The following is a 57,671-nucleotide window of genomic DNA, read 5'->3' as shown; positions in this document are numbered from 1 at the left end:
ATTTGCATGTAAGTCACCGTAGAATGAGTCCTTCCAACCTGAAAACGGAAAGAATGCCATCGGTGCTGGTACTCCGACATTTACTCCAAGCATTCCTGCATCTGCTTCTTCACGAAATTTACGAACAGCAGCAGCGTCTTTTGTATAGATCGTTGCTCCATTCCCATATCTTGATTTTTCGATAATGCCTAGTGCATCTGATAACGTATCAGCATGCAGTAAACTTAAAACGGGTGCAAAAATCTCCTCTTTTGCAATCGTCATATCTGGCGTTACCTCATCAAAAATAGTTGGACCGAGAAAATTCCCGTTCTCTTGTTCTTCCATTTCTTTTCTTCCATCACGAATTAAGCTAGCACCTTCTTGTAATCCTTTTTGAATATATCCTAAAACTTTTTCTCGATGTGATTTACGTATCACTGGCGTAAGTAAAACATCTTTATCTAATCCATTTCCTAACTTCAACTCATCTGCTTTTTGTTTTAAAGATGTTTTAAACTTTTCCCCATCTCCAACGACTACAACGGCACTACATGCCATACATCGCTGGCCTGCACTTCCGAACGTAGAGCTTAAGACTTGTTGTACGGCTTTTTCAATGTCCGCATCAGGCATGATGATGTGATGGTTTTTCGCTCCAGAAAGTGCTTGAACTCGCTTACCATTCGAAGCGGCTTTTTCATACACATATTTTGCGACTGGCTGTGATCCAACAAAAGAAATCGCTTTCACATCTTCGTCTGTGAGCATCCCGTTCACCACATCATGGGCACCGTGAACGATATTGAAGACTCCTTTTGGAAGTCCTGCTTCTGTTAAAAGTTCAGCAAGTCGGTTTGCTAAGATCGGAGTGCGTTCAGAAGGCTTCAATACGAATGTGTTACCACAAGCGATCGCAAGTGGGAACATCCAAAGTGGAACCATCATAGGGAAGTTAAACGGTGTGATACCTCCAACGACGCCCACTGGATACCGATACATCTCAGAGTCGATATCTTCAGCGATTGTAGAAAGATTATCACCCATCATAAGGGTAGGAGCTCCTGCAGCAAATTCTACGCATTCGATCCCTCGCTGCACTTCCCCATAAGCTTCTTTATAACTCTTACCGTTCTCTTTCACCACAAGCTCTGCTAGTTCTTCATGGTTGTGAACTAGCAATGAATGAAAGGTGAACAGCACCCTAGCACGCTTCGGGACAGGAACATTTCTCCAAGTTTTAAATGCCTCTTTAGCAGAACGAACAGCAAGACTTACATCTTCCTTGGATGATAGAGGTACACATGCTAATCTCTCTTCAGTTGCAGGATTTTCAACATCTAGCGTTTTGGTACTCGTTGCACTGACCCATTCACCGTTCACGAAATTCTTCAAAACTACCGTATCGTTTTTTATTACTGCCATGAAATGCCCTCCTTTAGTCTAACTCCTACAATTATTGTAGGTGATTGGTGATCAAAGGGTCATTAGACAAAACGTAACATGGTTTCTGTAGTTGTTTTACACGGTGCTTTATGTCTGCAGGTAATCATATGCGTGAAGAGAAAACTCGATCGCCTGTCGTTTCGGAGAACTCATAAAATCTTTGCCTAATAATTCTTCAAGTTTTTCAAGACGATGATAAAGCGTTTGTCTTACAACATAGAGTTGTTCAGCCGTTTCCTTTTTAGAACCATTGCAACACATATAAACTTTAAGTGTTTTTAATAGGTTACTATTATTCTTTTCATCATAATGAATCACTGGAGACAAATAGTCGAACATAAATTCCTGCAACTCTTTGTTTTTTGTAAGCTGGAAAATCATACGGTAGATGTGGAAGTCTTGATGAAAGATAACTTTAGAACTTTTGTTACAGAGCTTATCATTGATCGTCAAAGCTTCTAATGACGATTCATAACTCTTGTGCATTTCTTTCAATAATCGTACATGTTTCCCAATACTAATTCGGTCAATCTCAGGAACTGTCCGATTTTTCAACGTATCGTTTGCCATCAATCGATCAAAAGCCGTCCTTAACCTTTGAATGATATCCGATTCTTCGCGTCGATTTAGTAATATAATGACTAGTTTATTTCTTGTGGTCAATGAAAGAACGAAAAAGCCTTCTTGCTCAAAGAGCGACCTAACGAGAAGCATGAAGTAAGTGATCTGCGACGATGTCTCGTTTTTCTTATTAACAAAACGGCATGTGCACACTAATACCCCTTTTGGAATCAATGTTGCATCGATATCTACTAAGTAACTTAAGATTCTTTCTTCTGTGTGTTTGCCTTCTAGCCAATCATATAACCATTCTGTTTCCTTGACGCGCTTTTTCTCTTCGATATATAATTCGCGAAGTAAAAATTGAGCGATGGCAGTAGCGCTTCGATCTAATAAGAGCATGTCGTAATCCGATACAGAAGTATGCGGAGCTGGAACTAGAATTAACTTAGCAAATAAATAATCCATTGCCTGGACGTTTTGGAGTACAAGGCCCTTACCAGTAGGCTGCAATGTAATGAAATGAAGAAAGGTTTCTTTTTTCTCGTTAGACACGTCGGGTACAAATTGTGCTTGATCATCTTTTGGTTGGTAGATCACTTGCATACCTGTTTTAGTAGAAAGATGCGCTAAAATGTTTTGAAGACATTGGGGCTGGAGCAGTAAACTATTCAATTCTTGTGAAAACTGTTCAAGATCAGAAATCAATTGATAATGATGCGCGATAAGGAGAGAGTGTAAATCTTGGGTAATATCGACAAACCTTACTTCCTGATTGAAGATGATGATGGGGAACTTGAATTGATCTGCAAGCTGTTTAATTTCTTCAGGGATTGAGTCCATATATGTACCGATCTCTATACAGAGCCCTGCAGCATTGCTCTGGATCAACTGCTTGACAATCGATAGAAAAACATCGAGGTTATCCTTCCATACGAACCCTGTTGATAGTATCAGTTCGTCCCCATTAAGCAATTGTCTAACTGATGTGACTTCCATAACATGCACCCATTTTATTCTACGGTTCAATCCTTCATGTCCAGCAATCACGGTTGCATTTTGAAATTGTTCTCGTTCAAGTACTTCCTGTACCGTTAAGCTCGTCATCCGAAGCATTCTTTCTCCCCCTGTCATTCAATCGTCTAATGAGAAAGGCATTGTTAGGAGATACGCTTTTGTCTTTTTAGTCTATTAACTATAGTTATACTTTTTTGTTTTGAATTCCTTTAAAATATTCAAAATAGTACGGTAATTGAAATTTTTACATGAGAAACAAAAATACCGGACTATTGTCCGGTATCTGCACGAGACTCCATTTCCTCCAAAACTTCTAGTAAGTAATGATACTGTTTTCTACTTCTGAAATCTTCCTCTTTCCAATTTCCTCTAATCCAGGATGTTAAGTCTTCAACAGAATTAAACACTTCTCCACTCGTGTCAGCTTTTCGAATCATGTAGCGACCATTCTCATCGTCGATTGTAACTTCACAAGGATAAGCGCTGTCCTTCGAATACAGATTGTATTCCATCCCCATCCTCCTTTAGGATACAGATTGAATTTGCTTTAATAAAAGTGCAGAAAAGTACTTTCTCCCATTAGCAGTCTTGATTTGGAGAGTTTCTTTAGAGTCTTCTTTATTATCTGTATTCATACTAAATTCTATAAATGCGCCTTCCAAATTTTCTAACACACCACTGATCTTATACCCTCTATCAATAAAGTAATCGATCTTTTCTCGTTCGATTATATACGCCTCATGTTCCCTCATTGCCCTTCCTCCCTTATTCGATTGCACTACCGACCTCTTTCACTGACTCCTTCTCGTTCTCTGTATCAATGATCCAATCTCTGCCTACAGTTATTCCAAGATATTTCTCGTCACTAGGCTCAAGGATCTCTGCTTGAGAGTACTTCTTAAACCACCAAAACTTTGCAAGTAGATAATAAGAGAGAGCTCCAACAAGAAAACCAACTAAGAAAGAATAAGTAGATAGATAGTACGCTGCTACTCCTCCAATAATCCAGGCGATCAAACCAGCGAGATTAACCCCATAAGCGTAGCGGAATTGTCCATGATCTTCATAAAGGTCTGGCACATTCACCCTTCTTTTTCTCAAAACGTAATAGTCACAATACAATATGCCGATAATCGCTGACAAAATGCCGCCGACTACTAGTAAGATCGGTATAAGAATATTGAACAAGCTCCACGGCTGTACGACGGATCCTACGATACCAGCGATGAATACACCTGCCCAAAAAGGAACTTTTGGTCCTCCTACGTTGGAGAAAATCGTAGCTGCTGGCACAAGGTTAGCCGATACATTTGTCGACCATTGTGCTAATACGATCATCAGTAGCAAGATGCCTAAGATAAGTCCCGTGGCAGCTTCTTGCAACGCAACGACTGGATCATAGTTTGAAACTGCAATATAAGAAACTCCTCCAATGATTATCATGAACGTTTGTGTTAGCGGTAATGCGATTACACTTCCGATCAACGTCCCTTTATTTCGTTTCAGCCAGCTTCTCTCAAATTGAGGAGCTTTGATGAAACGTGAGATTGAAGGAATATCTGCTGAAATCGTCGCCCAAAACCCCATGTTGCTAAAAATTACGACTAAAAATGCTGAGACAGCTGCTCCTCCCGTTACGGGACTCTCAATCCAGCTCCAGACTTCTCTACCTTGTGCTAGAGCTTGATCAGAGAGTGAGATATACATCCAAACCGAAATAAGAATGATTACTGGAGCAGCAAGATCTGCGAACCTTTCGACAGCTTTTATGCCAAGGGACGTATTCACTAGCTGAACAGTGGCGAAAAGTAAGAAACATACGAACCAGTTATCAAAACCGAACAAAACATTTAAGATGGCATTCATGGCAGTTGAACCAAAATACGTGTTGATTCCAAACCAGAACGAAGCAGCTAGTCCCCTCACAATCGAAGGGATATGTGTGCCAAGGGTGCCAAACGGTGCTCTCATGTAGACTGGAAATGACAGACCGTGTTCGATGCCAATATCTCCGATAATCGTAATAAATAACCCGATCGCAACAGAACCGATTAATGTCGCGATCACAACCCACGTAAGGGAAAGTGATTGTACACCAGCTCCGCCAATCGCAAACGCTGCTAACACCACTGCCATACCGACCCACATCATCGCAAAACCTGTCGTTCCAATCTTCTTATCCTTATGAGCAATTGGCAATAAGTCAGGTGATTTCAAATAGCTTACATCTTTTTTCATTCAGCTATCTCCTTTAACACTGCTTATTGTATTGTGATGGTTTTGTCTGTCTTTTGGCTAAACTGTCCGTATTTTGCGCGCTTCACATACTGTCCAGATCCCGGTGTGCCTACGAATTGTTTATTCTTGATGACATACTCTCCTCTTACAAGAACAGAAATAGGCTCGCCCGTTACTTCCATTCCTTCGAAAGCATTATAATCAACCGCCATATGGTGCGTTGATACTGATAACGTTCGCTTTATTTCAGGATCGAATATTACGATATCTGCATCTGCTCCTACGGCAATCGAACCCTTATTTGGAAATAGTCCAAAGAGCTTAGCAGACCGTGTAGACGTAACATCAACGAACTGATTTAAAGAGATTCTTCCTTTTACAACACCTTCAGAGAATAAGATACTAAATCGATCCTCAATCATCGGTCCGCCATTTGGGATTTTTGTAAAATCATCTCGCCCTAAATCTTTTTGTCCTCTAAAATCAAATGAGCATTGGTCGGACCCAATCGTCTGAAGTTCACCTATTCTTAACGCATTCCATAACGCGTCTTGATTCCACTTTTCTCTAAGTGGCGGACTCCATACATACTTCGCACCTTCAAAGTTAGGTTTCTCAAGATACGTTTGATCAAGAACTAAATATTGTGGACATGTTTCACCGTAAATATCATAGCCTTTCTTTCTTGCTTCTGCGATTTTATCAGCGGCTTCTTTACAGCTCACGTGAACCACATATAGCTGAGAGTTGGCGAGTCCTGTTAGTTGTGCTGCACGACCGGTGGCTTCCCCTTCGACTTCAGGAGGTCTTGTCAGTGCATGGTAGATCGGTTCAGTTTTGCCTTTAGAAAGGGCATCTTTCGTTAAGTATTCGATGACGTCACCGTTTTCAGCGTGCACCATAACTAGAGCTCCAAGCTCTTTCGCAGCTAGAAGCGTTCGATAGAGGGTTTCATCGTCTGATTGAAACACATTTTTATAGGCCATGAAGACTTTAAAAGAAGTAATGCCTTCGTTTTTTATAATTTCCGGCAGTTCCTTCAGTACTGAATCATTGATTTCACTGATCATCAAGTGAAAGCTATAATCGATCACAGATTTATCTTTTGATTTGGCATGCCACGTTTTTACGGCGTCTGCTAACGGTTTACCTTTCTCAGTCAAACAGAAATCGATAATAGAGGTTGTCCCACCAAATGCTGCTGCGATCGTTCCTGTTTCAAAGTCATCTTTTGTAACCGTTCCGCCAAACGGCATTTCGAGGTGTGTATGAGGGTCTATCCCACCAGGGAATACGTAGCAACCTTTTGCATCGATTTCCTCTGCTCCATCCTCCTTCAATGAGCTGCCTATCATCGCAATTTTACCGTCTTTGATGAGTAGATCCGCCTGGTAGGTTTCACTTGCAGTAACGATCGTGCCATTTCGAATTATTTTGTTCATGATAACTCCCCTTTACTTTGTTATTTTACTGTCTTTTAACGCACCTAAAAGCGACTGCCGATCGTTCCATGTCATCACAGGTAGTTCATGGGGGACTTCGATCATATCGATCGCACCATCCACTGGACATACGATCGAACATAGATTACACCCAACGCAATCTTCTTCTCTTACACGAAGGATAGGGTTTCCATCCTCATCCTGTAATCGATCGATGCATTGATGAGAAGTATCTTCACAAGCGATATGACACTTATTACAATTGATACACACATCATTGTTGATCCGAGCCACCACGTTATAATTTAGATCAAGATTTCCCCAATCTGAATAGGTTGGTACTGACTTTCCAATAATGTCTTGAATCGATAAGATTCCTCTATCATCGAGGTAGTTTGATAATCCTTCAACAAGGTCTTCGATAATACGAAAACCGTGATGCATAGCGGCCGTGCAAATCTGAACGTTACTTGCACCCATCAACATAAATTCTACGGCGTTCTGCCAGTTAGAAACGCCACCCATCCCAGAGATCGGCACGTTGATACGGCTGCTTCTCGCACACTCACTTACCATGTTTAATGCGATGGGCTTAACAGCAGGTCCACAATATCCACCGTGAGCTCCTTTCCCACTTACATTGGGAATCGGAAGCCATGTATCGATATCAACACCTGCTAAACTATTGATCGTGTTAATCATACTTACGGCGTCTGCTCCACCTCTTACCGCTGCTTCTGCAGTCGCAGTGATATCTGTTATGTTTGGCGTTAACTTAACGATAACCGGTGTTTCAGCGGCTTCTTTCGCCCAGGCCGTTTGCTTTTCTACAAGATCTGGCACTTGACCTGATGCAGAGCCCATGCCACGTTCAGCCATACCATGAGGACATCCAAAGTTTAATTCAAGACCGTCTACCCCTACAGCTTCAACTTTCTTAACGATTTCATGCCATGCTTCCTGTTTAGGTTCTACCATTAACGATGCGACGACAGCATGTTCAGGGAAGCGTTTTTTTGTTTCATAGATTTCTTTTAAATTTACTTCAAGAGGCCGGTCCGTGATCAGTTCGATGTTATTAAACCCAGCTACTCTCTGACCATTAAAGGAAACTGCTGCATATCTTGATGAAACGTTTAGAATGGGGTCACCGAGCGTTTTCCATACGGCTCCTCCCCATCCTGCCTCAAATGCACGCTGCACTTGATATCCTGAATTTGTGGGTGGAGCTGAAGCTAACCAAAACGGATTTGGTGATGTAATTCCAGCAAGGTTTGTTCTTAAATCTGCCATTTTCATTCTCCTCTCTATGCGGAATACATTTCTTTTAAACTTTCGTGTACATGGTACGCAGCTGTTTTTCCTTGCTGAGCAGCTGATACGACCATCGCTTCTCCTTGTCCCTTGCCGAAAATCACGTCACCACAAGCGTAAACTCGTGAATTTGACGTTTGCATGGAATCTTTATTGATCAAAATGACACCATCATGATGAGCTAAGCCTAACTTTTCGATAAGATCAGTGTGACGCTTTTGTCCAATAGCTTTAACTACCGCATCACATTCGATGATAAACTCAGAATCTGGCACTGGCTCTGGTCTTCTCCTGCCGTCACTCGATGCTTCTCCTAACTGCATTTTGACGCATTTTAACCCTTTAACGTTACCATCAGCGTCCCCTACTATTTCGATCGGCTGTGTTAGCCAACGAAATTCAACGCCGTCTTGTTTTGCAAACTCATATTCAAAGTCGTATGCAGTCATCTCTTTCTCAGTACGTCTGTAGATGATCTTTACATTTTCTGCACCAAGCCGTACAGAGCATGTTGCACCATCGATCGCGGTATTACCTGCACCGATCACGACGACCTTCTTGCCTTCTAGATGAGTGGGGAATGGAGAAGATTTTGTACTTCTCACAAGTTCAATCGCATCATGAACTCCGTTAAATGTCTCACCAGGTACGTTAAGATTCGGTACATTCGCCATACCGATTGCAAGAATAACTCTTTCATTTGTTTTAAGAAGTTCATCAAATTCGATATCTTTTCCTACTCTAACTCCTGTATTTATCGTAACGCCGAGTTGTTCGACCTGCTCTACTTCCCATAGAGAAATCTTCTTAGGAAGCCTGAAAGAAACAATTCCGAAAGTGTCTAAACCACCAGCTTCTTTTTCCGCTTCATAAACAGTTACATCATAACCTAGTAATGCTAGCTCTCTCGCAGCAGATAGGCCGCCGGGGCCACCTCCTACAATAGCTACCTTTTTGCCGTTAGGTTCCCCTTTCTTAAATAACACTTGATCGTTTTTAATTGCCCAGTCTGTCGCATACCGCTGTAAATTACCTATCAAGATCGGTTTCGTAGAGTGATTTAATACACAAGCCCCTTCACAAAGCTCTTCAGTAGGACAGACCCTCGAACAACTAGCACCTACAGGGTTCGCTGTCATAATTGTTGTAGCAGAACCTTTCATGTTACCTGATGCGATTTTCTTAATAAATGATGGAATATCGATTCCTGTTGGACAGGCTTTTATACAGGGAGCATCATAGCAATAAAGGCACCTGTTTGCTTCATTTAATGCCTCTTGATTAGAGAGTGGCAACTCAACTTCTTTGAAATTAGCAGTAAACTTGTCAGGTAAAGGCGATTCAACAGTACTCATGAACGTGTCCCCCTTCATTAAAATAAAAAGCAGGTGTATTTCATGCCTACACCTGCTGCTCATTATTACGGTAACAATGACGTCATTTCATTATAGGTTTCCGGTCTTCGATCACGGTAGAACTGCCATAAATCCCGAACTTCACGAATCACCTTCTTATCCACTACTCCGATGATGACTTCGTCTTGATCACGTGATCCGGTTGCAACAAAGTTCCCCCTAGGATCAACGAGATACGATTGGCCATAGAACTCCCCCATGTTCCATGGACCTTCCATACCTACCCGATTGATTGCTCCGAGGTAATAGCCGTTTGCAACAGCATGTGCAGGCTGCTCAAGCTTCCACAAATACTCCGATAAGCCTGCAACTGTAGCAGAAGGATTGAATACGATCTCAGCACCATTCAAACCTAGCAGTCGTGCGCCTTCAGGAAAGTGCCTGTCATAACAAATATAAACCCCTACTTTCCCAAATGCGGTATCAAATACGGGATAACCAAGGTTTCCTGGTTTAAAATAGTACTTCTCCCAAAAACCGTGCCCGTTATCACCAACCGCTACCTGAGGTATGTGCTGTTTGCGATATTTCCCGAGATAGGAACCATCAGCATCAATTACTGCTGCTGTATTGTAGTAGGTCGAGATGCCCTCTCGTTCATAAATAGGAAGGACAATAACGATTCCTAGATCTCGTGCAACAGCCTGAAATCGCTTCGTAGTCGGCCCATCTGGAATTTCTTCTGCAGCGTCATACCACTTTTTGTTTTGCTCAGCACAAAAGTAAGGTCCATAGAAGATCTCCTGTAAACAGACGATCTGTGCGCCACGTTCACTTGCTTCCTGCACCAACTTTAAGTGTTTTTCTATCGCTACCTCTTTATGCTTTTCTACTTCTTCATTTCCATCAACATCGTTTTTAGCCTGGATTAACCCTATTTTTACTGTATCAGACATATGTACGATCCTCCTTTGACCGCCCTCGTAATTGACTGAATTTTCTTTCTATAAAAAGTGTAGAAGATTGTTGTAGATGAAGCACTATACATAATGTAAAATCGTTTCTTCAAAAATCGTTCAAAGTGTCGTAAAAAAAAAGACTCACATAATGTGAGCCTAACCTAAAAATCTGTCATTGTATTTCTTACTTGGAAGCATGCATGAATCTCTTTTACCGAACAATGCATATCTTTTTTTCGCGATCACATCGTACATTTTATCTCTAATGAAGCCAGGAAGAATACGAATGATTCTAATGAAGTTAAAAACGCCCCCTAGTCTTTTACATATGTAGAGAACAGCTCTAGATTTATAATAAACGCGTCCATCAGCAATGACGATGATACTATCTGGTACCTCTTCTACATCAGCATTCTTCAAAAATTCGGCAGCAACTTCCGATTGAAGCGATGCGAATTTGAAAACACTTTGCTTGTCATGCTTCAACATAAACTGAACGAGTCCATTACATAGATTGCATACACCATCGAATAAAATAATGGGATAATTGCGATCAGTCATCAAAACCCTCCTTACATGTTCAATACTTCACATTCCAATCATACCATTTCTTTCTAGTTGTTCTCTATAGATATGCTATAATTTTTCAGGTAACGAAACTATACAGTTAGGATGTTCTTATATGTACCCTACTCAATCACTCAGAGACAAACTAAAATTATTAGTAACCGTTTTATACCCGATCCTCATCACACAACTCGGACTCTACTCGATGAACTTTTTCGACACACTTATGAGTGGAAGAGCTGGTGCAGGTGATCTCGCTGGTGTAGCGATCGGATCAAGTTTATGGGTGCCGGTATTCACTGGATTGAGTGGAATTTTGCTTGCTATCACCCCAATCGTTTCTCACTATATAGGAGCAAATCAAGAAGATCGCGTCTCATTTTCAGTATTACAAGGGATTTATTTATCGATCGCCTTATCAGTACTCATCTTAATAGGTGGAGGAATTGCTTTAAATCCTCTTCTATCGCTAATGGACTTGAACGACCACGTACAACATGTTGCGAAAGGGTATTTAATTGGTTTATCTTTCGGGATTCTTCCCCTTTTTATTTATTCAGTATTAAGAAGTTTTATCGATGCACTCGGTCAAACAAGAACGACTATGATCATTACACTCATGTCACTTCCTATTAACATCTTCTTTAATTATGTATTGATTTTCGGTAAATTTGGCTTTCCAAAACTCGGTGGGATCGGTGCAGGGTATGCTTCTGCGATCACCTATTGGTTCATTTTAATAATCAGCTTATTCTTTATCTTAAGAGTACGCCCATTTCGAACGTTTGACTTGTTTAAACGCTGGTATGGTGTATCACTATCCACATGGATCGAGCAGCTGAAGATAGGAGTTCCAATAGGGTTTTCAATCTTCTTTGAAGTTAGTATTTTTGCGGCAGTTACGTTATTGATGAGTGCATACTCTACAGAAACGATTGCAGCTCACCAGGCTGCGATCAACTTTGCTTCGCTTTTATATATGATTCCATTAAGTATTTCGATGGCATTAACCATCGCTGTTGGATTTGAAGTGGGTGGAAAACGGTTTCGTGATGCTAAAGAGTATGGGTATCTAGGTATTGGATTTGCAGTTGGGATGGCATTGTTATCAGCGTTCATACTGATTTTCTTCAATGATTCCATAGCGGGTTGGTATACTAATGACAAAGAAGTTTTCGAATTGATTAAGGTGTTCCTGATTTATGCTGTCTTCTTTCAACTTTCAGATGCGATTGCTGCTCCGATTCAGGGGGCATTACGCGGTTACAAAGACGTGAACATCACGCTTCTCATGAGCCTCATCTCATACTGGATCGTTGGACTTCCTTCAGGATATGTTCTGGCTAAATTCACTTCATTCGGACCTTATGGGTATTGGATCGGATTAAGCTCGGGCCTCCTTGTTGCTGCGATCACATTGTTTTTACGATTACGCTTCTTACAAAATAGAATGTCCCAAAAGGCATACACATAAAAAAATGCGTCCCGAATTCGGGACGCATTTTTGTTTTAATTATACATTTTTTCAGCTTTAGCCTGTAACGCTTCATCTTCTAGGTATTCATCGTAAGTTGATTCTTTATCGATGACACCATTTGGAGTAATTTCGATCACTCTGTTCGCAATCGTTTGGACGAACTGATGGTCATGACTCGTAAAGATAAGAGAGCCTTTAAAGTTGATGAGACCATTGTTCAGTGCCGTGATCGATTCTAGATCAAGGTGGTTCGTCGGATCGTCAAGTAGAAGGACGTTTGAACCACTAAGCATCATTTTAGAAAGCATACAACGTACTTTCTCTCCTCCGGAAAGGACGCTTGCTTTCTTGTGAACTTCTTCACCTGAGAATAGCATTCTTCCTAAGAAACCACGAAGGAAACTCTCTGTTTGATCTTCAGGAGAATACTGTCTAAGCCATTCTACAAGATTTAGATCCTGTCCTTCAAAGTAATCGGAATTATCTTTCGGGAAGTATGCTTGAGACGTCGTGATTCCCCACTTATACGTACCGCTATCTGCTTCCATTTCACCCATCAAAATCTTCATTAGTACTGTGTTTGCAATCTCGTTTCTGCCAACCAGCGCCACTTTGTCATCCTTGTTAAGACGGAAGCTAACATTATCTAGTACTTTCACACCGTCGATCGTCTTCGTTAACCCGTCTACAACAAGAAGGTCGTTTCCGATCTCACGGTTTGGTGTAAACGCGACGTAAGGATACTTACGAGAAGAAGGTTTAATGTCATCAAGCGTGATCTTATCGAGCAACTTCTTACGAGATGTTGCTTGCTTTGATTTAGATGCGTTCGCACTAAACCTTGCAACGAAGGCTTGAAGTTCTTTAATCTTTTCTTCCTTCTTCTTGTTTTGGTCCTCTTTCATCTTACGTGCAAGCTGACTAGACTCATACCAGAAATCATAGTTACCTACGTAAATCTGGATTTTACCGAAGTCAAGGTCTGCCATATGCGTACAAACTTTATTTAAGAAGTGACGGTCGTGAGAAACGACGATAACCGTGTTTTCAAAGTTGATCAAAAACTCTTCAAGCCACTGAATTGCTTTAAGATCAAGGTTGTTCGTCGGCTCATCAAGTAAAAGGATGTCAGGAGAACCGAACAGCGCTTGAGCAAGCAACACTTTTACCTTTTCAGAACCAGGTAAGTCTGCGAGCTTCTTTTGGTGAAGGTCTTCTGAAATTCCAAGTCCAGTTAGCAAAACTGCTGCGTCAGATTCTGCTTCCCAACCGTTAAGTTCAGCAAATTCCCCTTCAAGCTCAGCAGCCTTCATGCCATCTTCATCAGAGAAATCTTCTTTCATATAGATTTCATTTTTTTCCTTCATGACTTCATATAAACGAGCATGACCCATAATAACCGCGTCAAGCACTTCATATTCTTCGTACTCAAAGTGGTTCTGCTTTAAGACTGCAAGACGCTCGTCTTTCCCCATACTTACGTCTCCAGTTTGAGGTTCAACTTCACCGGAAAGAATTTTAAGGAAAGTTGATTTACCAGCACCGTTTGCTCCGATCAAACCGTAGCAGTTGCCCGGAGTGAATTTAATATTTACATCTTCAAAAAGCTTACGATCACCATACCGTAAGCTAACATCAGTAACGTTAATCATTTAGGTCGTATTCCTCCATCTATAATTAATATACAGGGTATTATAACATGTTCGAGCTCGAATAGATATGAACCTCAACAGATTATGTGATTGGATAGATCCAAAACGATTCTTGCTTAATGAACTTTAACATCTCAGAATTGAGATCGAGTGTGCCATCTTTAAGTCTCGGTACCATCGCTTCTGTTTGCGATCTGTGTGCTTCGATGGTTTTTATTTTCGTTTCCATAACGTCAGTTACGTCGAATACGCGATCTGGTTTCCCTAGTACCTCTTCTCTTTCAGGAGTGATGGGTAAACCATAAATCGTTGGTCGCTTTTCATGTGGTATGCGTTTTACTGCCTCTACAACAGCATGTCCACATGCATCGTGATCCGGATGGATGCCATGCCCTGGATAAAATGTGATGATTAATGAAGGCTGTAGTTCGTCGATCAACCTTCCTATCGACGAGACAAGAAGTTCTGGATCTTCAAACTCTAGCGTCTTGTCTCTAAAGCCAAGCATACGAAGGTCTTTCACACCCATCGCTTTACAAGCATTTAGAAGCTCTTCCTTTCTTACTTTGGGAAGGGTTTCTCTTGTTGCGAAAAATGGATTTCCCATGTTCCTACCCATTTCTCCAAGTGTGGCACATGCATAGGTTACAGGTACACCATCTTGTACAAATTTCGTCATAACGCCGGCTGTCCCAAACGCTTCATCATCTGGATGAGGAAATATCACTAATACTTGCTTTTCCATTTTTTCTCCCCCCTTATTCAAACGGTGTATGGCTGAGTTGAACAGCAATAGCTAATCGTCCGCTATCATCGTGACCAGCCATCAGAAGTCTTCCTTTATTATCGAGTTGATAGTCTGTTAACCCTTCAGCATACATCCAACCTTCATCTAATTTAAAGCCGATTCTGTAAGGACCTGCTCCTGCGATCTTAACGTTTGTAAATCGAACAGAACCGTTCCTTATATATGCACCTACAGATAGTTTTTCTTTATTTTGTGCTGCATAGGCACCGCTCGTTGTTTCAAGGTGCAGATAAACTTGTTGATTCTCAAATTTTTCAAGTAGTTCTTGTACGTGTTTTATTTGTATTGCCTTCATGATATTTGCTCCTTTTTTAAGGCAGATTAACTAAAACTAGTATAGCTCATCTCTTCTTTACGGTAAAACGATACACAACCGACAGTTTGCAAAAAGGTGTTATTAGACAAGATAGGTTTTATTCCGTTATAGTTAACTGTTGAATGTATGCGAAATTGATTTATGCGGAGGGAACGGCAATGAATATCAATGAAGAATATAACATCCCGAATGAAATAAAAGAAAGAATTGAAAAACGACAAAAAGAAGCGAGCGATACCGACTCCTATTTAATAGGTTCAAAAGGCTATACAGCCCCTGACTCATCAATCGTAAAGGACGCAGTAACAGCATTGATTTTAGGAAAAAATGTTCTATTAAAAGGTCCGACTGGTGCTGGTAAAACAAAACTCGCAGAGCTCATCAGCTACATGTTTAACCAACCGATGTATTCGATCAACTGTTCAGTTGATTTAGATGCTGAAGCACTCCTAGGATATAAGACATTGTCTTATGACGACCAAAACAATGCTCATATTACGTTTGTTCCTGGACCTGTTGAAAACGCGATGAAAAAAGGACAGCTACTCTATATCGATGAAATAAATACCGCTAAAGCGGAAACGCTACCGATTCTGAACGGAGTACTCGATTATAGACGAATGGTATTGAATCCTTTCACAGGAGAAACGGTTAGAGCAAAAGAAAACTTTGGCGTAATCGCTGCGATCAACGAAGGTTACATTGGAACCGCACCACTAAATGAAGCTTTGAAAAACCGTTTCATCGTCATCGAAGTTCCATACTTAGAAGGTAAAGCCCTTAAAGAGATGCTACAAGATCAATCGTTACTTTCTGAATCGACCCTACTCGATTACTTCGTTACGCTATCTTCTGATCTTCAATCAAAAGTAATTGATGGTCAGATTTCAGAAGAAGCCGCTTCTACCCGTTCTTTACTAGATGCATGTGATCTTACGACTTACATGGAACCAAGAAGAGCCATCAAACGGGCGATTACAGATAAACTTGAGGATGAACGGGAAAAAGCAGCAGTTGAAAACATTGCAGAAACGATCTTTGGTCGCTATCAGGAGACAACATAAATGAAGTTTTTAAATTTTGCTGAGAATCAGACGGATCCTTTTCTGCACCTCTCACTGTCTGATCTAGCAGAAACCTTGAGTAAAAGCGAAATCGACGTACAATTTGCCTTTCATTCTTACTATAGACCTGAAGAAGGTTTAGTTACTGTGAGCCATTACTGGAACGATATTTTTGATGGTTCACAGTTTGATGGTATGAAGAGCGATGTCTATTTACGCTCACTTGGTAACGTGCACAATACCGATTATGTAGAAGTTGACAAGTATCTTTCCAACCTACACAGTCAATCATATCCGCTATTTCGAAAGCAATTGTTTTCTCTTCTAGAAGATATACGTCTAGAAGCGATTTGTATTAAAAGAAGACCTGGGACGGCTTACGCTTTTGAAGCGAGAACACGTTTATTTCAGAAGCGTTTTAGAGGAAGGATGGAAGTTCACGTTCGTCAGCAGCAGCATCTTGATGCGCTTTTCTGTGCAATCTACCTTCAAGCAATCGGCAAGCCAGTTGCATTGAACGACCACTTATCGCCTTATAAACCTTATATCAGGCATATGATTACTGAAATAAACAAAGCAGGGAGTACTGCGGATGTAGCTAAACTCGCTGAACTGTTTTCTGATGAATTGAGCGGAGATTTAAAGGAAATGACAACCGAGTACCTTACGATGTATGGAAAGTCTTCTAAACCGGAAATTGTCACGGAAGAGCAAGCTCCAGAGCTCAAAAATGAGGACACACTAGAAACGAGCGATAATGAAGACAAAGAGTCTCATGATGAAGAGTTGAATACTTGGCATGAAGAACAAGAGCAAGAAGGGTCTAACTTCCTTCAGTTCGATCTAGAAGAAGGTGCGAAATCAGATCTCATCGGTGAAGGTGAGCGGAAAGAAGAGTCTGGAGATCAAGCCTTTGTTAGTGTACAAGGTGCTTCTAAACAATCTGAAGGAAGTCAGTTTGATGAAGAAGAGATTTTGAAAAACAATAATACCGCCTCATCTTCAAAAGAAGCACCGCTTGGTGAAGCAAACAAATTCGTCAAAGAACAGCAACGTGAATCAGAAAAACCTACTGAAGATGAGAAGGCAGCGTACCGTACTGCTAAAGGTGAAATTCAGTATGCTGAGAAATCACTAAGAAGCGCTATTCAAAAAACGATCGAACAGAAACAGATCGCTCCAAGAAGTGATTTACACTTTGGACGATTGAACAGAAAACTCCTTAGACTCGTAACAGATGAGAACCCAAGACTATTTTATAAGAAGAATGCACCAAGCACTAAGCTTGATGTGACCTTTTCCCTCTTAGTCGACTGTTCTGCTTCTATGTATGACAAGATGGAAGAAACACGGCTTGGCATCACGCTCTTTCACGAGACGCTGAAGGGGCTTGATATCAAGCACTCGATTACGGGATTTTATGAAGATGCATTTGAAGCAGATGATGAACAGCAGCCGAACACTCTTTTTAACGTGATCGACTACAACCGCTCTACTCTTCCTAATGTAGGTCCTGCTATTATGCAGCTCGAACCAGAGGAAGATAATCGTGATGGCTATGCGATTCGTAAAGCCGCTCAGGAATTACAGAACCGTCATGAAAAGCATAAGATTCTCATCGTCTTCACAGATGGTGAGCCTTCTGCTTATGATTATAGCGAAAATGGAATTATCGACACGCATGAAGCAGTTAACAACACTAGGAAGCAAGGGATTGAAGTGATCGGTGTCTTTCTTTCAAATGGTGAACCACAGGAGAAAGAAAAAAACACGATGAAGAACATCTATGGAACGCAAAGCCTTGTCATTCCTTCTGCTCAAGATATTCCTGCTTACCTCACACCACTGTTAAAACGCTTGTTATTGCGATTTGTATAGTTATCAAAAACGCGTCCGATTTGGACGCGTTATTTCTTTAGCTGCTTATAAATATCAACGAGTTCTTCAAGACTCATCCTGACGAGACCACTTGTTGAAGGAGCGACGAAATCTCTTGTGCCTTCAACCTGATTATGCTGTTGAAACCCCCAACTCACTTTTTTAATTCCTGAAAACTTTTGGTATACACCTTTTCCAACGAAACAATTTATTCTTGGTCGATATAGCTTGATTTTTTTGAGGAGCTGTTTTCTGCCTCGGTTGTAGTCCTCAGTCGTTAATTCTTTAACACCTCTTGTCGGCCGATCAACAATGTTTGTCAAACCATATCCGTATCGTAGCAATCGACCGTCTTCTTCTGGTTTTAGCTGCCGGTCTGTTAATCCTGAACGGTATAATACTGAGTAAAACCGATTCGTAGGGTTTGCATAATGGTGCCCTACTTCTTCTGATTTAAGCCCAGGGTTAAAACCTATGAAAAGGATTTGTAAGTTCATATCAAGGTGATCGGGAAGCATAGCACCCCTCCTATAGTTCTATAATTCCGTAATGAAACTTTGAAGTTTTTCGGATTTGCTGGTCAAACCCTAGTTGATCGAATCGGTCGCTTTTCCAGGAATCTTTAAGTACGATCCTTTTCCTTGCTACGCGTTTCGCTTCTTTTACCATCTCAATCGTTAAATCATCGTATATCGCTACGTTTCGAATGCCTTGTACACCGTCAGACTGAAGGATCGTCTCTTCAAACATAGGGTCAAAGTAAACCACGTCATAGGCGTTATCTGGAATGGTAGGCAATACTTCTTCATATCTTTTTAACGTTATCGATACTCTGCTCATCGCCGCGTCTATTTGTTCGTTACCCGTACTCCACTTCTTCAATCCTTCTTTGAGTAAAATTCCAAGTAATGAACCCTCGCATGCATCTACTATGCCACTCGAGCCCGTTGCTAAGCTCCCTACGATACTATCTGAAGCTAGTCCTGCTGTACAGTCCAGTAAGCTCATTCCTTCCTTTAATCCACAAGCTTCAACAAATGGATCTCTATTTCCTTTCATAAGGGACTTGCAGCGGAACATAGCTGAGTTTGGGTGAAAGAAGATCGGCTCTTCGCTATCTACATATAAAACTAACTTGTTATTTCCAACTACGAGGATTGGTTGTTGAGTCTCGTTTAAAAGTTCGTTTACGGAACGTTTTCTTCTATTTATGTAGTGACCATTATAAGTATGTGCTAATCGTTTTGCTTCTTCTATGGAGGAAGAGGTAGGTCTTCCTGCTGTAGTATAGATCATGTTCTAACCTCTTTTCTATCTAACTATCATACAATAAAATGTCTAAATAGAAGAGGACAAAAAGAGGTACAAGTAGTTAGTTAAAAAAAGCAGTCTGCAGACTGCTTTTTTTTAGAATTTAGAATTATACCATCGAGCCGCTTCCTCGACCTCTTGTTTTGTCAGTTGGTGGCCCATCCTCTCCCAGTGAACGGTTACGGCTGCTCCTGCCTCTGTAAGGATGTTTCTCAATTCGACCGTTTCTTCTGATGAACAAATTGGATCATTTTCCCCTGCACCGATAAAGATCGGTGTATTGGTTAAATTTGATGTCAAACCACGAATCGGAACCATAGGGTGATGTAAGATCGCTGCTCTTAGAGAATTGCTATCATGAAGAAGTAAGCTTCCTGCAATATTCGCTCCGTTTGAATATCCGATCGCGATCACGTTATCTCGATCAAAACCGTATTTCTTTGAAGCATCGGTAATAAAATCATTTAATTCTTTTGTACGCTCTACTAAGTCTTTTTCGTCAAAAACGCCTTCAGCTAGTCTTTTGAAAAACCTTGGCATGCCGTTCTCAGACACGTTTCCTCTTACACTTAAATAGGAGTTCTCTGGTGCTATGAGGTTTGCGAGTGGTACAAGATCTTCTTCTGTACCGCCTGTTCCATGTAGGAGCAGCAGTGTTGGTTTCGTTGAGTCACCTTGTTTAAAGATGTGTTTCATACTTCATCACCTTCCAGTACTCTAGCTTCAGCTGGTTCTAATACACGTTCAATCTGCGTCCTTTTCTCTTCTAACCATGGAGGCAAGAGAAGGTTTTTCCCCATTTCTGTTGGGTCTTCATCTCTTGCAAAACCTGGAGGGTCAGTAGCGATTTCAAATAGTATGCCGCCTTCCTCTCTAAAGTAAATCGCATTGAAATATTGTCGGTCGATTACAGGCGTAGGCTTGTAGCCTTTCTCTTCGATATGTGTTCTCCAAGATTCATGATCTTCAAAATCATTTGCTCGCCAAGCAATATGATGAACTGTACCAGAACCGAGTGACCCTGCTTGGAGCCTTGTTTTCTTTACATCTACGGTGTTTCCTATCGTGCCGCTCGATTTAAATCTAACAAAGTCTCCTTCTTCAGCCACTCGTTTAAAACCGAGTACTTCTTCCAATACTTTATTTGTAGCTTCAGGGTGACCTGAAAGAAGTGTGGCACCTCCAAAGCCTTTTATTGCATGTGAAGAATCGACACCGCCAAAGCTCCATGTGTTCCGTTCACCTTCTTCTCGTTCAACGAGTTCAAGATGTAACCCATGTGGATCATCAAACTCTAATACACGTTCACCAAATCTATTTCGTTCACTGTTGGTGACATTAAATTTATCTAATCGCTGTTTCCAAAAAGCTAAGCTTCCTTCTGGAATGACAAAACTCGTAACACCTACTTGTCCGGATCCTATCTTGCCTTGGTGCGCATTTGACCATGGGAAGAATGTCATGATCGTGCCAGGTGCTCCTTCCTCATTACCAAAATACAAGTGATAAGTACCAGGATCATCGAAGTTTACAGTTTTTTTAACTAAACGTAAACCTAAAACGCCGCTATAGAAATCAACATTTTCTTGAGGGTTTCCTACGATAGCCGTTATATGATGTATTCCAGTTGTATGCTTCATAATAGACATTCTCCTTTACTAGTTATGGTTGCAGTGATTCCCTTTATTTGAATCAATTAATCTTCAAGTTATCTTTAATTCGAGATATTTGACTTAAGTGTATTAAACTTTATCACTACTGTCAAATGTTTTGGATTCCGTGTATAGGACAACCCTCTATTACACCATGCTAGTAGTAAAGGAGTGATGTTATGCTAAGTATATATGAGGCTTTAACCATCATGATCAGTTTTTCTGCCCTGGTACTCGCCATCGTTCACTCTAAAGATCGATCGTCCTAAAAAAACAGAAAACCACTCCTAACCAGGAGTGGTTTTCAAAGCTTGTAGAGGAACAGCTCAGCCGTTCCTTTTAGTGTGCTGAAAAAGTCTCGGTATTGCTATGAGAGTAGTCGATATTCTCAACTCCAATTAAGGTTTATGTTGAGTAATGGTTGGTCAGAATCTCCAAACTCGTCTGTTAACCATTGGGACGGAAAGTTCATTTTGAACTTATCCACTTCAAGTAGGAGAGACGATCGCGAACTCCTGCGGTCGTACGGGCGGCCGAGACCGAGGTGTGGGTTTCACCTCGGGCTTGGACGTTCGTCCGCGGAAAGCATGCGATCGTCATCGACTACGGCATCGGGAGCACCGAATTATGACATACTCGACAAGCTGAGAAAACCGCTCCTAACAAAGAGTGGTTTTCAAACTGTTATGGCAACACAGTTTTATTCATAAGGTAGCGATCGACTTCTCTAGCGACACCTCTGCCTTCATTGATCGCCCATACGATCAAGCTTTGTCCTCTTCGAACATCACCGGCTGCAAAGACGCCATCGATATTTGTTCGATAATCGTCAAACTCAGCTTTTGCGAGTTTTCTATCGTCCTGTTCGACCTCGAAATGTTCAAGTACCCCTTCTTCAGGTCCAGTAAATCCGATTGCGATCAACACAAGATCGACCGGCCATACTTTTTCAGTACCAGGTAACTCTTTCATAAACACGTTACCGCGCTTATCGACGTGTTTTTCAATCGTAACGGTATGAAGTTCTTTTACATTACCATTTTCATCTCCAACAAATTTCTTCGTCATGATGGAATATTGTCTCGGATCATCTCCGTAGTTTGCTGCAGCTTCCTCGTACGCATAGTCAAGCGTGAAAATCTTAGGAAATTCAGGCCACGGATTATCAATCATTCGATCAGCAGTAAGCTGAGGGTGCTTACCGAATTGGTGGACACTCTTACAGCCGTGTCGTAAAGAAGTCGCAACACAGTCTGCACCAGTATCTCCCCCGCCGATTACGATGACATGCTTATCTTCAGCTGATACGTACTGCTTATCTTCAAGCTTCGAGTCTAGTAAGCTCTTTGTATTTTTCTTTAGGTAATCCATCGCATAGTGAATGCCACCAAGCTTTCTTCCTTGTATTGGCAAATCGCGATGTTTTTGAGCACCTGTACATAGAATGACAGCATCATGCTGGTTCTTAAGCTCTTCTCGAGAAATATCTTCACCGATTTCAGTATTTGTAACAAAACGCACGCCTTCTTCAGCGAGGAGCTTCACTCTACGTTCGACTAATTCTTTGTCTAGTTTCATATTTGGAATTCCATACATTAGCAAACCACCGATACGATCATCACGTTCATAAATGGTTACTGAATGTCCTGCTTTGTTCAATTGGTCTGCAGCTGCTAAACCAGCTGGTCCTGATCCAACTACTGCAATTTTCTTCCCTGTTCTCTTCTTAGGTGGTTTCGGAACCATCCACCCTTCCTTGAACCCACGATCGATGATTTCTTTTTCAATACTTTTGATCGCAACAGCATCACTAGGGATAGCTGCTACACAGGCACCTTCACAAGGAGCGGGACACACTCTACCTGTAAACTCAGGAAAGTTATTCGTTTTTAAAAGACGATCAAGCGCCTCTTTCCACTTTCCTTCGTAAACAAGGTGGTTCCACTCTGGGATAAGGTTATAGAGCGGGCATCCAGAGGCATTGCCGTTTAATTCGATACCAGAGTGGCAGAACGGAGTGCCGCAGTCCATGCAGCGAGCACCCTGTTCTTTCAGTTTTTCTTCAGATTGAGGTAGCTGGTACTCTCCCCAATCTTTCAATCTTGTCAATGGATCTCGTTCACTAATCTTTTCTCTCGGATAGTCTATGAATCCTGTTGGTTTACCCAAACAAATACCTCCTTATACCGGTTCCAGATCGCTTACTTTTGTCGGCTTGACATTACCGTTCTTAGCCTGCTGGAACACTTCCAGTGCTGCATCATCATCTTTGTATCCTTGTTCTTTTAACTCTTCTAGTGAAGCTGTAATCTTCTTAAATTCTTTCGGAATTACTTTAACAAATTGACCTACGAATTCATTCCAGTTCTGTAAGATCCGAATTGCTTTTGGACTATCAGTATTATAGGCATGTTCCTGTACTAGCTTTTTCACTTCAAGAATCTCTTCATAATTCGTTAAGGATTCCATATGCACTAATTCAGGATTAACATTTTCGAGAAAAGCGTTTTTGTTGTCACTCAGTACATACGCGACTCCACCTGACATTCCAGCTGCAAAGTTCTTACCAGTTGATCCAAGTACTACGACACGGCCGCCCGTCATGTATTCACAACCGTTGTCGCCAATGCCCTCAACAACAGCTTTCACGCCACTATTTCGTACGCAGAATCGTTCGCCGGCAAGACCACTGATATATGCTTCACCAGATGTTGCACCATAAAAGGCAACGTTTCCGATAATTGTATTTTGATCTCGTTCAAATGTAGAGAGCTTTGAAGGATGGATGATCAGTTTACCACCTGATAGTCCTTTACCAACGTAGTCGTTCGCGTCTCCTTCGAGTCTCATCGTTACGCCATTTGGAACAAAAGCTCCAAAGCTTTGACCAGCTGATCCATTGAAATTCAACTTAATCGTTTCTTCAGGTAACCCCTCTTCACCATAGCGTTTTGTGATTTCATGACCAAGCATTGCACCCGCTACGCGATTCGTATTGTGGATACTGAACGTTCCTTCGAAAGACTTCTTCTCTTCGATCGCTCCTAAACAAGCTGGAATAATAGAAGTACGGTCGAGTGCTGCATCAAGGTTATGATCTTGGTTTCGTTGATGGAACGTACCAACTTCATCAGACATGTGAGGGCGATATAGCAATGGTTCTAAGTTTAAAAACCCTGCTTTCCAATGTTCCTTTGTTCGACGACTCACTTCGAGTACATTCGTCTTTCCAATCATTTCTTCTATCGATCTGAATCCAAGTTCAGCCATAATCTCACGAACTTCTTCAGCTATGAATGTTAAATAGTTAACAACATGATCAGGGCTGCCCATGAATTTCTTACGTAATTCTGGGTTTTGTGTAGCGACTCCTACAGGACAGGTGTCGAGGTGACACGCTCTCATTAAAATACAACCAAGAACAACGAGAGGTGCAGTAGAAAACCCGAACTCTTCCGCGCCAAGTAGCGCCGCCATGACGACGTCTCGTCCAGTCATCATCTTACCGTCTGCTTCTAAAACAATGCGATCACGTAGGTCATTCAGCACTAGGGTTTGGTGTGTTTCAGCTAATCCTAATTCCCATGGTAATCCTGCGTGCCTAATACTTGTTCGAGGAGAAGCACCGGACCCACCTTCATAGCCACTTATAAGAATGCAATCTGCCAATCCTTTAGCAACTCCAGCTGCAATCGTACCAACGCCCGCTTTCGCAACAAGTTTTACACTGATGCGAGCTGAAGGGTTTGCATTCTTCAAATCATGAATTAACTGTGCTAAGTCTTCAATCGAATAGATGTCATGGTGAGGAGGTGGGGAGATCAATCCTACACCTGGAGTCGATCCACGTACTTCAGCAATCCATGGATATACCTTCTTACCAGGTAGTTGACCACCTTCACCAGGTTTAGCACCTTGTGCCATCTTAATTTGAATTTCATCCGCATTTGTTAAATAGTGACTAGAAACACCGAATCGACCAGAAGCAACCTGTTTGATCGCACTTCTACGAAGGTCACCATTTTCATCTGCTTTGAAACGGGATGGATGTTCACCACCCTCACCACTATTACTTTTCCCTCCGATACGGTTCATCGCAATCGCAAGCGCTTCATGTGCTTCTTCGCTGAGTGCACCATAGCTCATCGCGCCCGTTTTGAAACGTCTAGTAATTGATTCAACACTTTCAACTTCCTCGATCGGAACAGAGCCGTTCGATTGAAAATCAAAAGCCTGCCTTAAATATGTTAAGTTTTCTTCATGTGCCATCGACGAGAACGTTTTGTAGAGCTCATAATTATTGCTTCTTGCTGCATGTTGAAGGGTGTGAATCGTTTTTGGATTGAAAGAATGATGCTCTCCTCCCCTTCTCCACTGCATGTCACTTCCTGTTTCAAGCGTTACATCCTCATATTCAGAGTCGTGATATGCGAAATGATGTCTTAGTAAAGTTTCCTTAGCAATTACATCGATTGGAATCCCATCGATTTGAGATGCTGTGCCAGCAAAGTAGCGGTCGATGACTTCATTACTAATTCCGATCGCTTCGAAGATTTGAGCACCTCTATAGCTTTGAATCGTGGATATACCCATTTTAGACATCACTTTAACGATTCCTGACGTTGCAGCATCAATATAGTTATCGATCGCATCTCTGAATGAGAATCCTTGAATTGTGCCGTCACTCAGCATATGAGCGATGGATTCGTATGCTAGATAAGGATAAATCGCATCAGCACCATAACCGATCAACATAGCGAATTGGTGAACATCCCTTGCTTCGCCTGTTTCGATAATAATACTCACTTTTGTTCTAGTTTCTTTCTTGATCAAGTGATGGTGTAGCCCACTTATTGCCAATAACGAAGGGATTGCCGTCATATCTTGACCTACACCACTATCAGATAAGACGAGAATACTCTTTCCATTTTGTATCGCACGATCAGCCTTTTTAAATAGTGCTAAAAGTGCATGCTCCATTTCCGTTTCTCCACGTGACGGATCAAACAATAAGTTAAGTGTTTCAGCCTGCATACTTTCATCATGAAGGTTCTGGACTGCATCAAATTTACCCTTTGTCAGAATTGGTGTTTCGAGGCGAATTCTTCTGCAGCTTTCTTTATCTGTATCGAGTAAGTTTCCTTCTGGTCCTAATAACGTCATCGTTGACGTGACGGATTCCTCACGAATAGAATCGATCGGTGGATTTGTTACTTGTGCAAACAGTTGCTTGAAATAGTTAAATAATAGCTGTGGACGATCCGACAACACTGCAAGTGGAACGTCATTCCCCATCGAACCGATCGGATCTTTCTTTTCCGTAACCATCGGTGCAATGTTCTTCGTTAATTCTTCATACGTGAATCCAAATGCTCGTTGTATCTGAACGAGTTCTTTTTCGTTCCTTAACTCTAGATCAACTTCCTCAGACGTGAGACTCATCAAATTATTAGTCAGCCATTCACGGTACGGGTATTCAGTTGCGATTTCTTCTTTGATTTCCTCATCGTAGACTAGTCTTTTTTGTTCAAAATCCACCATCAGCATTTTTCCTGGGCTTAGGCGGCCTTTCTCAATGATTTTTTCCTCATCTATTTCGATGACCCCAACTTCTGACGAAAGAATGAACGTGTTATCATCAGTAACGACATATCGAGCAGGACGTAATCCGTTTCGATCTAGCATCGCTCCAATCTGACGACCATTCGTGAAGGCAATTGCTGTAGGACCATCCCATGGTTCCATCAAACAACTATGGTATTCATAAAACGCCTTCTTCGGATCTTGCATCGTCGTATCTTTATCCCAAGGCTCAGGAATCATCATCATCGCTGCGTGTGGAAGTGATCTTCCTGATAAAGTTAAAAACTCCAAGCAGTTATCAAGTGAGGAAGAGTCACTTCCATTTTGACGAATAATCGGTGCGATCTCTTTCATGTCGTCTCCGAACACATTTGATTTCAATGCGCCTTCACGCGCTCTCATCCAATTTACGTTACCACGAAGTGTATTGATTTCACCGTTGTGAATTAAATAGCGGTTTGGATGCGCACGATCCCAGCTTGGAAACGTATTCGTACTAAAACGTGAATGCACCATTGAAAAAGAAGATGTAAAATTCGGATTTTTCAAGTCGAGATAAAACTGATCAAGCTGTTCTGGTGTTAACATTCCTTTATAAACGATTGTATCTTTTGAAAAACTAGCCGCATAATATTTCGTTTTCGCTAGTTGTGGATCACGGGAAACTTCTTTTTCTGCTTTTTTACGAATCACATAAAGCTTTCGTTCGAACGCTTCTTCAGAGATATTACCTTTTTTAATGAATACCTGTCTGATGACTGGTTGAGCAATCCGTGCTGCTTCACCAATTGTTGATTCATCGATTGGAACTTCTCTCCAACCCATTAACTCTTGGCCTGCATCTTTTATCTCATTCTCAAGAATCTTTATAGCTCGTTGGCGAAGATGATTATCTACTGGCAAGAACATCATGCCTACACCGTAAGCGCCTTTTTCCGGTAAATCAAAATTCGTTTCACTAGCAAAAAATTCATGAGGAATTCCTAGCATAATACCTGCACCGTCACCCGTGTCAGGATCGCTTCCCTGCCCTCCGCGGTGATCTAGCTGGCGTAGCATATAAATTCCTTTTTCGATGATGCTGTGCGCCGGCTCATTATTCATATCTGCAATGAGTCCGATACCACATGCGTCATGTTCATGAATCGGATCGTACAATCCTTGCTTTTCCGGAAAGTTACTTCTAACCATAATCCCACTCCTCGCTCTTATCACAAATCGCCATGGTTTATCTCTTTACCGCCATAACGTCTTAATTGTTTAAATATTCTACATTTATTGTACGTTGCATGGACTCATGCTTTCAATATATAATTTAGATATAATTAATCTAATATTGATATGAATTAAAGAAAGGGTTGCATAATATGGAGTTACGGCAGCTATATTACTTTATGGAAGTGGCTAGACGAGAACATGTAACAGAAGCTGCTACCTCACTTCATGTTGCACAGTCAGCTGTAAGTAGACAGATTTCAAACCTAGAATCAGAACTTGGTGTTCAGCTGTTCTTTCGTGAAGGAAGAAACGTAAAGTTGACGCAAGTAGGACACATTTTCAAAGATCATGCTGAGACTGCTATTGCTGAAATTGAAAGAGCGACACAAGCTGTTCATGAATATTTAAATCCCGAAACTGGAACCATTCGTGTGGGATTTCCAAACAGTCTTGCAGCAAAAACCCTTCCCACTGTAATTTCTGCATTTAGAAATGAGCATCCAAGCGTTGGGTTTCAACTTCGTCAAGGTTCCTTACAAGAATTAACTGAGGCAGTCAGTAAAGGCGAAATTGATCTAGCTTTCGTCTCACCTGTCCCGAAAGATCGTACAGATGTAGAAGGTCATATATTCTTTACAGAGAAGCTTCTCGCCCTCCTTCCGTTTAATCATCCGTTAGCTGATAATCCAATGGTCAGGCTCGGCCAACTCAAGAACGATCCTTTTGTACTGTTTCGTTCTGGATATGCGTTACATCATCTCGTTACTTCAGCATGTCAGCAAGTAGGCTTTAAACCTCGTATCGCGTTTGAAGGGGAAGACATCGATACGATTAAAGGCCTTGTTGCGGCGGGACTCGGAGTGAGTCTGCTGCCTGAAATCACGCTTTCTGAACAATTACCACCGGAAACGGTGAAGATTGAGCTATCCGAGCCCAATGTAACGAGAACAGTTGGGGTAATCATTCCAGTCGGAAGAGATCTCGCTCCATCCGAAAGGAAGTTTTTTGAATTTCTTACCCATTTTTATGAAGTTCTTAACCGCTTTGGCCAATAAATAGGACATCGGATACATATTGCACCACTAAATAGAAAAAGGATGAGACATTGAAGTCTCATCCTTAATATTTTTTACGACTTAGCACGTTCGATTTTTATGCTACAAAGTCTCATTCTTCTTAGATGGTAGCTTCAAGAAAACCGCTAGTAGCATGCCAAGCAGAAATATCACTACGCTTGCTAGGTACATTCTCTCGTACCCGGCTAATACTGTACTTTTTTCTATGGAAACAATCGTTTTATCACTTGCTGAAACTGCAATGAACCCTGCTAATATAACTGGGCCAAGCGATGTTCCTATCGAACGGAACAAACTAACGAGAGATTGACTTGCACCTGCTTCTTTCTCTGACGTGAGCTCAAACATAATGTAGTTAAGAGGAGTACCCATTGTAAATCCGATGCCGACCCCAGAGAAAATCATACCTATGATAAGGAATAGCCATCCGTTTGCTAGGAAACTAAAAATGAGTGCCCCTATCAAACTCAAACTAAAGCCAGTGAGCACAACTTGTTTCGCTCCCCATTTATCGAGCAGAACACCTCCGATCGGTGCAGCAAATCCAGAAGCAAGAGCTAGGATAACCATGACATACCCCCCTCTTCCGGTTGAAAGCCCCAAAAGCAGTTCTGAAAAAGAAGGGATAAAGATCATGCTTATGATCCCTATTCCGGTAATCGTTGAGATTAACAATGCTAAGACAATATTTCGATTACGGAAATATGAAATGTTGATGATTGGATCACTATGCGAAGCTTCTAACGTTAAAAAATGGATAAACTAAAACAATACTAAAGAGTAATAACGGCCATACTGTTAACGTTGTAAAAGATTCGATAAGGTTATTCGTATCCAGATTCGTCAATCCGAGTAATAACGAAACAATAATGACGGATAGAAAAAGAGCTCCCTTCCAATCAAGCCTCGAACGGTACCCCTTTTGTTCTTCTAACGGCAGCTTTAATGCCATAAGAAAGATGATGAAAGCAATGGGGATATTCATGAAGAAAATCCATCGCCAGCTTACTTGAGCCACTAAAAATCCTCCTACAGCAGGTCCGAGAATAGAAGCGATTCCGAACATGGCTCCTATCAATCCGAGCGCCATTCCTCTCTTCTCTTTAGGAAAACTACTCCCAATAACAGCGTTTGCAATAGGAATAATACCTCCAGCTCCTGCTGCTTGAATCGCTCTTCCTGTTAAAAGCTGTGGAAGTGACCCACTTATACCGGCAATAAGAGAACCGAGAGCTAACAGGAATATGCCAACAAGGAATATACTCTTCCTACCATAAAGATCTGCCAGTTTTCCGATAATCGGCATACTGACTGCGTAAACAAGGGTGTAGATCGTAACGACCCATACAGTAAATTTCAAATCGATATCGAGTTCTTTAACCAATGTGGTTAAAGCAGGTGAAATCACACCTGAATCTAATGCGCCTAAGAAAACTCCTAGGAGGAATGTTAGAAGGAGAAAACGTTGTTGCTTACCCATCATGGTCCACTCCCTTGAGAACAATATTCGGTCTACTCAGACCACAATAATTGCTTGAGATGTTTGTAATCTTCAACGTAAAAGTCTGCTCCATCTGCAGTATTTTGAAATAAACATGTTTTCATCCCAACTTCTTTTGCTGGAATGATATCTAATAAACGGTCACCCACTGCTAGATCTAATTCATGCTTGTTATGTAAATAGCGATAAGAAGCTGCGTCTGGTTTTCTTGGATATCCATCATCACCTGCTACAAGATCTGCAAAAAGATGTTCCATATTAAAATGCTGAAGAATGGTGATGACTTCTTCCCTTGGTTTGTGAGTCATGATGACATTAAGGTCTGATTTGTTCAGAATTTCAAAAACACCTTCAAAAGGAGGCTTCTTATCAGGAGAAAGGGCGTTATCTAACACTCTAAATTCTTCAACTTGTTCCATTGTTAATCCAAATACATTAGTTGCATGTCGAAATGAAACTTTTAACTCTTTCAATATCTCCTCATTTGAAACATGCTCAGGAACAAACCGTTTCATAATACTAACAAAAGCTGGATACGTATCGAATAACGTGCCATCAAAATCCCATAAAATCTTCACGATTTCACTCCTTTACGTTAATCCTAAAGAAAAGCCGCTCGATCGAGCGGCTCATTCATTAAAACTGAGTTTTTTCCTCTAAAAAGTTCTTTAGTTCAGAGATTGGCATTCTTTGTTGTTCCATTGTATCTCGGTCTCGTACAGTTACTTGCTTATCTTCAAGGGAATCAAAATCGAACGTAATCGCAAATGGTGTACCTACTTCATCGTGTCTGCGGTAACGTTTACCGATCGATCCAGCTTCATCATAATCCACCATGAAATACTTCGCAAGTTCAGCGTGAACTTCTCTAGCTTCATCCGATAATTTCTTCGAAAGTGGCAATACTGCTGCTTTAAACGGTGCTAAAGCAGGGTGGAAATGCATGACGCTACGAGACGTGCCATCTTCTAATTCTTGCTCTTCGTACGCTTCGATTAAGAATGCTAGTGTAACGCGGTCTGCCCCTAATGATGGTTCGATGCAATAAGGAACATAGCGCTCGCCTGTTTGCTGATCGTGGTACGTGAAGTCTTCGTTCGAATGTTCCATGTGCTTTTTCAAATCATAATCTGTTCTTGAAGCAACTCCCCAAAGTTCACCCCAACCGAATGGGAATTTGTACTCGATATCTGTAGTCGCATTACTATAATGAGAGAGCTCATCTTCAGCGTGCTCACGAAGGCGGATATTATCTTGATCAACGCCAAGATTCAATAGCCAGTTCTTACAGAAATCTTTCCAATACTGGTGCCATTCTAGTTCATCTCCAGGTTTGCAGAAGAATTCTAACTCCATTTGCTCAAATTCACGCGTACGGAATGTAAAGTTACCAGGTGTAATCTCATTTCTAAAGCTTTTTCCGACTTGTGCAATCCCGAAAGGCACTTTCTTTCTCATCGAACGCTGCACGTTTTTAAAGTTCACGAAAATACCTTGTGCTGTTTCAGGGCGAAGATAAATGTCGCTTGTACTTGAAGTCGTTACCCCTTGCTGTGTTTTAAACATGAGGTCAAATTGACGAATCTCTGTAAAGTCTTGACTGCCACACTCTGGGCACGTAATGTTATGATTTTGAATCAACCGCTCCATCTCTTCAAACGATAATCCGTCAGCAATCATTTCGTTGCCTTCTTCAGAAAGTGCATCTTCAATCAGCTTATCTGCACGATGACGTGTTTTACAGCTCTTACAATCAATCAATGGGTCGTTGAAATTTCCTAGGTGACCAGATGCAACCCAAGTTTTAGGGTTCATCAAGATTGCCGCATCCAGTCCGCTATTGTGAGGAGATTCCTGTACGAACTTCTTCCACCACGCTGCTTTGATGTTGTTTTTAAGTTCTACACCTAATGGACCGTAATCCCAAGTGTTCGCTAAACCTCCGTAAATATCGGAACCAGCGAAAATAAATCCTCTGTGCTTTGAAATGGCAACGATTTGTTCCATCGAAATACTCATCTAAATCTCTCCTTTTTATCATTGTCTAACAACATAAAAAGCTCCCGCCCTCGGACAAAAATTTGTCCGGGGACGAGAGCGTATGCACCCGCGGTTCCACCCCAGTTGATGTGAAAGAACACATCCACTTTACGGTATCAACTCCAGACCGCCGTTTCACTAGACCTTTTTCGGGCTTCCACCATCCCCGAATCTCTATAAAAAGGGTTACCTAGCTACTATCTGTCCTTCACAGTTGTTAGCTTATATATGTAATTGATATCACATATGATACAAAAAAGTTTTACTGAAAGTCAAGCGCAATCTACTGTGTATTCATAGACTACCCACCTGCCAAACTGTTTACACGCATTTAATTTTTTTCTCTAAAAAAGAGCTATCAATCGATAGCCCTCCGTTTTTGTATACGCACAGGTGTTGGATCATTTTTGCGGTCGAGAAATGCTCGGATTTCATCTTTTTTCAATCCCATTTCTCGTGCAACTTTCATCAGCATTACCCACTCTTGATCAAGTGCTTGTTCTGGCCTGGTTTTAATCATGGCCACCCTCTCCTCCTTTGATATTTCCAGGAGGACCAGCCGTCATCGTTGAGTGTTCTCAACATTAGACCTGTGTCTTTGCGTCCCATTCTTTAGAATGGTTTGCCTTTTTCTGGAGAGTTAGAACAGACACACACCACAATGTAACGGCAGTGCTAAATCAATAGTAAAACGGGACTAAAAAATGAGAAAGTTAAATAGTTTATACAATTATACTATATTTTAGCAATATTTCAATATATTTTCTATCGATTCTAACACTTTATCTTCTGTATCATAAACTAATCATGTATGGTCTCGCTAGAGCTTGATCAGGGAGGGAATCGAATGGAACGAAATCAGATTGGAACGGCATGGCAAGGCACTCACGTCGTTTTACTAAGGTGTACTCCCCTAAACAAAGTTGTAGGATTTTATCCTAGTCTCCATGCACCTACAGAGCCTGTAAGTCATCTTTGCAGTGAGGCATTATCGACATACCTCAGCATCGGTTATGTCATATCACATGTACATTCATTACAAGACGGAACGGTCGAGTATATCTTGACAAAAAATTAAAACAGCCCGTCGAGATTGACTCGACAGGCTGTTTATTAAAAGTCAGATAAGTAATCTTTTACTTGATCTGGGTTCTTTGTGTTGGCACTATGAAGATGCCCAACTTTCTTTCCATCTTTATAAACGAGGAGACTTGGAATACCCATCACTTCATTTTCCTCTGTTATTTCAGGGAATTGCTCAATATCAATTTGTGCCCATTGTTTATCGCTATGTTCTTTCATGATATCGTCGATAAATAAGTCAAGGCGTTTACAGTCCGGGCACCAATTCGCTTCGTATTTTAATATTGTCACTTTAGAATCGTTGATTAGATTATCATAAGATTGTTTTGATTCGATTTGTTGCATGTAAATCTTCTCCTTTACTCGTTACTATAGGCTAGTATAACTTACAATAAGATCATTTGTCTGTAATTGTGATTACAGTTTTCTATAAAGAGATACCAGTGCTAACGAGTGCTTCAGAAATAACCATGTGGCCACATTCATTCGGGTGAATGCCATCGAAGGACAAAAGCCGTTCTTCATTGCCCTCAAACAAACGATAAACATCTGCCACTTTTACATCATTATTCTTTGTACACGTTACTAGATTTTGGTTAAATCGAATAACCCAATCTTTTGCGAATGAAAGATGTGGATAAGGATTATACAGATTAACGATTCGAATCATAGCAGGCTTCTTTACTGTCATCGATAGGTGGTTTACAATCCAATTCATGTTGATACAGCATTCTTCGAGCGCTTTCTGGAAAACAACTTCTTCCTTATTTATTGCAAACTCTTCAGCTGCATCGATCAAATCATTTCCACCGGCCGTAATCGTAATAATATTGGCATGTTCGATTGGTAACGATTTCTCTAGCCAGTCTCTAACGTCCCCAGTAGTTGCTCCATTTCTTGCACACTTTGTTAGGAGAACATTTTCTCCTAACTTATCAAAGATAGCCGAACGATAGTAATCTGGAAAAGTCGGTGAAAAAAGGATTGTGCCTGTACCTAATGTAATAGAATCTCCTATTGCTGAATAAAAAAAATGCGACAAACCATCACCTCTTTCCAAAAGATGATTTACTATATTCATCGCACCTATAAAAAGTTCATCTCTACATTCGAGTGATTCTGTATCAAAGTGAACTCAGAGCACACTTTATTGTTATAGACGAGCAGCGGTACAAGGAATTCTCCGGCTAATTGATAAAGATCTTCTTGCCTTTCTGGCTGTTCAAGAACATTCACTTCATCAAAGGAAATACCTGACTGCTTAAGGAGTCGTTTTGTTTTCTCACATTCAATGCAACTTGTTATCGTGTATAATCGAATATGTGCCATGTTAGACTAATACCCTCCTAACAATAAAAGTATAACGGTATACGAATCATAATAATGTAAGCTATCTTACTCGTGAAAATGACTTGATTTAAGAACTGAAGGTGATTCTATGGATAAATTGACGATGCTTTCCCAGATAAACTTATTTGATGAAATGGAAATGAATGATTTGGTACAGATCGATCGTGTTAGCGATATGAAGCCCGTTAAAAAAGGAACTATCATCGTAGGACCTACAAAGCCAATGAAAGCGTTATTTTTATTAAAAAAAGGAAATGTACGGTTGTATCGCTCGAATGATAGCGGAAAACAATTAACGGTTGATATTCTTGGAGATGGCAACATTTTTGGAGAAACCTCTAGTTTCTCACTAAGTGATGATTCTGTTTATGTTGAAGCGATGACAGACGTTTATTTATGTATTATCGGAAAAGAACAATTTGAAACTTTGCTCTCAGAAAACCCCAAGCTCGCCATAAAATTCATTGAAATACTGTCTTCACGCTTGAAAGAAATTTATGAAATGAGTGAAAACATTGCACTCAGAAGTGTAAAATATCGGGTGTTATCTTTACTGTTAAAACTTAGTGAGAAATTTGGAAAGCGAAAGAACGAATGGCAAACGATCGAAATCAAGCTTACACATTATGACATGGCTACGATGATCGGTTCTACTAGAGAAACTGTCAGTGCCACTATAGGAGACTTAAAAAAAGCTGGATACATAAAGAAGAACCCCTTAACTTTCGCCATACATGCTGAAAAAGCCAACAATTATTTAAGTGAAAATGGAGAGTAAAGATCAGAAATCTACAAACTTAAGCTGCCGAGGAATCCTCGACAGCTTTTTTAGTCATAATGATAAGCTATAGAATCTAAACAGAATCATTATGATTGCGTTTTTCCATCCGTTCCTTTTTGATTATCTTTTGTTCCTTCTAATTTATCCCATTTAATCGGTCTGTTTAAATTAAGTTTCTTTTTCAAATTCAATAAGCAGTTAAAATGACCAACATACCACTTATCGAATTTCACCATATGAATGGTCTCCCAGTCTCTCATCTCCTTTGTACATCCATCACAATGTATTTCCATTAAAGGCACTTCCTCTTAAGTAGATTTGTTTATTTATATTCAAACTACCAGGAATGTGATTGGTCATTTGTACGTAAAAAAGCGCATCCGTAGATGCGCATCCTTGTCTTACTTTAAATTTTCAGGATTTAAACCTTGGAGATAGTCTGGTACAAACTTTCCATCTTTACGTATCAATTCATCATCAAACCAAATTTCTCCTCCACCATATTCAGGTCTTTGGATCAGCACCATGTCCCAGTGAACTGCTGAATCATTTCCGTTTGGTGCTTCGTCATAAGATTGCCCTGGAGTAAAGTGGAAGGACCCGTCGATCTTTTCATCGAACAAGATATCTTTCATCGGCTCGCGAATATACGGGTTAACTCCTATCGCGAATTCACCGATATACCTAGCACCTTCATCCGTATCGAGTATGCTGTTCAATCGTTCTGTATCGTTCGCTGTCGCATCGATAATCTTTCCATTTTCAAACGTTAGCTGAACATCTTCGAAAACGAACCCATTGTATGGAGAAGGTGTGTTATACGTGATCACGCCATTGACACTATTCACGACAGGGGCTGTAAATACTTCTCCATCAGGGATATTCAGTTGCCCTGCACACTTAATTGCTGGTATATCTTTGATGGAGAAGCTTAAATTCGTATCAGGTGAAACGATTCTTACAGAATCTGCACGATTCATTCGGTCCACAAGTGCATCCATCGCTTCATTCATCTTCGCGTAATCCATCGTACAAACGTTAAAATAATAATCTTCAAATGCTTCTGTGCTCATACTAGATAGCTGAGCCATAGATGGGTTAGGGTATCTCATTACGACCCACTTCGTCTGTTTAACACGTTGATTACTATGAACTTTTGTTTTATATACCTGATTAAACAATGCCATTTTTGCTTCAGGTACATCAGCAAACTCATTGATGTTGTCTGCGCCGCGAATACCGATATAAGCATCCATGCCTTCCATCTGGCGAAGATCATGAGTTGTCCAAGCTTCGATTTGCTCCTCTGTCGCTTCTAATAATAGTTCACGAATAACCTGATTGTCTCGAAGGTTCACGTGTGGAAAGCCGCCTGCTTTATGTACCTCTTTTACTAAACTCCGAACAAGTGAATTATCGATGTTAAATGCTTCGATTAAAACATGCTCACCTTTTTCAATTCTTGTAGAATAGTGAACAAGATTTTCTGCTAATTTCTTAATACGAGAATCGATCATATTCTCCCTCTTTTCATTAATGACTTTACACCTTTATTATAAGCGCTCTGTTATCCATCCTTCAAATGATTCGTAAATATCAAAAAACCGGAGAAAGTCTCCGGTCTTCTGTTATTTCGTATTAGGATCGTATTCCATGTAAATCACATGCGTCTTAAGGTACTCGTTTAGACCATGTTTTCCATCTGCACCACCGATTCCAGATTGCCCCATGCCAGCGTGGAACCCTTGAACGGCTTCAAAGTTTTCACGATTCACGTAGGTTTCACCATACTTAAGCTCATTAGAAGCTTTCATCACTTCATGGATGTTATCACTGAAGATAGAAGATGAAAGGCCATAGCGTGTATCGTTAGCCGCTTCAAGAACATGATCGAAATCGCTGTAGATTACGATTGGTAGGACAGGACCGAAAATTTCCTCTTGAATGATCTGCATATCTTGAGAAACGTCCGTTAACACGGTTGGTTCAAAATAATAGCCTTTTTCTCGTTCTATTCTCTTTCCACCCGTTTTCACTACAGCACCTGCTTCAACAGCATTGTTCACCATTTTCTCAACTGATTCAAGCTGTTCTTTGTTAACCAGTGGACCGATATCGCACCCTTCTTCATCTAAGGAGTTTCCTACCTTTGTATCTTTAAAGGACTGAGTGATCTTTTCAATAAATTCATCTGCAACGTCTTCGTGGACATATACCCGTTCAGCATTCGTACAAGCCTGGCCGTTGTTCGTAATTCTAGAAGTTGTGATTTTCTCAACTGCTAAATCGATATTCGCATGCTTCGTAACGATTGCAGGAGCTTTTCCTCCGAGTTCCAGGTTGACTTTCGTGATATTTTTAGCTGCTGCCTCCATCACTTTTGATCCTGCTGGATAACTCCCGGTTAAACTGATCATCGCTACATCTGGTGAAGATGCGAGCGGATTTCCAATATCAGATCCTTTACCAGTCACGAGGTTAAAGACTCCTTTTGGTAAGCCGACTTCATGAATGATTGAAGTGAGTTCACATGCAGTGTTTGGAGTATACTGACTAGGTTTAATAATGATCGGGCACCCGGTTACAAAAGCTGGAGCTACTTTTCTAGCGAAGATGAACATCGGAAAATTCCATGGTACGATTCCTCCAACAACGCCAATTGGCTTTTTGAAGACCATGATGTTCTCATTCGGGCGGTCGCTAGGAAGTACTTCTCCTTCATATCTTCTCGCCCATCCTGCCATGTATCTAAAATAATCGATCGTAAGCTCTACTTCAGCTTTCGAAGCGTCTACCGTCTTTCCGTTTTCTTCAGTGAGCATCGTGATAAACGAATCTTTAGCTTCTTCTATTTTATCTGCAATTTTATATAAGTACTCGGCTCGTTCAACCGAGGTTTTCGCTTCCCACTCTTTTTGAGATGCTTTTGCAGCCGAAATGGCGCGTTCGATATCCTTTTCATCCCCAAGCTGAATTTGTGAAAGTGTTTCTTCCGTCGCTGGGTTGATGACATCGATCGTTTCTTCACTGTTACTATTTGTAAATTCTCCGTTTATATATAGCTGATACCGTTTCAATTGCAATACCTCCTACGTCTTGATGGAGGATACATTCCCAGGAATAAACATTTCAAAACCTTAAGGACGTCTTGAGTATGCTTAGATAAAAGTAGTTCTAGCGTGTAATGGTCTAGCAATCCATTTTTGAAGTGCTCCATGATGCCGTTTCGCATCTTCATATCCTTGATCATATAAAAGGGATAACCTTTCTTTTGAACGTTCGATACGATCGACTTCTAACGGTGTAGATGGTTGGATGACATAATAGTGTTCTGGATTTGACTCAATATGCTCGAGTGTTCGATTGTATCGTTCATACCTAGAATTGATGGCTGAGGCGAGCTGCGGATTTCTTTTATACAATCGTTTGATGACCCACGAGAACTTGGACCGTTTCTTTCGATACCCGGCATTCCGTGTTAGTACGACGACATTCAAATGATTACCGTCACGTTCAGATTTAAAGATCGGGATTGGATCTGCAATTCCACCGTCCAACAATAGTTTATCCTGCACTCTCACTGGAGGAGCCATAAAAGGTAATGAACTAGAAGCTCTTAAAATCGATAGGAGCTGATCAGGTGCTTTTTCATTTTGAAAATAAACGGGTTCACCAGTGTATGTATCGGTCGTACCAACTATAAATTTCTCAGTAGTGGATGCGAAGGTGTCGAAATCAAACGGTACATGTTCAGTTGGTATGTCATTAAAAATCAAATCCATTCCAAAAAGCTGTTTCTTTCTTATTAAATTTTTATAAGACAGATATTCAGGGTGATTCACATAGTCGATGGTGACCTTTCTATTTCTCCCTGGCTGCCTCGAGAGATAGGATGCTGCGTTACAAGCTCCGGCAGAAACACCGATCACATAAGGAAAATAAAGCTCGTTCTCCATGAAGTACTCGAGTACGCCAGCAGTATAGACACCCCTCATACCGCCGCCTTCTAATACTAAACCGATCGATTCCAAAGATAATCCCCCTTTTACATTTTTTTCTTATAATAAGTGTAAGGGATTACTCCGTTTAGCTCAACACGAAAAAACCCCTGCAAGGGCAGGGATTATTCTTCACGCTCTTCATTTTTAACCGTTTTGTGACCGGTAGAGGCTTCATTAGGAAATGCTGTTTCATCTGCGTGCTGAGGACGTTTTCGCTGCATGCCTTTCTTCTTATGGTCGAATGCTTTCCCTCTTCCCAAAAGAAATCTCCTCCTTTCCAACTTTCATGAATAGTATCTCTCGCGTACCTTACTCTATTCTGAAATAAAACTAAAAAAGTTGAAATGGATTGTATATAAAACCAACAATGTGTGCATCATATATTTTGAAGAGGGAAGTTAAAAGTGCAAAAGGAATTACGGCTAACTTATCTAGGGAGATGGTCGCGTTGAACAACTCTGTTGGGAAAACAAGGCTCTAACTACTTTCATTAGAAAGAGGTGTCTCCAAAAGACAATTACCGTTTTACCCCATCGCTTTATTAGCAAAAGCTAACCTTCCTTCTTCAAGAGGGTCTTATCCATAAGGGTAGGGCCCTTTCTTTATGTGATGGGTTCTTCAACACTTAGGTGTTTTTTTGCTAAATCCAGCTGTTGAACGATTTGCTCTGGAGATGTACCACCATAGCTTTTTCTTGCACTCATCACGTTATATGGTTTTAAGACTTCAAAAACATCTTCACTAAATAAGTCTGTAAACTCTTTGTACTCATCAAGACTAAGATCCAGCAGGTACTTGTTTTGCTGAATACAATGGAGAACGATTTTTCCAATCATTTCATGTGACTCTCTAAATGTCATCCCTTTGTTAACAAGGTAATCTGCAATATCGGTTGCATTCGAATAATCTTCATTAACCGCTTGTTTCATGTTTTCTTTCTTCACTGTCATGGTCGCGATCATCGGTGCGAGAAGCTGAAGTGCGCCATCTAGCGTTTTCGCTGTATCAAACATTCCTTCTTTGTCTTCTTGCATGTCTTTGTTATAAGCAAGCGGCAGTCCTTTTAAGACGGTAAGAAGGCTGAAAAGATTTCCGTAGACGCGACCTGTCTTTGCTCTTAGCAATTCCGGAACATCCGGATTTTTCTTTTGCGGCATGATGCTGGACCCAGTACAGAAAGAGTCATCGAGTTCGATGAACTGAAATTCCTGGCTGCTCCAGATCACCAATTCTTCTGATAAGCGAGACATGTGCATCATAAGCATGGATGCATTCGATAAGAATTCTAGAATAAAGTCGCGGTCACTGACAGCATCCATACTGTTTGGATAAACCGAATCGAAACCTAGAAGCTCAGCGGAACGCTGTCGATCGATTGGAAAAGTCGTTCCAGCAAGAGCTCCAGCTCCGAGCGGCAGCATGTTCGTACGCTTCAAGCTATCCTGAAATCGTTCTTTATCCCGTTCGAACATCCAAAAGTACGCGAGAATGTGATGAGCAAATGAAACCGGCTGTGCACGCTGCAGGTGCGTATACCCCGGCAATACGGTTTCCACATGCTCTTCAGCCTGGGTGATGATGGCTTCTTGAACAAGCTCAATATGCTTAATAAACTGCTTTACTTTTTTAATTAGGTACATATGCATATCGGTTGCAACTTGATCATTTCTGCTTCTACCTGTATGAAGTTTCCCACCTAGAGGTCCAATCTCATCGATTAAAGCCTTTTCGATATTCATATGAATATCTTCATGAGAAACATCATATTCAAATTCGCCAGACTGAATTTTTTCAAGGACGATCGATAAACCGCGCTTGATCTCTTTCATATCGTCCTCTGTAATCACACCGCACTCTGAAAGCATTTGAACATGGGCCAGGCTGCCTTCGATATCTTCTTCTGCTAGTTCCTTATCAAATTGAATGGAAGCTGTATATTCTTCAACGAGTTTATTGGTTTGTTTGGTAAAGCGTCCTCCCCATAACTTAGACACACTAACATCTCCTTATTGATGGACTTTTTGCTTTTGCTTTTTGTGAACTTCAGCGTTTACTTTCGTTGGTAAGCCCCACAGCTTAATAAATCCTACTGCTGCCTCATGATCGAACATGTCTCCCTTAAGATAAGTAGCTAACTGTTCGTTGTAGAGGGAATTCTCTGATTTGCGTCCAACGACGGTATTCGTTCCTTTGTGTAGTTTGATACGTATTTTCCCACTCACTACTTTTTGCGTTTCGTTAATGAACCCTTCTAGCGCTTGACGAAGCGGTGAATACCATAAACCGTCGTAGATCAGCTTTGACATTTGTTGATCGATCGTTGTTTTGAACTGAGATACTTCACGTGTATGTGTTAAAAACTCAAGCTCTTTATGAGCGTTGATTAAGATGAGCGCACCTGGGTTTTCATACACTTCTCTAGATTTAATCCCAACAAGACGATTTTCGATGTGATCGATACGGCCGATTCCATGTTTGCCGCCGATGATGTTAAGCTTCTCGATTAAATCGACGAACCCTAGCTTCTCACCATTCAATGCGACTGGGCGTCCTTCCTCAAAGTCGATTTCGATGTACTCTGGTACATCAGGCGTCATTTCGAGTGGTGCCGTCCAATCAAATGCTGCTTCAGGTGCTTCCGCCCAAGGATCTTCAAGGACACCTGCTTCACATGCACGGCCCCAGATATTCGCATCGATTGAGAACGGGTTATCTAGCTTTACAGGAACCGGAATCCCCTTTTCTTCTGCATAGGCAATCTGTTCATCACGTGTCATGCCCCACTCACGAACTGGCGCAATGACTTTTAGGTTCGGGTTCAGCGCTTGAATGGAAACTTCAAAACGCACTTGGTCATTTCCTTTTCCGGTACATCCATGTGCTACTGCTGTTGCGCCTTCTTTTTCTGCTACTTCTACAAGAAGCTTTGAAATTAGAGGACGTGAAAGAGCGGAAGACAGCGGGTATTTCCCTTCATATAGTGCATTTGCTTTTAGTGCTGGTAGCAGATATTCTTCTGCAAGTAATTCTTTACCTTCGATCATATATGCTTTCGAAGCGCCAACGTTCAACGCTTTTTCTCTTATAGTTTCTAGATCTTTACCTTCACCAACATCAAGTCCAAGAGCAATCACTTCATAGTCGTATTTCTCTTGAAGCCATTTTATTGAAATCGATGTATCTAGTCCTCCGGAATAAGCAAGAATCAGTTTCTCTTTACTCATGTGATCCACTCCCTATTTCTGTATTAATATATATACTAACGTATATTTATTCAAATTGCATCAAAAAAAATCAATTTTTTAATAAAATTTTCAAAAGTGCTTTTTGTGCATGAAGTCGATTTTCTGCTTCCTGGTAAACGACGGAATGTGGACCATCTATAACGCCTGCCGTAACTTCTTCTCCGCGGTGTGCTGGAAGGCAGTGCATAAAGATGTAATTTTCATTCGCTTTTATACATAGCTCTTCATTGACTTGATAAGGTGCAAAGACGCCTTCACGCTCTTCTTGCTCAGATTCCTGCCCCATGCTCGCCCATACATCAGTTATGATCACATCAGCATTTTGGATCGCGAGCTGTGGATCAGACGTTACTTCAATAATAGAACCCGTTTCTATTGCAGTTTCTTTCGCTTGCGATACGATCGTTTCATCTGGTTCATAACCCTCTGGACATGCGATCGTAAAATGCATTCCTACTTTTGCAGCTCCCTCGATCAAGGAATGAGCTACATTGTTTCCATCTCCAAAATACGCTACTTTTAGGCCCTTTAAGTATCCTTTCTTCTCTACGATCGTAAGAAGGTCTGCTAGGATTTGGGCTGGATGATGGAGGTCTGTAAGTCCGTTAATTATTGGAATCTTGGATGCCTCTGCGAACTGTTCAATCGTTTCATGTGCATACGTACGAATCATCACACCATCGAGATAGCCAGCTAACACGTTGGCTGTATCAACAACTGACTCCCCTCGCCCTAGCTGAATGTCTTTTGAGCTTAGAAAGAGAGCATGACCTCCTAGTTGCAGCATTGCTACCTCAAATGAGACGCGAGTTCTCGTTGAAGATTTTTCAAAAATCATCCCAAGGACCTTCCCTTTCAGCTCTTCATGTGGAATGCCTTGTTTTTGTAAACCTTTTAATTCTTCTGCGACTTTTAGGATATATAATAGTTCTTCAGTTGATAACTCATTGATCGTTATGAAATCTTTTCCTTTTAAGCTTTCTTCAATTTGCTGTTCGTATGTTTGAATCATATTCTCATCCTTCCTATTGTGTAACGTGTTTAAGATCGTGCCATTCTTGAATAGATGTAACGCTTGTTTTCTGTTGTTCGCCTAACGTAATCAATTGAAGCGTGTCTAAGTGTGTGAAGCATGGAATCTTGTAACGTGTACCTAACGCTCTGATTTGGAAACCTAAGCGATTTTTCTCACGACCGATAGTTGGAATCGAAATAATTGCTTCAACCTCCTTGCTGATCAGTTGTTCAATCGCTGTTAAATTCTTCTCAACTTTTATAGACTGAACGCCTTCACTCTCTAGAAAGCTGTGTGTACCAGGAGTTGCATATAATGTGACGCCTTTTTTTGTGAGCTCATCAAGTAGCGGAAGAGCGGCGTCTTTCGTTTCGTTATTGATTGAACATAGAACCGCTTTTGGAAGCCTAGATTTAACTGTAGGGATCATCGCCTTACTTAATGCTTCCTTAACCGTTGAAGCGACAGAGAGCACTTCACCTGTTGATTTCATCTCCGGCCCTAGCACATGATCCACGTTTTTCAACTTACCGTTTGAGAATATCGGAAACTTAACGGTGTAATACAGCTGTTCTTTTAATAATCCTTGTTCAGGAAGCTTACTTCCGATATTTAACTGCGCTTCAATCGCCCATTCGACGATTGGAACATTCGTCACTTTGCTCATTAACGGCACCGTTCTTGAAGCTCGTGGATTGATTTCCAACACGTAGATCGTATCTTCGCTAATGACAAATTGAATGTTCATGAGTCCACTGCATTGAAGCGCCTTCGATAGCTTTTCTGAATAGGTGGTGATCACTTGTTTCTGTTCATCCGTTAACGAGATTGGTGGATAGATAGCGGTGCTATCTCCAGAGTGAACGCCAGCACGTTCAAGGTGCTCCATTATACCTGGGATCGCGATCTCTTCGCCATTACAAATGACGTCTACTTCACACTCTGTCCCTTCAACGAACCGATCTAATAGAAACGGCCACATTTTCTTTGAACTTGTGCCAAGTTTTTTCGTATACCGCTTCAGTTCATCCATCGTTCTAATAATAAACATATTCTGTCCACCGATTACGTAGGAAGGTCTAATGATGATTGGGAACGTTAAATCAGCTGCTAACTGTTCCATTTCTTCAGGATCATATGCCATTTTCCCTTCAACATAAGGAATGGTTAAGGAATCTAAAAGCTTATAAAACTGATCTCTGTCTTCTACTTTATTAATGTTCTCAACAGGCGTACCGAGGACTGGAATACCTCTTTCATGCAATTCCTCCGCAAGGTTGACTGCAGTTTGACCGCCGAACTGAACGGCTACTCCCACAATGTTTTCTTTTTCAATAACCGCTAGCACATCTTCAATTGCAAGAGGTTCAAAGTATAAACGATCAGCAATAGAGTAATCTGTGCTCACAGTTTCTGGGTTGTTGTTCATAACGACAGCGCGGTAACCGAATTTTTTAACTGCGAGAGTGGCATGCACAGAGCAATAATCGAATTCAACTCCTTGACCAATTCGGATTGGACCCGATCCAAGAATAAGAATGGATGCATCAGTCTGATTCTCCGCTTCATCTTTTCCCAGATACGTTGAGTAGAAATACGGTGTGACGGCTTCAAACTCACCTGCACAAGTATCCACCTGCTTCATTCCTCGCTCAATTCCTACTTCTTTACACTGAGTACGAATCTCATCGATTGTTTTTCCAATCGCCTTAGCAATAAACTCATCGCTAATATTTAGCTTTTTCGATTGAACAAGCAGTTCTGTAGACGGTTCAGTCGTTTGTTTCAATTTCAATTCTATATCGACGACCTTTTTAATCTTTACGAGGAACCATGTGTCGATCGACGTGTGGTTTCTTACCTCTTCAATGCTCAGCCCTCTATTGAACGCTTCTCCAATAAGGAATAATCTTTCATCTGTAGGCGTTGTTAAGCTCTGAAGTAATTCGTCATTCTGTAAGTTTTGATAATGTTCACCAGTTAAGGAATAACGTCCGATTTCTAGTGAACGAATCGCTTTATTTAGCGCCCCTTCAAAGTTACGATCAATCGCCATCACTTCGCCTGTTGCTTTCATTTGTGTTCCTAACACACGATCTCCTTCAGGAAACTTATCGAATGGAAATCTTGGTAGCTTGACGACAAGGTAATCGAGGGCGGGTTCGAATGCTGCGAACGTGTTCCCTGTTATTGGATTTGGCAATTCATCTAAGGTGTAACCGATCGCACATTTCGCTGCCATACGGGCAATTGGATACCCTGTTGCTTTTGATGCAAGTGCTGAGGAACGACTCACCCGAGGATTAACCTCAATAATGTGGTAATCGTTCGATTCTGGATGTAAACCGATTTGAATATTACAACCGCCGATCACGTCAAGTGCTCGAATGACTTTTAATGAAACGTCTCTTAGCATTTGATACTGATAATCGTTTAGCGTCTGTGAAGGTGCGACGACAATTGAATCACCGGTATGAATTCCGACCGGGTCCATGTTTTCCATGTTACAGACAATCATGCACGTATCATTTTTATCTCTCATCACTTCATACTCGATTTCTTTCCATCCAAGCATACTTTTCTCAATCAACACTTGATGTATTGGGCTAAGGGATAGGCCTCTCTCCACGATTTCTTCTAATTCCTGATCATTTGCAGCAAAACCGCCCCCTTCACCGCCAAGCGTATAAGCAGGTCGAACCATAATCGGGTAACCGATTTCCGATGCGAACGTCAACGCGTCTTCTTTTGAAAGAGCGATTTTTGATTCAGGAACCGGCTCTCCGATGTCGATCATCATTTGTCTAAATCTTTCACGATCCTCACCATTTTGAATCGACTCGACTGAAGTTCCAAGCAGCTCGACATTGTGTTTTTCTAATATTCCTTTTTCATATAAGTTAACGGCAAGGTTAAGCCCTGTTTGGCCGCCTAGTGTTCCGATTAGTCCATCGGGTTTTTCCTTTATCAATACCTCTTCTACATATTCAAGCGTCATTGGCTCCATATAAACGCGATCTGCAATTGAAGAATCGGTCATAATGGTTGCTGGATTATTGTTGATAAGAATAACTTCGATCCCTTCTTCTTTAAGTGCCAAACACGCCTGTGTGCCAGCGTAATCAAATTCTGCGGCTTGCCCGATCACGATTGGACCAGATCCTATAATAACGACTTTTTTCAGTTCTTTACGTAAAGGCATAGTGATGTTCTCCTGTTTGTGAAATTTGCTGTAAAAATGAGTTGAACAGAAACGCGGTATCAGAAGGTCCAGCATGTGCTTCGGGGTGGAATTGAACCGATTGGATGCTGAGTTTGTTGTGTTTTAACCCTTCTACGGTTTCATCATTTATATTCGTGAACGATACGGTGAAATTGGTTTTTTCAAGGCTTTCACTCACCACTTCATAACCGTGGTTTTGAGAAGTGATATAAACTTTCCCTGTCTCTGTATGCTTAACAGGGTGATTTGAACCTCTGTGTCCAAAAAGAAGCTTTCTCGTTTGTGCACCATGTGAAAGCGCGAGAAGTTGATGACCAAGACAGATTCCGAAAGTTGGGTATTGCTCACTAATCTTTTTAATGGTTCCGAACTGATCTGATAGGTCCTGTGGATCACCGGGTCCGTTACTTAATACAATTCCATCTGGCTTTAACGTGGTGATGGTTTCATAGCTAGTATCATATGGAACAACCGTTACACTACAGCCAAGATCCAGTAAAGATGTAAGGATCGATTTCTTATATCCATAGTCCATCAAAATCACGTGAGGACCACCAGCAGGATAATGCTTTGTCTCTTTAATGGAAACGAACGGGACAAACACATTGTCATAGGTCCAATCTTCTTCGATCTCATTGGGAGCTTGTGATGTGATCTTCCCCTTCATCGTCCCATGTCCTCGAAGCAGCTTTACTATAGCTCTCGTATCAACACCGGTAAGGGAAGGAATCTTCTTTTCCTCGAGGCCATTTGAAAATGAGTTCTTAGATAAGTAATGACTAGGGATATCACACTGTTCACCTGTGACGACTCCGTGTAAGTAGAGCCCCTCACTTTCCCTATCCAGCTCATTTAATCCATAGTTTCCAATCTGCGGATAGCAAAAAACAATGATCTGTCCTGCATAGGAAGGATCAGAAACTATTTCTTGATAACCAGTCATACTCGTATTAAAAACTACTTCTCCAAAAGCCTCTCCTTCATCATTCGTTAGTTCGCCTTCGAACACAGCACCGTTTTCTAGAACGAGATATCCTTTCTTCATTGGTGATCCTCTCCTTGCAGTTCAAATACTTCCTTCAATACGAATATAAATTCATTTATCTCTTCGTAGCTTACATTTAATGGAGGTAAAATTCTGATTACATTCGGCCCAGCTGGTAAAACAAGTACGCCTTTTTCTCGAAGTGTCTTGATGAATGAAGCTGCATGATCTACTTCGATTCCAAGTAGCAGCCCTTTCCCTCTTACCTCATGTACAGTCGGGTATTTCATGAATGGTTGTAATTCACTCATAAGCGTTTCTGAAACGTTTTTCACTTTTTCCAAAAGGTCGATCACTTCAATCACAGTCGCAACCCCAGCCGCACTTGCTAATGGATTGCCACCAAATGTGCTTCCGTGAGTTCCTGGACCAAAGGCCGTCGCGATTTCCGATTTTGCTAACATGGCTCCGATCGGAAATCCAGATCCTAGACCTTTTGCAAGTGTGATGACGTCCGGATCAAACCCATACTGTTCATATGCAAATAGCGTCCCCGTCCTACCGATACCAGTTTGGACTTCATCCACAACGAGAAGGATATGATGCTTTTTACAAGTAGCAACGAGCTGATCGATCCAATCTTTGTTTGCTGGCCTAACGCCTCCTTCACCTTGAACGAGTTCAAACATCACAGCGGCTGGCTTTAGCTCTTCGATCATTGTGAGGCTTTCATAATCATTGAATGGTAGATAATGAAACCCTTCAAGCATGGATCCGAACCCTTGCTGAAGCTTCGGTTGTGCAGTCGCCGATAAGGATCCTAACGTTCGACCATGAAAAGAATTTGAAAAGGTCACGATTGCTTCTTTTCCGCTCGACTTTCTTACAAGTTTGATCGCCGCTTCATTTGCTTCTGTTCCACTATTACAGAAGAACGCTTCGTCAAAACAGCTATTCTGAGTAAGAAGATTTGCGAGCTCTTCTTGTTTTGGGATATTGTAAAGATTTGAACAATGCCACAGCATATTCAGCTGCTCCTCGATCGCTTTCTTTACGAATGAAGGCTGATGGCCAAGATTACAAGTCGCAATACCCGATGTGAAATCAAGATACTTCTTCCCCTCCGTATCGTAAAGGTAGCTTCCGAACCCTTTTTCTGCGGTTAATGGAAGGCGATTGTATGTTTTCATAAGGCTTTCTGTAACGTTAGTTTGATGCGACATCCTCTAGCTCCTTCCGTACGATTCGGGTGCCAATCGAGCGATTCTCGACGGCTTTTTGTAACGCTTGCTCTTCTTTTCCATTTAAAATAATGACAGAACTAACTTCCTCAGATAACGCTGCTAATGCGCTTTTTACTTTAGGAATCATCCCTCCGAAAATAACGCCACTCTCGATCAATTCCATAATTTTTTCTTCATCTAGACTCGGATAAACAACGTTCTCTCCGTTCACTGTTTCATAAATTCCTGGTATATTGCTGACAAGGCAAATAGGGGCTCGTAATGCTTTGGCTACGGCAGATGCTGCTTCATCGCCATTGATATTTAGTGTTTCTCCTCCTTGGTCCATACTGATTGGTGAGACGATCGGAATATAGCCACCTTCAGAAAGCTGGGTTATCAGTTTCTTATCTACCTTATTGATTTTCCCAACCCGACCGAGTGCTCGGTCGATAATCTCACATTGAAACAATGCTCCGTCCACTCCGCTTATTCCTACTGCCTTCCCACCAGCTTGGTAAATCTTCTTAACTAGTAATTTATTTACTTTTCCACTTAGGACCATCTCTACGATATCCACCATCTCTTCAGAAGTTACTCTCATTCCATCTACGAACTGTGTCTCGATTGAGGCTTGCTCGAGCATAGATGAGATCTCCGGACCACCTCCATGGACGATGACTGGATGAATACTATAGATTTCTTTTAATTTTACGATGTCATGATAAAAGCTTTCTGGTAGTTCACTTAGAACACTGCCTCCACATTTAATGACAAAAAAGCTTTTCTCACGTTCGGTATGATGCATTGATTCTGACGTAGTCATAAGAAAGATCACACCCCCAAGCAACGGCTTTTTCGTTCCCATTATGAAGATCGACATGAATTTCAATCGTTTCACTTTCTAAGTATTCCTTTGCTTTCTCTTCACTGAAAGCTGTTGTGATTCCGTGATCGACGACGTTGATCGGTCCGATCGATATGGATAGTGATTCTTCCTCAACTGTTTCACCGCTATAACCGATCGCACATACGATTCTTCCCCAGTTTGCATCGGCACCATGAATTGCAGTCTTGACGAGGTTAGATCCAACGATCGATTTTGCGATCGCTGTGGCACCTTCTTTTGTTTCCGCCCCACTCACATGAACTTCAACTAACTTAGTCGCTCCCTCTCCGTCCTTCGCGATCATTTTTGCTAGCTGCTGGCTGACATATTCTAGAGCGGCAACAAATGTTGACCAGTCTGAATGTTTTTTATTTAACGGCACGTTAGCTGCTTTTCCGTTCGCCATTAAGAGCACCATGTCGTTCGTACTCGTTTCGCCGTCTACAGTGATCATATTATAGGTTCGATTCGTTATGTCATTTAGAGCAGATTGTAATGCCTTCTGTTCCACAGCTGCATCTGTCGTAACAAATGCCAGCATGGTCGCCATATTGGGTTTGATCATTCCAGAGCCTTTGGCTGCTCCTCCGATCGTGACCTCTTTTCCATCAATCTCACATGTTACCGCTACTTCTTTCGTAACTTTATCAGTCGTAACAATCGCCTCAGCAAACTGGTTACCATTCGTTGAATTCTTATAGTCTGGTATTCTATTAATTCCATTAAGAATGGCATCCATCGGCAAGTATTCACCGATAACGCCAGTAGAAGTAACGGCTGTTTCTGTTTCCTTCAAATTCATGATGTTCGCAAACTGTTTTCTCATTTCGTATGCGTCTTCTAAGCCTTTCTTACCTGTAAATGCGTTCGCATTCCCTGAATTGACCACGATCCCTTGTAAGGTTCCACCAAGTAGGCTTTCTTGAGTAACCTTGAGCGGAGGTGCTTGAAAGGTATTCATCGTGAATACACCTGCAGCGACTGCTGGTACGTGTGAGGTTATCCATCCTAGGTCTTTACGTTTTCGCTTAAATCCTGCATGAAACCCTCCCGCTTCATATCCTTTTGGAGAAGTCACTGTACCGTTTTCTAAAATAGTAAACTGCCCTTCTTCTTTAACTGCTATCGTCACATCTTTCAATCCTTTCAATTTAGAATCATGGGAATACAGGCGTAAGTTCTAAGCCTGCTTTTTCAGGTAATCCGAAGCGTAGATTCATATTTTGTACTGCCTGCCCTGCTGCACCTTTCATCAAGTTATCGATTACGGAAATGACGGTTAAGCGATTTGTTCTAGGATCTACTGAAAATCCAATATCGCAATAGTTTGATCCAGATACTCCTTTTGGTGTTGGCCACTTTCCTTCAGGCATAATTCGGATAAAAGGATGATCGTCATAATAAGAGCGGTATAGTTCAATGATGTCACTTGTTGTTTTCGATTCAGTTAAATCAATATACATACTGCACATCATCCCCCTCGTTAATGGGATTAGATGAGTTGAGAAAGTAACACGACTATCCATGTCAATTTGATCTGACAAAATTTGTTCAATCTCTGGGATATGCTGATGTTTCCCTAGTTTATAAGCCGATATGTTCTCGTTAACTTCAGAATAATGTGTTGTTTGGCTAATCTTTCGTCCTGCACCAGATAACCCTGATTTGCCATCTATGATTAACGTAGCCGGGTTACCCCACTTTCGTTTTAGAACTGGCAGAATACCAAGTAAGGTCGCAGTCGGATAACAGCCTGGGTTCGCAATTAAAGCAGCTGTGGATATATCTTCACGATAGAATTCCGGCAATCCGTACACCGCTTGGTCTAACACCTCTTTTGGTGGTGATGTATGTTTATACCACTCTTCGTATGTTCCTTCACCCTTCAATCTGAAATCTCCAGATAAATCGATACAAGGGACACCTAATTTGAGCAATGTTGGGATAGACTCAGAGCTAACACCAGAGGGAGTAGCAAAAAAGACGACGTCTACCTTACTTGCAAGCTCCTCACATTGAAGAGAATCAAACTCCTCCATAACAAGATCTTTAAGATGTGGAAACACTTCTTCCACTCTCATTTCTGCATTCGATGGAGATACGATCGTATTAATTTTTATGTGCGGATGTTGAAGCAATATTCGTATCAATTCTAGTCCGCTATATCCACTTGCACCTACAATACCTGCTTTCACTACTTCAACTCCCTTAAATCTTTGTTATTGAATGATTATACATACACCGGAATATATATACAATAGATTTTTAGATTTTTTTAAAAATATTTTATAAACAATAAAAAAGCACGCCCCTCGATGAGGAGCGTGCTTATACTATTTTCTATCAAACTCGAACGTTAGTTTCTTATCAGACGCATTCCATACTAATGCAGCGTCAAAGGATCCTTTCTTGCCTTTTAACCCTTTTATTATATTCGATTTACCATCTTTAAGTATTTTCTTGGCATTTGTTTGTGAAACTTGTTTTCCAAGGATTCGTTTCGATATTGTAAATGAGCATTTGTTCTTGGAATAACCGCTACATCCGTACAACTTCCCTTTATCGATGACATCTGAGCCACATAATGGACATGTCCCTACTTTTTTACCGAGGGCTTTCTTGGACGTTGTTGACGGTTCGATCGTTATCCCTTTCGTATCCCATGACTCTGAAGATCGGATCGCATCTTCTGTTAATTTGGCAGCTAGCTTCTTAACTGATTCCATGAAAGCTTGAGGTGAAGCGTGTCCACTTCCGATTTCTTTTAACCTCTGCTCCCATTTTGCAGTCATTTCTGGACTTGCAAGTACTGCTTCTCCGATCGAGTCGATGAGTAATATTCCTTTATCCGTTGCTGAAACCTGGTTTTTTACGACTTCAATATATTTTCGATCTTTAAGCATCGTTATTATGCCGGCACGGGTGGCTTCCGTCCCAAGCCCTTCTGTGTCTTTAAGCACTTTTTCTAACGATTCATCTTCAAGATGTTTCCCTGCTGTTTTCATCATCGTAATGAGCTGACCCTCTGTAAATCGTTTCGGAGGCTGCGTTTTGCCCTCTACTACATCCATGGATAATACAGTCCCTGCCTGCCCTTTGTCGATTTGAGGTAGAACTTCGTCTTTTTGCGTTGAATTTATGACCTTATGCCATCCTTCTTGAACTTTCACTTGTCCCTTAGATACAAATTCTGCACGATCATCTACTAAAGTTATTAATGCCGTATAATCGACGATTGCGACATCTTCATGTGCAGCGAGTAAGCTTCTTGCGATGAGATCATATATTTTTGACTCCTCACCAGATAGCTTTTCAAGTTTAGGAACCTGCTCCGTTGGGATGATGGCGTAGTGATCACTCACTTTTGAAGCATTCACATATCGCTTATCGTTCATGATGGATTGTTTTGCTAATGGAAAAAACTCTTTATATGCGTCTTGCTTCTGGAGTTTAGAGAGGATTGATGGAAATTCTGCGGCTTCCTCTGTCGTTACAAAACTTGAATCACTTCGCGGGTATGAGATAATACCTTTCGTGTAAAGTTTTTGAGCAATATCAAGCGTTTTTTTCGGTGAGAACTTATACTTCTTGTTCGCTGCAGATTGGAGTGACGATAACTGAAAAAGATAAGGAGGTTTATATTGTTTCCTTTCTTTTTTTACATCACTGGCACTGCACGGTTTACCTTCACAAAAAGAGGCGATCGCTTTAGCCATCTCCGGAGTATCGATTCTCGTCTTATCTTCTTTTATCCACTTTCCGACTACCTTTTGCCCATCATAATCGAATGTCCCTTTAACTTCCCAAAACGGTTCAGATTTGAAGTTTGCGATCTCTTTTTCACGCTTTACAACTAAAGCTAAAGTTGGCGTTTGAACTCTTCCTGCTGAAAAGACATCCTGGATTCCTTTCTGTTTGAATAAAAGCGTGTATGCCCTCGATGCGTTGATTCCGACAACCCAATCTGCGCAAGAACGTGCATAAGCTTCGAAATACAAGTTCCGTGTATCACTCTCACTCCGTAATGTTCTAAATCCTTCTTTAACAGCTTTTTCCGTTAATGATGATATCCATAGCCGCTTCATCGGTTTTTTGCTGCGAACCTGATTCAAGATCGTCCTCACGATCAATTCACCTTCGCGACCGGCATCACCTGCATGAATAATGGATCCTACGTCTTTCCTATGTACGATGTCTTTTATGACATTGAATTGCTTCCATTTACTTTTTGTAACTTGATATTGAAATTGCTCTGGAATCATCGGTAAAGTCTGTAACGACCATTTCTTCCATTCTGATTTATAGGTTTCAGGAGGGACTAATTCGCAGAGGTGTCCTACTGCCCATGTTACATAAGCACCTCCCGGAAAATCAGGTGTAGGTTTAATATAGATGTATCCTTGTTTTTTTTCAGAGGGATAAGGAGCGGCTAATCTTGAGCCTTGATCTGGCTTTTCCGCAATAATACAAACTGCTTCCAATCTAAACATCCCTTCTTCTTCATGAAATCTTTCCTTATCTCAGTATAGCTTACCACGTATTCATTGTGGGCATAAAAAAACTGCTGGAACGCCAGCAGCATTTTTAACACCAGCCTAAATCACAATCGAACACGAATTGTTTAATATCTTCTGGTTCTTTTTCTAAAACATAGATGCGGTGATCTTCAACAACGTATGAAGCATCTACTTGATAAACAGCTGTTTTGATATTAAGTTCACCAATTTTCACTTTATTTCTATAAAGATCGATGTTACCTTTATTAAGTTTTCCTGTAACAAAACTTGTAACCTCAGTTCTTTTCATCCCATATCCCTCTTTTCCAAAAAATATGACCTTAAATAAAAGTCGTCTTTGATATAATGAAGAAATGATACGAGAAAGGGAGGGTAACGTTGGAACAACAGCATGACTTTGAAAAACGCAGCACGGTACATAACAAACGAAATAAAATAGGAGTTTTTCTTTCTAAATTAAAAGTTCATATCAACACCTTTATTAGTCGAACGTGGAAAGGAGCATCCTACGGTGCATTGTTCATGACGATGTTCCTCATCTTTTCGATAGGTTTTGATTTCCATACTGGACTCGGTAAAGGAAGCGATATACTCATCTTCTCCCTCCTTAGTGTTTTAGGTACGTTTGTCACTTTCTTTATCGTGAGACTCATAATGAAGTTTATCATCAAACTACCGGTGTTCTTTCTATCCGCTGCAATCGTTTCGGTTGGAGTGATCATCTATACACTCGATCAATTTAAAGCTTTTGAAAACATCCTTCCACTTGCTTATTTTCTTGCTGGTGCAGGCCTACTCATCGGTGGATTATTTGGTTATCCACTGGTACATGGATTTAAGAGACCTTCTTCTATTTTTATGCTCGCGCTCGGCACCCTAATAACTGGAATGTTCTTCTACTGGCTTTTCACTCCAGGAATTGTTGAAGAACGGTTAGATGTTCAGATGGAACCTTTTTCACCAGTAAGTGAGAACCCGTCTCTAATAGGACCTTACAATATTAAGACGTTTACATATGGAAGCGGAACGGATAAACATAGAGATGTGTTTGGAGAGAACGTCGATATTGAAACATCTTCGGTTAATGGGTCAGCACTAATTGGAGAATGGTCCTCATTACGTGAATGGTTTTGGGGCTTTTCTGATACGAACCTTCCACTAAACGGCAGAGTATGGATGCCTGACGATAAAGGGAAATTCCCTCTCGTCTTAATCGTCCATGGCAATCATAAAATGGAAGAATTCTCAGATGAAGGATATAGCTATTTAGGAGAGTTGCTTGCAAGTAGAGGGTTCATAACTGTCTCTGTAGACGAGAATTTTTTCAATTCATCTTGGTCAGGGGGATTAGGGGGCGATATTAACGGAAGAGCATGGCTTCTCCTCGAACATCTAAAAGAAATTGAGAAGCTTTCTGAAGAAAAAGGAACGCCATTTTATAAGAAAGTGGATTTTGAAAGAATCGCATTGACTGGTCATTCAAGAGGAGGTCAGGCTGCAATTTTAGCTGCGAAGTTCAATCGCTTAGATCGCTATCCAAATAACGCCTATAAGTCGTTTGACTATCAGTACAATATACAAAGCGTTATTGCGATCGCTCCGACTGATTATCATACATTAGCTGATCGAAAAATTGAATTAAACGATGTAAATTACTTAATTCTCCATGGATCATATGATAGTGACCTGTCTGAATTTGAGGGAGATCGCCAATTCAATGGCATCGATTTAACAGGTAGTGAAGATGTGATCAAGTCTGCACTCTACATAGACCGAGCTAACCATGGTCAGTTTAATACAACTTGGGGTGATAACGATACTTACTTTCCGTTCACCCTCTTATTGAACAAACAGCCCTTGATCAGCGGAGAGGAACAGAGGCAGGTTGCAAAAACATACGTTTCTGGATTTTTAGAAGCTACCTTGAATAACGATAACTCCTACCGACCTATGCTGGAGGATTACCGCTATGCGTTAGATTGGCTCCCTTCAACAACGTACATTAGTAAATATGAAGATACTTCTTATCATATCTTTAGTACATTCGAAGAGGATGTTGACGTCAACACATCTTCGACCCCATATATTGAATTGCAAGGAAACGGTCTATTGCAATGGTATGAAGGTGAATTAGACTATAGAAGAAATAAAGTGAGAGATAATCACGGCGTTTACCTTAAATGGAATCACGACTACTCTAGAAATGGTTCATACAAGCTTTCGTTCACCAAAGCGTTAGAAAATCCTTATGCATTCAAGAAAGATAGCTCCTTAACGTTTGCAGCGGCGAATGTATCTGAAGTAGAAGAAGAAGTTATTGTAGACTTCACTATAACAGCCACATCTGAAAACGGTGAATCTGCTAGTGTCAAATTAAGCGATGTGATGAGCATGCATCCTGTGCTGCCGATTCAGCATACAAAAACGAAATTCTATGAAGAAGCGCGATTCGGAGACCTTACCGAACCGGTCCTTCAAACGTTCAACATACCCATGAGCACATTTATTGAACAAAACAACTCGTTTGAACCAGATACCATTACCTCCATAACATTTCAATTTGATCAATCGGAAAGAGGAAAAATATTCTTAGACCACATTGGCGTTAACCGATAATAAAATACAAGAGGCTTCCCACAAAGGGAAAGCCTCTTTTTTAAATTAAATTATGAAATTTTACAAGAAGACTGTCCCCGCTTTGCTAAGTAGCTCTGATGGTACTCCTCTGCTTTATAAAAATTCGTTGCAGGAACAATTTGAGTTACGATTGGCTTCTTAAAACGTTTTGCTTTTGTAAGCTCGTTCAGTGCAATTTCTGCAGAAGTCTTTTGTGAATCTGAGTTATAAAAAATAGCGGAACGATACCTAGTACCGACGTCTTCACCCTGACGGTTCAAAGATGTTG

General features: G+C 41.0%; 52 protein-coding genes and 1 riboswitch (2 of these 53 cut by a window edge). Of the genes, 8 read left to right on the top strand and 44 right to left on the bottom strand.

Annotation, left to right across the window (positions count from 1 at the left end; translation table 11 throughout):
• From ACXAHI_RS03010 to ACXAHI_RS02965, 10 genes are all read right to left on the bottom strand, one after another.
• Window positions 1-1,404, bottom strand: partial view of a CoA-acylating methylmalonate-semialdehyde dehydrogenase gene (locus ACXAHI_RS03010; protein WP_474845831.1) — the 5' portion only. 63 nt of this gene lie to the left of the window's left edge; only the first 1,404 of its 1,467 coding nucleotides appear in the window; the start codon lies at window positions 1,402-1,404; the stop codon falls past the left edge of the window.
• 108 nt (window positions 1,405-1,512) lie between these two features.
• The gene (locus ACXAHI_RS03005) at window positions 1,513-3,102 is read right to left on the bottom strand and encodes a PucR family transcriptional regulator (protein WP_474845829.1); all 1,590 of its coding nucleotides are present in this window, start codon (window positions 3,100-3,102) and stop codon (window positions 1,513-1,515) included.
• A 170-nt stretch (window positions 3,103-3,272) separates the two neighbouring features.
• Window positions 3,273-3,515: a hypothetical protein gene (locus ACXAHI_RS03000; RefSeq protein WP_474845827.1), complete on the bottom strand. Its 243-nt coding sequence runs from the start codon at window positions 3,513-3,515 to the stop codon at window positions 3,273-3,275.
• Between the two features lie 12 nt (window positions 3,516-3,527).
• Window positions 3,528-3,755, bottom strand: coding sequence for a hypothetical protein (locus ACXAHI_RS02995; protein WP_474845825.1), 228 nt, complete (start codon window positions 3,753-3,755; stop codon window positions 3,528-3,530).
• A gap of 13 nt (window positions 3,756-3,768) precedes the next feature.
• Entirely contained in the window at window positions 3,769-5,241 is a 1,473-nt protein-coding gene (locus ACXAHI_RS02990) for an NCS1 family transporter (protein ID WP_474845823.1), read from the bottom strand.
• A gap of 23 nt (window positions 5,242-5,264) precedes the next feature.
• Window positions 5,265-6,683, bottom strand: coding sequence for a dihydropyrimidinase (gene hydA, locus ACXAHI_RS02985; RefSeq protein ID WP_474845821.1), 1,419 nt, complete (start codon window positions 6,681-6,683; stop codon window positions 5,265-5,267).
• Between the two features lie 12 nt (window positions 6,684-6,695).
• Window positions 6,696-7,976 carry an NAD-dependent dihydropyrimidine dehydrogenase subunit PreA gene (gene preA / locus ACXAHI_RS02980; protein WP_474845819.1) on the bottom strand — a complete coding sequence of 427 codons (1,281 nt, stop codon included), beginning with the start codon at window positions 7,974-7,976 and terminating at the stop codon, window positions 6,696-6,698.
• 14 nt (window positions 7,977-7,990) lie between these two features.
• A complete protein-coding gene (locus ACXAHI_RS02975) occupies window positions 7,991-9,352 on the bottom strand; it encodes an NAD(P)-dependent oxidoreductase (protein WP_474845817.1) in 1,362 nt (453 codons plus the stop codon).
• A 65-nt stretch (window positions 9,353-9,417) separates the two neighbouring features.
• Window positions 9,418-10,308: a nitrilase-related carbon-nitrogen hydrolase gene (locus ACXAHI_RS02970; protein WP_474845815.1), complete on the bottom strand. Its 891-nt coding sequence runs from the start codon at window positions 10,306-10,308 to the stop codon at window positions 9,418-9,420.
• Between the two features lie 159 nt (window positions 10,309-10,467).
• Window positions 10,468-10,872, bottom strand: coding sequence for a thiol-disulfide oxidoreductase DCC family protein (locus ACXAHI_RS02965; RefSeq protein ID WP_474845813.1), 405 nt, complete (start codon window positions 10,870-10,872; stop codon window positions 10,468-10,470).
• A gap of 121 nt (window positions 10,873-10,993) precedes the next feature.
• Here ACXAHI_RS02965 and ACXAHI_RS02960 point away from each other — a divergent pair, with 121 nt between their 5' ends.
• A complete protein-coding gene (locus ACXAHI_RS02960) occupies window positions 10,994-12,352 on the top strand; it encodes an MATE family efflux transporter (RefSeq protein WP_474845811.1) in 1,359 nt (452 codons plus the stop codon).
• 35 nt (window positions 12,353-12,387) lie between these two features.
• Here the strand turns inward: ACXAHI_RS02960 and ACXAHI_RS02955 are convergent, their stop codons facing one another.
• The 3 genes from ACXAHI_RS02955 to ACXAHI_RS02945 form a co-directional block, all read right to left on the bottom strand.
• Window positions 12,388-14,007: an ABC-F family ATP-binding cassette domain-containing protein gene (locus ACXAHI_RS02955; RefSeq protein ID WP_474845810.1), complete on the bottom strand. Its 1,620-nt coding sequence runs from the start codon at window positions 14,005-14,007 to the stop codon at window positions 12,388-12,390.
• A gap of 82 nt (window positions 14,008-14,089) precedes the next feature.
• Window positions 14,090-14,752, bottom strand: coding sequence for a bacillithiol biosynthesis deacetylase BshB2 (bshB2, locus tag ACXAHI_RS02950; RefSeq protein WP_474845808.1), 663 nt, complete (start codon window positions 14,750-14,752; stop codon window positions 14,090-14,092).
• 13 nt (window positions 14,753-14,765) lie between these two features.
• Complete coding sequence (locus ACXAHI_RS02945; RefSeq protein ID WP_474845806.1) at window positions 14,766-15,110, bottom strand: YojF family protein; 345 nt, start codon at window positions 15,108-15,110, stop codon at window positions 14,766-14,768.
• A gap of 179 nt (window positions 15,111-15,289) precedes the next feature.
• Here ACXAHI_RS02945 and ACXAHI_RS02940 point away from each other — a divergent pair, with 179 nt between their 5' ends.
• Window positions 15,290-16,195, top strand: a complete 906-nt coding sequence (locus ACXAHI_RS02940; protein ID WP_474845804.1) for an ATP-binding protein — start codon at window positions 15,290-15,292, stop codon at window positions 16,193-16,195.
• On the top strand, window positions 16,196-18,073 hold the full coding sequence (locus ACXAHI_RS02935; protein ID WP_474845802.1) for a vWA domain-containing protein: 1,878 nt from the start codon (window positions 16,196-16,198) through the stop codon (window positions 18,071-18,073).
• Between the two features lie 29 nt (window positions 18,074-18,102).
• Here ACXAHI_RS02935 and mug read toward each other — a convergent pair whose 3' ends face one another.
• The 4 genes from mug to ACXAHI_RS02915 all read right to left on the bottom strand — a co-directional run bounded on the left by mug (window position 18,103) and on the right by ACXAHI_RS02915 (window position 21,027).
• Window positions 18,103-18,591, bottom strand: coding sequence for a G/U mismatch-specific DNA glycosylase (gene mug / locus ACXAHI_RS02930; protein ID WP_474845800.1), 489 nt, complete (start codon window positions 18,589-18,591; stop codon window positions 18,103-18,105).
• Window positions 18,592-18,601: 10 nt separating this feature from the next.
• Window positions 18,602-19,369: a class I SAM-dependent methyltransferase gene (locus ACXAHI_RS02925; protein WP_474845798.1), complete on the bottom strand. Its 768-nt coding sequence runs from the start codon at window positions 19,367-19,369 to the stop codon at window positions 18,602-18,604.
• A gap of 111 nt (window positions 19,370-19,480) precedes the next feature.
• Window positions 19,481-20,080: an alpha/beta hydrolase gene (locus tag ACXAHI_RS02920; RefSeq protein ID WP_474845796.1), complete on the bottom strand. Its 600-nt coding sequence runs from the start codon at window positions 20,078-20,080 to the stop codon at window positions 19,481-19,483.
• On the bottom strand, window positions 20,077-21,027 hold the full coding sequence (locus tag ACXAHI_RS02915; protein ID WP_474848052.1) for a ring-cleaving dioxygenase: 951 nt from the start codon (window positions 21,025-21,027) through the stop codon (window positions 20,077-20,079). Before ACXAHI_RS02915 ends, ACXAHI_RS02920 begins: the two co-directional genes overlap by 4 nt.
• 188 nt (window positions 21,028-21,215) lie before the next feature.
• Here ACXAHI_RS02915 and ACXAHI_RS02910 point away from each other — a divergent pair, with 188 nt between their 5' ends.
• A complete protein-coding gene (locus ACXAHI_RS02910; RefSeq protein ID WP_270182131.1) occupies window positions 21,216-21,305 on the top strand; it encodes a putative holin-like toxin in 90 nt (29 codons plus the stop codon).
• A 415-nt stretch (window positions 21,306-21,720) separates the two neighbouring features.
• Here ACXAHI_RS02910 and ACXAHI_RS02905 read toward each other — a convergent pair whose 3' ends face one another.
• The gene (locus tag ACXAHI_RS02905) at window positions 21,721-23,205 is read right to left on the bottom strand and encodes a glutamate synthase subunit beta (protein WP_474845794.1); all 1,485 of its coding nucleotides are present in this window, start codon (window positions 23,203-23,205) and stop codon (window positions 21,721-21,723) included.
• Between the two features lie 12 nt (window positions 23,206-23,217).
• The gene (gltB, locus tag ACXAHI_RS02900; protein WP_474845792.1) at window positions 23,218-27,810 is read right to left on the bottom strand and encodes a glutamate synthase large subunit; all 4,593 of its coding nucleotides are present in this window, start codon (window positions 27,808-27,810) and stop codon (window positions 23,218-23,220) included.
• Between the two features lie 176 nt (window positions 27,811-27,986).
• On the opposite strand from gltB, the gene gltC reads away from it, so the two are divergent.
• Window positions 27,987-28,892: a glutamate biosynthesis transcriptional regulator GltC gene (gene gltC, locus ACXAHI_RS02895; RefSeq protein ID WP_270182128.1), complete on the top strand. Its 906-nt coding sequence runs from the start codon at window positions 27,987-27,989 to the stop codon at window positions 28,890-28,892.
• Between the two features lie 102 nt (window positions 28,893-28,994).
• On the opposite strand, the gene ACXAHI_RS02890 is transcribed toward gltC, so the two are convergent.
• From ACXAHI_RS02890 to ACXAHI_RS02870, 5 genes are all read right to left on the bottom strand, one after another.
• Window positions 28,995-29,588 (bottom strand): MFS transporter, encoded by a 594-nt coding sequence (locus tag ACXAHI_RS02890; protein WP_474845791.1) that lies wholly within the window; start codon window positions 29,586-29,588, stop codon window positions 28,995-28,997.
• Between the two features lie 52 nt (window positions 29,589-29,640).
• Complete coding sequence (locus tag ACXAHI_RS02885; RefSeq protein ID WP_474845789.1) at window positions 29,641-30,393, bottom strand: MFS transporter; 753 nt, start codon at window positions 30,391-30,393, stop codon at window positions 29,641-29,643.
• 32 nt (window positions 30,394-30,425) lie between these two features.
• Window positions 30,426-30,992, bottom strand: coding sequence for an HAD-IA family hydrolase (locus ACXAHI_RS02880; protein WP_474845787.1), 567 nt, complete (start codon window positions 30,990-30,992; stop codon window positions 30,426-30,428).
• 58 nt (window positions 30,993-31,050) lie between these two features.
• Window positions 31,051-32,433, bottom strand: coding sequence for a glycine--tRNA ligase (locus tag ACXAHI_RS02875; protein WP_474845786.1), 1,383 nt, complete (start codon window positions 32,431-32,433; stop codon window positions 31,051-31,053).
• A 379-nt stretch (window positions 32,434-32,812) separates the two neighbouring features.
• A complete protein-coding gene (locus ACXAHI_RS02870; protein WP_474845784.1) occupies window positions 32,813-32,974 on the bottom strand; it encodes an anti-repressor SinI family protein in 162 nt (53 codons plus the stop codon).
• A gap of 26 nt (window positions 32,975-33,000) precedes the next feature.
• Window positions 33,001-33,091: riboswitch (cyclic di-GMP riboswitch) on the bottom strand.
• Window positions 33,092-33,301: 210 nt separating this feature from the next.
• Between ACXAHI_RS02870 and ACXAHI_RS02865 the strand changes: the two genes are divergently transcribed.
• Entirely contained in the window at window positions 33,302-33,532 is a 231-nt protein-coding gene (locus tag ACXAHI_RS02865) for a hypothetical protein (RefSeq protein ID WP_270182123.1), read from the top strand.
• A gap of 35 nt (window positions 33,533-33,567) precedes the next feature.
• On the opposite strand, the gene ACXAHI_RS02860 is transcribed toward ACXAHI_RS02865, so the two are convergent.
• The 3 genes from ACXAHI_RS02860 to ACXAHI_RS02850 form a co-directional block, all read right to left on the bottom strand.
• Window positions 33,568-33,882, bottom strand: a complete 315-nt coding sequence (locus ACXAHI_RS02860; RefSeq protein ID WP_474845782.1) for a thioredoxin family protein — start codon at window positions 33,880-33,882, stop codon at window positions 33,568-33,570.
• A gap of 82 nt (window positions 33,883-33,964) precedes the next feature.
• Entirely contained in the window at window positions 33,965-34,579 is a 615-nt protein-coding gene (locus ACXAHI_RS02855; RefSeq protein WP_474845780.1) for an SGNH/GDSL hydrolase family protein, read from the bottom strand.
• Between the two features lie 44 nt (window positions 34,580-34,623).
• Complete coding sequence (locus ACXAHI_RS02850) at window positions 34,624-34,866, bottom strand: glutaredoxin family protein (protein ID WP_474845778.1); 243 nt, start codon at window positions 34,864-34,866, stop codon at window positions 34,624-34,626.
• Between the two features lie 109 nt (window positions 34,867-34,975).
• On the opposite strand from ACXAHI_RS02850, the gene ACXAHI_RS02845 reads away from it, so the two are divergent.
• Window positions 34,976-35,665, top strand: a complete 690-nt coding sequence (locus ACXAHI_RS02845; protein WP_474845776.1) for a Crp/Fnr family transcriptional regulator — start codon at window positions 34,976-34,978, stop codon at window positions 35,663-35,665.
• A gap of 89 nt (window positions 35,666-35,754) precedes the next feature.
• On the opposite strand, the gene ACXAHI_RS02840 is transcribed toward ACXAHI_RS02845, so the two are convergent.
• The 16 genes from ACXAHI_RS02840 to ACXAHI_RS02765 all read right to left on the bottom strand — a co-directional run bounded on the left by ACXAHI_RS02840 (window position 35,755) and on the right by ACXAHI_RS02765 (window position 55,055).
• A complete protein-coding gene (locus ACXAHI_RS02840) occupies window positions 35,755-35,961 on the bottom strand; it encodes a hypothetical protein (RefSeq protein WP_224882559.1) in 207 nt (68 codons plus the stop codon).
• 108 nt (window positions 35,962-36,069) lie between these two features.
• Window positions 36,070-37,185, bottom strand: coding sequence for an aminopeptidase (locus tag ACXAHI_RS02835; protein WP_474845775.1), 1,116 nt, complete (start codon window positions 37,183-37,185; stop codon window positions 36,070-36,072).
• A 111-nt stretch (window positions 37,186-37,296) separates the two neighbouring features.
• A complete protein-coding gene (gene aldA / locus ACXAHI_RS02830) occupies window positions 37,297-38,745 on the bottom strand; it encodes an aldehyde dehydrogenase (RefSeq protein WP_474845773.1) in 1,449 nt (482 codons plus the stop codon).
• Window positions 38,746-38,826: 81 nt separating this feature from the next.
• Window positions 38,827-39,699 carry a patatin-like phospholipase family protein gene (locus ACXAHI_RS02825; RefSeq protein ID WP_474845771.1) on the bottom strand — a complete coding sequence of 291 codons (873 nt, stop codon included), beginning with the start codon at window positions 39,697-39,699 and terminating at the stop codon, window positions 38,827-38,829.
• Window positions 39,700-39,791: 92 nt separating this feature from the next.
• The gene (locus ACXAHI_RS02820; RefSeq protein WP_270182116.1) at window positions 39,792-39,929 is read right to left on the bottom strand and encodes a hypothetical protein; all 138 of its coding nucleotides are present in this window, start codon (window positions 39,927-39,929) and stop codon (window positions 39,792-39,794) included.
• 342 nt (window positions 39,930-40,271) lie between these two features.
• Entirely contained in the window at window positions 40,272-41,663 is a 1,392-nt protein-coding gene (gene argH / locus ACXAHI_RS02815; protein ID WP_474845769.1) for an argininosuccinate lyase, read from the bottom strand.
• Window positions 41,664-41,675: 12 nt separating this feature from the next.
• Entirely contained in the window at window positions 41,676-42,893 is a 1,218-nt protein-coding gene (locus tag ACXAHI_RS02810) for an argininosuccinate synthase (protein WP_474845768.1), read from the bottom strand.
• A gap of 70 nt (window positions 42,894-42,963) precedes the next feature.
• Window positions 42,964-43,926 (bottom strand): ornithine carbamoyltransferase, encoded by a 963-nt coding sequence (argF, locus tag ACXAHI_RS02805; protein ID WP_474845766.1) that lies wholly within the window; start codon window positions 43,924-43,926, stop codon window positions 42,964-42,966.
• Window positions 43,927-43,939: 13 nt separating this feature from the next.
• The gene (gene carB, locus ACXAHI_RS02800) at window positions 43,940-47,131 is read right to left on the bottom strand and encodes a carbamoyl-phosphate synthase (glutamine-hydrolyzing) large subunit (protein ID WP_474845764.1); all 3,192 of its coding nucleotides are present in this window, start codon (window positions 47,129-47,131) and stop codon (window positions 43,940-43,942) included.
• Window positions 47,118-48,197, bottom strand: coding sequence for a carbamoyl phosphate synthase small subunit (locus ACXAHI_RS02795; RefSeq protein WP_474845762.1), 1,080 nt, complete (start codon window positions 48,195-48,197; stop codon window positions 47,118-47,120). The genes carB and ACXAHI_RS02795 overlap by 14 nt, the downstream gene beginning before the upstream one ends.
• On the bottom strand, window positions 48,194-49,360 hold the full coding sequence (locus tag ACXAHI_RS02790; protein WP_474845760.1) for an acetylornithine transaminase: 1,167 nt from the start codon (window positions 49,358-49,360) through the stop codon (window positions 48,194-48,196). Before ACXAHI_RS02790 ends, ACXAHI_RS02795 begins: the two co-directional genes overlap by 4 nt.
• Entirely contained in the window at window positions 49,344-50,186 is an 843-nt protein-coding gene (gene argB, locus ACXAHI_RS02785; protein WP_474845758.1) for an acetylglutamate kinase, read from the bottom strand. Before argB ends, ACXAHI_RS02790 begins: the two co-directional genes overlap by 17 nt.
• Window positions 50,149-51,381, bottom strand: coding sequence for a bifunctional glutamate N-acetyltransferase/amino-acid acetyltransferase ArgJ (argJ, locus tag ACXAHI_RS02780; RefSeq protein WP_474845757.1), 1,233 nt, complete (start codon window positions 51,379-51,381; stop codon window positions 50,149-50,151). The genes argB and argJ overlap by 38 nt, the downstream gene beginning before the upstream one ends.
• A 25-nt stretch (window positions 51,382-51,406) precedes the next feature.
• On the bottom strand, window positions 51,407-52,444 hold the full coding sequence (gene argC, locus ACXAHI_RS02775; RefSeq protein ID WP_474845755.1) for an N-acetyl-gamma-glutamyl-phosphate reductase: 1,038 nt from the start codon (window positions 52,442-52,444) through the stop codon (window positions 51,407-51,409).
• Between the two features lie 138 nt (window positions 52,445-52,582).
• Complete coding sequence (locus tag ACXAHI_RS02770; RefSeq protein WP_474845753.1) at window positions 52,583-54,730, bottom strand: DNA topoisomerase III; 2,148 nt, start codon at window positions 54,728-54,730, stop codon at window positions 52,583-52,585.
• A gap of 103 nt (window positions 54,731-54,833) precedes the next feature.
• Window positions 54,834-55,055 (bottom strand): DUF2553 family protein, encoded by a 222-nt coding sequence (locus ACXAHI_RS02765; RefSeq protein WP_474845751.1) that lies wholly within the window; start codon window positions 55,053-55,055, stop codon window positions 54,834-54,836.
• Window positions 55,056-55,144: 89 nt separating this feature from the next.
• Between ACXAHI_RS02765 and ACXAHI_RS02760 the strand changes: the two genes are divergently transcribed.
• A complete protein-coding gene (locus ACXAHI_RS02760; RefSeq protein ID WP_474845749.1) occupies window positions 55,145-57,382 on the top strand; it encodes an alpha/beta hydrolase family protein in 2,238 nt (745 codons plus the stop codon).
• A gap of 50 nt (window positions 57,383-57,432) precedes the next feature.
• Here the strand turns inward: ACXAHI_RS02760 and msrA are convergent, their stop codons facing one another.
• Window positions 57,433-57,671: the 3' portion of a peptide-methionine (S)-S-oxide reductase MsrA gene (gene msrA / locus ACXAHI_RS02755; RefSeq protein WP_474845747.1), read on the bottom strand. It continues 409 nt past the right edge of the window; 239 of the gene's 648 nt are visible here — the last part of the coding sequence; the start codon falls outside the window, past its right edge; the stop codon is at window positions 57,433-57,435.

Source organism: Anaerobacillus sp. ABD4_527 (assembly GCF_056160805.1).
This window is presented reverse-complemented; position numbering and strand designations above follow the sequence as displayed.

What these genes read in the sequence shown, in the direction of transcription:
- ACXAHI_RS02960 (WP_474845811.1), top strand. Translation starts at nt 10,994, where the DNA reads ATGTACCCTACTCAATCACTCAGAGACAAACTAAAATTATTAGTAACC.
- ACXAHI_RS02875 (WP_474845786.1), bottom strand. Translation starts at nt 32,433, where the DNA reads ATGAGTATTTCGATGGAACAAATCGTTGCCATTTCAAAGCACAGAGGA.
- ACXAHI_RS02995 (WP_474845825.1), bottom strand. Translation starts at nt 3,755, where the DNA reads ATGAGGGAACATGAGGCGTATATAATCGAACGAGAAAAGATCGATTAC.
- mug (WP_474845800.1), bottom strand. Translation starts at nt 18,591, where the DNA reads ATGCTTCCCGATCACCTTGATATGAACTTACAAATCCTTTTCATAGGT.
- argF (WP_474845766.1), bottom strand. Translation starts at nt 43,926, where the DNA reads ATGATTCAAACATACGAACAGCAAATTGAAGAAAGCTTAAAAGGAAAA.
- ACXAHI_RS02870 (WP_474845784.1), bottom strand. Translation starts at nt 32,974, where the DNA reads ATGATTAAAACCAGGCCAGAACAAGCACTTGATCAAGAGTGGGTAATG.
- ACXAHI_RS02955 (WP_474845810.1), bottom strand. Translation starts at nt 14,007, where the DNA reads ATGATTAACGTTACTGATGTTAGCTTACGGTATGGTGATCGTAAGCTT.
- ACXAHI_RS02940 (WP_474845804.1), top strand. Translation starts at nt 15,290, where the DNA reads ATGAATATCAATGAAGAATATAACATCCCGAATGAAATAAAAGAAAGA.
- preA (WP_474845819.1), bottom strand. Translation starts at nt 7,976, where the DNA reads ATGGCAGATTTAAGAACAAACCTTGCTGGAATTACATCACCAAATCCG.
- gltB (WP_474845792.1), bottom strand. Translation starts at nt 27,810, where the DNA reads ATGGTTAGAAGTAACTTTCCGGAAAAGCAAGGATTGTACGATCCGATT.
- bshB2 (WP_474845808.1), bottom strand. Translation starts at nt 14,752, where the DNA reads ATGGAAAAGCAAGTATTAGTGATATTTCCTCATCCAGATGATGAAGCG.
- ACXAHI_RS02990 (WP_474845823.1), bottom strand. Translation starts at nt 5,241, where the DNA reads ATGAAAAAAGATGTAAGCTATTTGAAATCACCTGACTTATTGCCAATT.
- ACXAHI_RS02945 (WP_474845806.1), bottom strand. Translation starts at nt 15,110, where the DNA reads ATGAAGGCAATACAAATAAAACACGTACAAGAACTACTTGAAAAATTT.
- carB (WP_474845764.1), bottom strand. Translation starts at nt 47,131, where the DNA reads ATGCCTTTACGTAAAGAACTGAAAAAAGTCGTTATTATAGGATCTGGT.
- ACXAHI_RS03000 (WP_474845827.1), bottom strand. Translation starts at nt 3,515, where the DNA reads ATGGAATACAATCTGTATTCGAAGGACAGCGCTTATCCTTGTGAAGTT.
- argB (WP_474845758.1), bottom strand. Translation starts at nt 50,186, where the DNA reads ATGACTACGTCAGAATCAATGCATCATACCGAACGTGAGAAAAGCTTT.
- ACXAHI_RS02790 (WP_474845760.1), bottom strand. Translation starts at nt 49,360, where the DNA reads ATGTCGCATCAAACTAACGTTACAGAAAGCCTTATGAAAACATACAAT.
- ACXAHI_RS02925 (WP_474845798.1), bottom strand. Translation starts at nt 19,369, where the DNA reads ATGATCTATACTACAGCAGGAAGACCTACCTCTTCCTCCATAGAAGAA.
- ACXAHI_RS02920 (WP_474845796.1), bottom strand. Translation starts at nt 20,080, where the DNA reads ATGAAACACATCTTTAAACAAGGTGACTCAACGAAACCAACACTGCTG.
- ACXAHI_RS02860 (WP_474845782.1), bottom strand. Translation starts at nt 33,882, where the DNA reads ATGCAACAAATCGAATCAAAACAATCTTATGATAATCTAATCAACGAT.
- ACXAHI_RS02865 (WP_270182123.1), top strand. Translation starts at nt 33,302, where the DNA reads ATGGAACGAAATCAGATTGGAACGGCATGGCAAGGCACTCACGTCGTT.
- ACXAHI_RS02795 (WP_474845762.1), bottom strand. Translation starts at nt 48,197, where the DNA reads ATGAAGAAAGGATATCTCGTTCTAGAAAACGGTGCTGTGTTCGAAGGC.
- ACXAHI_RS02975 (WP_474845817.1), bottom strand. Translation starts at nt 9,352, where the DNA reads ATGAGTACTGTTGAATCGCCTTTACCTGACAAGTTTACTGCTAATTTC.
- gltC (WP_270182128.1), top strand. Translation starts at nt 27,987, where the DNA reads ATGGAGTTACGGCAGCTATATTACTTTATGGAAGTGGCTAGACGAGAA.
- ACXAHI_RS02850 (WP_474845778.1), bottom strand. Translation starts at nt 34,866, where the DNA reads ATGGCACATATTCGATTATACACGATAACAAGTTGCATTGAATGTGAG.
- ACXAHI_RS02935 (WP_474845802.1), top strand. Translation starts at nt 16,196, where the DNA reads ATGAAGTTTTTAAATTTTGCTGAGAATCAGACGGATCCTTTTCTGCAC.
- ACXAHI_RS02965 (WP_474845813.1), bottom strand. Translation starts at nt 10,872, where the DNA reads ATGACTGATCGCAATTATCCCATTATTTTATTCGATGGTGTATGCAAT.
- ACXAHI_RS02885 (WP_474845789.1), bottom strand. Translation starts at nt 30,393, where the DNA reads ATGGGTAAGCAACAACGTTTTCTCCTTCTAACATTCCTCCTAGGAGTT.
- ACXAHI_RS03005 (WP_474845829.1), bottom strand. Translation starts at nt 3,102, where the DNA reads ATGCTTCGGATGACGAGCTTAACGGTACAGGAAGTACTTGAACGAGAA.
- ACXAHI_RS02910 (WP_270182131.1), top strand. Translation starts at nt 21,216, where the DNA reads ATGCTAAGTATATATGAGGCTTTAACCATCATGATCAGTTTTTCTGCC.
- ACXAHI_RS02810 (WP_474845768.1), bottom strand. Translation starts at nt 42,893, where the DNA reads ATGAGTAAAGAGAAACTGATTCTTGCTTATTCCGGAGGACTAGATACA.
- ACXAHI_RS02840 (WP_224882559.1), bottom strand. Translation starts at nt 35,961, where the DNA reads ATGGAAATACATTGTGATGGATGTACAAAGGAGATGAGAGACTGGGAG.
- ACXAHI_RS02765 (WP_474845751.1), bottom strand. Translation starts at nt 55,055, where the DNA reads ATGAAAAGAACTGAGGTTACAAGTTTTGTTACAGGAAAACTTAATAAA.
- ACXAHI_RS02835 (WP_474845775.1), bottom strand. Translation starts at nt 37,185, where the DNA reads ATGATCGATTCTCGTATTAAGAAATTAGCAGAAAATCTTGTTCACTAT.
- ACXAHI_RS02970 (WP_474845815.1), bottom strand. Translation starts at nt 10,308, where the DNA reads ATGTCTGATACAGTAAAAATAGGGTTAATCCAGGCTAAAAACGATGTT.
- hydA (WP_474845821.1), bottom strand. Translation starts at nt 6,683, where the DNA reads ATGAACAAAATAATTCGAAATGGCACGATCGTTACTGCAAGTGAAACC.
- ACXAHI_RS02845 (WP_474845776.1), top strand. Translation starts at nt 34,976, where the DNA reads ATGGATAAATTGACGATGCTTTCCCAGATAAACTTATTTGATGAAATG.